The organism is Amycolatopsis saalfeldensis (assembly GCF_900110575.1).
GTDB classification, from domain to species: Bacteria; Actinomycetota; Actinomycetes; order Mycobacteriales; family Pseudonocardiaceae; genus Amycolatopsis; species Amycolatopsis saalfeldensis.
The window spans coordinates 1-40,680 of sequence record NZ_FOEF01000038.1; the positions used below are offsets into that span (position 1 = coordinate 1).

Sequence of the window (40,680 nt, forward strand, 5' to 3'; positions counted from 1 at the left end):
GGAGCAGGAGCAGGAGCAGGAGCAGGAGCAGGAGCAGGAGCAGGAGCAGGAGCAGGAGCAGGAGCAGGAGCAGGAGCAGGAGCAGGAGCAGGAGCCGGAGCCGGAGCTGCGGAGTGAGCTGGAGTCGTGGGCTGGCCGGAGTCCAGGGTCACGCAGTGAGTCGGAGTCTCGGGGTGGGCCCAGAGTCGCAGAGCGCGCCAGAGTCGCGGCTCTGGCTGGATCTTGAGTCGCGGAGCCAGCCAGAGTCGCGGAGCCAGCCAGAGTCACAGGGTCAGCCAGAGCCGTGGAGTCGGCTCGAATCGCGGGGTTGGCCGGAGGGCATTCGGGTCAACGCATGCCGCCATCCTGTCGTGTGCGGCGAGTCGACTTATCAACCCCGCAATCCGCTCGCCTTGCTCTGGCTGGGCGGTGGCGCGACCGAAGTGGACCAGCGTGGCGTCACCCTGTGTCACCATTGTGTGAGTGGGCTCACCCCCTGAAGTCCCGTCCGGCGGTCGACCGCGAATGGCGGGGGTTGGGACACTGCTGCGGAAGTCGGCGTGCGGGCGCCACGGCCGGGTGGTTTTCTGCGGCCATTGGGCGGATGCGCGAACGGCGACTGTCGTTGACACTGGAAGGCGAGGACATTCCGTAGTGAGGTGGTCACCATGGGCATGAACGGTGGGGCTCCTTTCTTCAATGCCCCCGATCCGGAGCGTGACGGAACGCTGGCCGAGCCAATCGGCGGTGAGACGTTCGCCGATCCGCTTTCCGGGCTGGTCACGGCGGCCGAGGCGCCGCCGGCGACGGCTGCGGACGAGGCTGGGCGGCTGCCGACCGCGCGTCCGGTCAAGCACGACCCCGAGGTCGTCAAGCGGATGGTCGAAGAGGCGCTGCGGGAGGACGTGCAGCCGGGCCCGCGTCCGGCCGAGGCCGTCCAGCCCGCGGGAATCCGGCCTGACGGCGTGCCGCTCGGCCTGCTGCCACGGCAGCGGACGTGGCCGACCCGCGCGCCCGAGCTGCTGAAGAAGGTGCCGCGGCCCCGGCCGAAGCCGCGGGCCGACCTCGCCGACGACGACATCGAGGAAGAGCTTGCCGAACGGCAGGTGCGCAAGCGCGGGCTGCCCACCATCGGCATGCCGAGCTTCGGCCGCCCGTCGACGAACGCGGCGGGGGTCGTCATCGCCGTGCTGCTGCTCGTCGTCTTCGGCGTCGTCGCGATCACCATGGTGTCGAGCCTGGTCAGCAGTGTGGCCGGGCTGTTCGACTGACCTCCGGCCCACCGCCGCACACCCGGGCCGGTGCCGCGCCCGCATCGGCGGCCGGTCTACCCTGACGACACGGTCGGGGGATCCGATGGGGCCCCCGGCGCCGCCGTGACGAGTGGGGTGGGCGTATCAGCGAGGGCGTACGGTCCATGCCCGGAGCCGATCCGGGCGGGTCGGCGGGCGCCGAGGCGTCCACGATCCACCGGGTCCGCCGGGTACTGGCGATCCGGCCATTCCGTCGGCTCTGGGGCGTCACCTACCTGTGCAGCGCCGCCGACTGGCTGAACCTGCTGGCCTTGACCAGCCTGAGCACCAAGCTGCTCAACAACTACACGGCGCAGAACTTCGCGTTCGTCGGCGTCGTGCTCACCAACCTGCTGCCCGGCCTGCTGTTCGCCCCGCTGGGCGGCCTGCTGGCCGACCGGTTCGACCGGCGCAAGGTCATGGTGATCTGCGACTTCCTGCGCTGCGGCTTCCTGCTCTCGATCGCGATCGTCGGCGCGCCGTGGTGGATCTTCGTCGGCAACTTCTTCGTCGGCTGCTGCTCGATCATGTGGATCCCGTCGAAGGACGCGGCGGTGCCGAACCTGCTGCGCCGGCCGGACCAGGTCGAGACGGCCAACCAGCTCGGCATGGTGATGACCTACGGCCTGGCGGTGATCACCGCGGCCGGCGCCAACGCGCTGATCCTCAGCGTGAACTCGACGTTCCACCTCTTCCCCGGCCAGACCGCCGACCTCTACATCGCGAAGCTGGTCGTGGTCGTCACCGGCCTGCTGTACCTGACCAGCGGCATCCTGATCGCGACCCGCATCCCCGAGCTCTCGCTGCGCAACGTCCACACGGTGGCCCAGCCGAAGGTCAAACCGGCGGACGAGGAGAAGTTCGGCTTCGGCGCGATGGTCCGCGACGGCGCCAAGTTCGTCCGCAGCACTCCCTTGGTGAGAGGGCTGTTGATCGGCGCGTTCGGCGCGTTCGCGGCCGGCGGGGCGGTGATCGGCTCCGCCAAGCCTTACTCCTCTTCGCTGCTCGCGGGTGACGCGGCGTTCAACCTGCTGGTGCTCGCCGTCTTCCTCGGACTGGCGACCGGCATGGCCGTCGCGCCGAAGCTCGCGCGGCGGCTGGCCCACGACCGGCTGTTCGGGATCTCGATCATCGCGGCCGGACTGTCGCTGGTGGTCGTGGCCCTTTCGCCGCACCTGGCGGTTTCGCTGATCGCCGTGGCGTCGGTCGGGATCTGGGCCGGCACGGCGTTCCTCACCGGCGTGACGATCATCGGCTCCCGGGTCGAGGACGCCATCCGCGGCCGGATCAACGCGATCTACCAGTCGATGCTCAAGATCGTCCTGTTCGGCTCGACGATCGCGGCGCCGCTGCTGATCGGCCTCGTGCAGCCGCGGACGGTCAACGTCTGGGGCAGCCCGGTGACCGTCGACGGCACGCGCCCGGTGATGATCGGCGGCGGCGCGCTGGCCGTGCTGCTGGGCATCATCGCCTACCGGCAGATGGACGACCGCCGCACCGAGAAGATCCTCGCCGACGTGCGCAACGCGCTGCGCCGCAGCCCACGCCGCGTCAACGGCTTCCTCATCGCCCTCGAGGGCACCACGGCCATCAACACCACCAGCCAGGCCGCGCGGCTTTCCCGCTGGCTCGACCGCGGCACGCGCCCGGTGGTGCTGGCCAAGGGCTCGGTGTCCGACGACCAGCAGTTCGCTTCGCTCGTCTCGTCCTCCTCGATCTCCGGCGTACGGGCGAAGGCGCTTCTCGCCGCGGCCGTCCGCGCCGATCTGGTGGAACGCGAGATCGAACCGGCGCTGGCCAAGGGCTCGGTGGTCGTGATGGAGCGGTTCGTCGACTCGCCGCTCGCGCACCTCTCGGCCGTCGCCGGGCTCGACACCGATGAGCTGGACGGTCTGGCCGACTGGGCGACCGGCAAGCTGCGGCCGGACCTCACCGTGCTGCTCGACGCCGACCCCGGCGCACGCGACGCGGGCCCGGCGCAGGCTTCGCTGAACGACCAGTGGCGGGTGCGGGTCCTGCTCGCCGAGATGGCCGCGGCCGACCCCGACCGTTACGTGGTCGTCGACGCCGACGGCACCGACGACGAGGTGGCCGAACGCGTCCGCACGGCCGTGCGCGCGGTGTTCGTCGGCCGGCTCTCCGGGCTGGCCCCGACCGAGCCGCCCGAAGCTCCCGAAGCTCCCGTGGCCGAAACCGCGGTGCCTGCCGAAGCGGAGGCCAAGGCGGACACCGTCGAGGCTGAGGCGGCGTCCGGGCCGACGCCGGAAGCGTCCGAAGTGGAGGCGAAGTGAGCGCGCCGATCGGCGTCTGGGCGGAACTCGTCGGCCAGGAGCCGGCGTTGGAGACGCTGTCGTCGGCCGCCAGGGCGGCGGCGAAGATCGTGGCGGGCGAGCCCGTCGCGCCGGGGGCGATGACCCACGCGTGGCTGCTCACCGGGCCGCCGGGCTCGGGGCGTTCGGTCGCGGCGCGGGCGTTCGCCGCGGCGCTGGAATGCAGTACTGGCACCGGTTGTGGCGCCTGCCCGGGCTGCCGCACGACGATGGCGGGCACGCACGCCGACGTCCGGCTGGTCGCTCCGGAAGGCCTTTCGATCTCGGTCGCGGAGATGCGCGCGCTGGTACAGGCCGCCGCCCGCCGACCGTCCACAGGGGACTGGCAGGTCGTCGTCATCGAGGACGCCGACCGGCTCACCGAAGGCGCGTCGAACGCGCTGCTGAAGGCGGTCGAAGAGCCGCCGGAACGGACCGTTTTCCTGCTGTGCGCGCCGTCGGACCACCCGGACGACGTGTCGGTGACGATCCGCTCCCGGTGCCGGCTGGTGCCGCTGCGGACTCCGCCGCCGGAGGCGATCGCGCAGGTCCTGATGACCCGCGACGGCCTTGAAGCGGACCGCGCGCAGTGGGCGGCTTCGGTGTGCGGCGGCCATGTCGGCCGGGCGCGCCGGCTCGCCACGGACGAGGCCACACGCCAGCGTCGCGCCACCGTGCTGCGCATTCCACTGGGCCTGCGGCGGCCCAGTGACGTCTTCACCTGCGCCGATCAGCTGATCAGCGCCGCGGAGGCGGACGCGGGCGAGGAGAGCAAGGTCCGCGACGAGTCCGAACGCTCCGAGCTGCGCACCGCGATGGGCGGCGACGGCATCGGCAAGGGCGTCGCGGGGGCCAAGCGCGCTGCCGAGGCCGCCGTGAAGCAGCTGGAGAAGCGCCAGAAGTCCCGCTCCACCCGGACCCAGCGCGACACGCTTGACCTCTCGCTGATCGACCTGGCGGCCTTCTACCGCGACGTCCTCGTCACCACCGCGCGCTCGGGCGCGACCCTGAACCACCCGGACCACGCGTCGGAGATCGAGTCCGCCGCGTCGGCGTGGACGCCGGAGTCGACGCTTCGCCGGCTGGAAGCCGTCCTGGAGTGCCGCGAGGCGATCGGGCTGAACGTCAAGCCGCGCATCGCCGTCGAGGCCATGGTGACCACGCTCCGCCAAGGCTGAACGCCGAACGGCCCGCGCGAACTTCGCACGGGCCGTTCGACTTTCGGAGGAGTTCAGCTCACTCGCGCGGCCGCGGTGAGGGCTTGAACGGCTTCGGCTCGTCCGGCTCGGGGCTGGTGCCCGGCGCCGGGTGGAGCGTGACCAGGCCAGGCAGCCGGCGACGGCTCGGGAACGCCGCCACCATGACCACGCCCATCAGCAGCATCGCCGTGCCGACCCAGAACAGCGGGACCGTGTCGTACGCGCCCGTGTAGGCCAGGTTCTTCGTCGGGCCCTGCGGCTGCGCCCCGCCCGCCGGCGGGGGGCTGGTGCTGCCGCAGACCACGCCGCCTGTCGGGGCGTACGCGCGGGCGATCGTCTCGCCCAGCGAGAGCTGCGCGAGCGAGGACGGCAGGTTGTCCCCGGCGCCGGCCGGGAGCAGGTCCTTGAGGTTCTTCGTCGGGAGCACCTGCAGGTCGAACAGCCGTGCCGAAGCGCCCAGCTGGTAGCCCTTGAACGGCGTGGTCGCCTCCGCGCCCTTCTGCTCGAGGCCCGCGATGCTCAGCCGCAGCACGCCCAGGTCCAGCACGGTGCCGGCGGTGGTGCCGACCTGCTGGATGCCCTTGGTCGCGGTGGACACCAGGCCGCCGACCACCGGGATGTTGTTCAGCGCCCCGAACTGGTCGCTCAGCCCGGACAGCGGCAGCCCGATCGGGATGTCCTTGGTCGGGTGCGCCGCGTCGAGCGTGTACAGCGTCTTGCCCCCGGCCGTGATGGTCAGCACGGGCGCGGTGTAGTCGACCTTCGACGTCTTCTCGTCGCCGGTCGAGGTCACCTTCAGCGTCGGCTGGCTGGCGACCTTGATGCTCAGCTCCAGCGGCGTGCCCTTGAGGATGTCGATGTCCGCGGCCTGCAGCGTCGACGTCGACTCCACGGCCTTGTTCTTCGAGCCCGGCATGTCCACGAGCCGCACCTGCGAGCGTGACGACAGGGTGTTCGGCAGGCTCAGCAGGGAGCCGGCGCCACCGGCCGCGGTCTGGCCGCCGCCCGACAGCAGGCCGCCGAGGCTCTGCAGGCCGCTGGCCGGATCGAAGCCCTGCGCCAGCTTCGTGTTCTGCGGCAGGCTCAGTCCGCCGTTGCCGAGCAACGGGATCTGCGGCAGCGACGGGATCACGTTCAGCAGCGAGAGGCTCGCGACCGAAGTGCTCGCGTCGGCGATCGTGTCGACGCACGGGCCGAGGGAGTCGCTCCAGCGGGCGTGCGCGGTGCCGTTCAGCACGCCGATGTTGAGCAGCGGGTTGGACGGCGCGTTGATGCCGCCGCTGGTCTCCTTCGGGTTGTCGGGCAGCGCGGTCTGCACGATGCTGCCCGGCGTCTGCGGCGCCTGGCCGCCGACCGCGATCCCGAACGGCGACGCCTGCGCGATCGACCGCTCGTAGCTCAGGTACGACTCCGAGTTCGCCGACGCGCTGGACAGGCCCATGCCGGCCTCGAACGCCGACTGCTTGGGCAGCGTCTGCCCGAAGCCGGGCAGGATCGTCTGGGTGGTCACCGCGTTGGGCAGGAGCCGCAGGACGCCGAGCGCGGTGCCCGCGTCGCCGACCGCGTGCCCGAGCGGCTGTGGCCCGATCGGCGCCGACGCCGGGGGCTGGTTCGGATTCCCCGGCTGGGGGATCGGCGTCGTGGGGATCTCCTGCGCGGCCGCAGGCCCCGCAGTGAGCAGCAGCAACGCCGCGGCTGCCGGCAGGGCCACCGCGCGGGGCAGTCTTCGCCGCATATGCCGAGTCCTCCAGCTGATAGGCCGATCGTGAAGTGAGACCGGGGTCATAGGACCCTAACGACGCCGCCCCCGCAAGGTGACGCGGCGCGCCTCCGCTACACTTGTCGACGTCGCACGGCGCGAGCCACGCGACATGCCGCCTTAGCTCAGTCGGCCAGAGCGATTCACTCGTAATGAATAGGTCAGGGGTTCGATTCCCCTAGGCGGCTCCAGTACTTGACCAGGGACTTTCCGGAATCCGGAGGGTCCCTGGTTGCTTTCTGTGTAGCCATCCGTGTAGCCGACCGGGGTTTACGCTGGCTACATGACCAGCGCAAACGGCCCTCGGTAGCGTACTCGCGGCGAGATCGTGAAGCTCCCCAGTGGGTCACTCAGGGTGAAGGTCTACGCCGGCATCGATCCCGTGACCAAGAAGCGGTACTACCTGGACGAGGTAGTACCTGCTGGTCCCAAAGCCGCAGTCGAAGCGGAGAAGCTCCGGACAAAGTTTCTCAACCAGGTCGACGAAAAGCGCAGCTCGCGAACCCGTGCGACCGTCACGCAGCTGATCGGCCGGTACTTCGAGCTGACGAAGATCGAAGAAACCACCCGCACGGGTTATGAATCTCTGGTCCGGAACCACATCCAGCCGCTGCTCGGCGACTCCGTACTCAGCAAGCTTGATGGCGAGATCCTGGATTCGTTCTACAAGCAACTCCGGACGTGCCGCGCTCACTGCCGGGGTCGTGGCTTCGTCGAGCACCGCACCGACCGGCCGCACGACTGCGACGGCCGCTGTGGTCCGCACAAGTGCAAGCCGCTGGCCGACAGCTCAATCCGCAAGATCCAGGCGATCCTGTCCGGCGCTGGCAAGCGGGCAGTGCGCTGGGGCTGGATCGGCGTCAACCCGTTCGATCTGGCCGAGCCGCTTCCGGTGCCTCGGCCCGAACCCAAGCCGCCGACGGTGGAACAGGCCGCTCGCATCGCTACGGAGGCGTGGCGAGATCTCGACTGGGGAATGCTCGTGTGGCTCGCGTTCATCACGGGCGCACGCCGAGGTGAGCTTTGCGCCCTCGCCTGGGACCGGCTCGACTTCTCGACCCGCATCTTGACCGTTCGGAGCAGCATCGCGCAGTCGGGCGGCAAGACCTGGGAGATGGAGACCAAGACGCACCAGCAGCGCCGTATCTCGCTGGACGAGCCCACGGTGGCGTTGCTGCGCTCGTATCGGGAGCACTGTGCGCAACGCGCCGGGTTGAAGAGCTTGAAGCCCGAGGCCAGGATCTTCTCGCTCATGCCGGACGGCAGCACGTGGCTCAAGCCCGACTCGGTGAGCCAGCGTTACGTGCGAATGTGCGCCCGTCTCGGCTGGGACATGAACATTCACCAGCTTCGGCACTACTCCGCAACCGAGCTGATCGCCGCTGGGACCGATATCCGCACGGTCGCCGGTCGTCTCGGCCATGGTGGCGGCGGCACGACGACGCTGCGCGTCTACAGCGCTTGGGTTGCCGAGGCTGATGACCGAGCGTCGGGCACGCTCGCCAGTCGGCTGCCTGATCTGCCCGTCGCGCTCAGCGCGGAGGGCAAGCTTGCCACGGCCGCGCCGGAGGTTGCGGCCGAGTATGAGAGCCCGTACAAGCGGATTGCCAAGGATCTTCAAGGCGCCATCGTCGCCGGGGTGCTCGCGCCGGGTCATCAGCTTCCTACGGTCGTCGATCTCGCGAAGCGATACAGCGTGTCGTTCGGGACCGCGCAGCGCGCCATCGCACAACTCAGGGCCGCCGGACTGGTCAGCGTGAGCCGTGGCAAACGCGCCGTGGTCGTCGACCCGGCGACTGCTGCCGATGCGGAACCTGCGAAGGTTGTCGGCCTGCATGAGCGTCGCGGGGAGTAGTCCAGGCGGCGATTCGCACATTTGTTCGCTATGAGCTACGACACCACTACGCATAGGGGCGGCGTGACTCAGGTGGGCTACATGTGGTGTCGGCTGCGCGAAAGTGTCGGTGACGTCCGCTAGACTTCAGGCGACGCGAACAGGAAAGACCCCGACCGGGGTCAACACCTCGGCCGGGGTCCAGTGCATTGGCGTGCTCTGCGACCGTACTAGCCGGTAGTGGCCGACATCAAGGCTGTCTGTCTCTGAGGTGTTCGAGCTCGCAGATATGGATGACCAACGATGGCCAAGAAGATCTCGCCGGGTACTCCGGCGCCCTCCTCCGGGCAGTACAAGGTCCCGGGCAGCAAGACCGAGATCACTGCAATCGAGGGCAAGCCCCTACCGCCGACTCCGAAGCCGGGGCAGGGTTACGTGCAGGTCGACAAGACCAAGCACAAGAACGACTAGTTCGTAGCTTCCGGCTGGGGTCACCGCAGTGGCTGATCCCAGCCGGGCCACGATGTGGGATCGTTGGGTTCGCTCAGTACGAGTGGTTGGATCGGTCATGTCTGAGGCGCGTTGGGGTGACGATTGGTTGCCCGGGATGCGGGTGATGGTCTTCAACCGCACAGAGAAGCCAGGCCGATTCCGAAGTGGAACGATCGTGGATCGCTCGTGGGGACGAGACAGGGGTGAACCAATCTGGCGGTTCACGCTCGAACTCGATGGCGTGGACGGGCAGTGGACGTTCCACCCCCCAGTGGCTACAGCCTTTCAGCGACGGTGACGAACTTCCGACGTTTTCTTAGGGCTCTCCTTCAGTCCAGCGGACCTTGGCCAGCTGCGTATGGGGTGCCCATGACTTCGAGGGCGCGCAGCGCTGGCCCGTAGACCTGCGCAGCAGGAACGAACTGCGTCAAGTCGGCGCGGTCCACCCAGATTGCCGCGACGTTCTCGACTACGTCGACGTTGCGCACCTCGCCTGCCACGTAGTCGCACAGGACGTACTCACATAGGACGCCGGTCGTCGGGTGCAGGCGTATGCCGAGCTTGCGCGTCACGACGCAATGGACGTCCGTTTCGGCCAGTGTCTCGCGTACCGCGACCACTGCCGGGCGTCCGCCCGGCTTGACTACTCCGGCGGGGAACTGCCAGGAAAGGCCGGTTGCGTCCTCAGCTCGGCGGCAGACGATGAGTACCTCTGAGCCCCGGATGACCACAGCAACCGCGACCCGTAGCGGCTGAAACGCGGTCGCGGTCGGCCGGTCCATCGGCGCAAGCAGCTCATCGATGCTTAGCCCGAAAATGTGCTCCAAGAGACGGGCCGTGGCCGGGCGAACGGCGCCGAGCGGCCTTCCGTCTGGGTGGGTACCGGCGACGAGCCGACCGAGGTGCCGCACGCTGAGCGTGCCCGGCTCGTCGTGTTCGCGAGCGAACTTCTCGGCGAACTCGGCGAATTCCTCGAAGGTCTGCCGCCGTTCCCAGATCAGTTGTTCGAGCAGTGTCCGGGGTGCCGGCTGTTCCCCGCTGATGTCCTGCATCTCCGCTCCCCTCGTCGTCCTTGTGGCGCCCACAAGTCGTGTGCGTGTCCTGGTTGGCAGTCCGCACCGACCAGAGACTTATTTCATTCTCTCACAAAGGTCATTTTCGACCCATGATGGAAGGCTTGCGGGTGAGCAACGAACGGCCAGGGAAGGTCGCCGGGTTGTATCTGAGTTGGTATCGCTGTGTCGTCGATGGGCGCGACCACGCGGTCACTGATGAGCAGTTCTTGGCCGGGATGCGGGCGGGGCAGGGCCGATATGAGGCGGTGTGCGGCCACGTTGTGGACGTCGCGTCGGTTCTGTGCCCGCCGGGTACTCCGTGTCGGCGATGCCACGCGTTTTTGGCCGCGCGCGCAACGCTGCGGGACGCAGCCGAGCGGACGGCGCGCCCTCGGCATCTCAAGCGATCTATCTGGCGGCGGTTGTTCGCGCGCCCATGTACTCCGGCCAGCGTCGGCCGGACCGAGGTTCCGGCGGGAGCGGGTAGCGCCCCGATCGCGCCCGCTCTCGCCGGACGCCACGCGCTGCGGGGTGCCAAGTGACCGTGCGGCTCTTCGTCGCGCGCCCGCTGCCGGGCACGGTCGGAGAGACACGTCGAGTGGTGCACGTGTTCGAGGTTCCTCCGGAGGACGCGGCGCCGGAGCGGCTGACCGCGCTGTGCGGACTGATGTTCGGTCCTGGGCAGCTTGAGTTGCTCGAACGGCTGCAAGGGATGCCGTGCGAGTCGTGCTTGCGCCTGACTCCCACGCCCGATCCCAAGGTGATCGAGCGCGGCGCCGATCAGACCGGGAATAAGCGTGCCTCGTAGCTTGCGGTTCGGTGACCTGGATCGATGGCTTACCCACCCTGACCGACTTCTCATCGTGGCTGCCCTGGCGGACAACCGATGGCACGAGTCCGGCGAGATCAGCCAGAGGCTGGGGATGAGGCAGAACGTGCTGTCGACTCGGCTCGCTCGTCTGCGCCAAGCTGAGTACGTCGAGGGGGAGCGTCATGACACGCACACGGTGTGGCGGCTGACCCGATCGGCAGTGATCGCTTCGCCGCCCATCTTGCGGCGCTGCAAGCTGTCCTGGCCAATGTGATCGAGCTGGTGGGCAATACCGAGCAGCGCCAGCGGGGCTGTGAATCCGGCCGCTGAGGGCCGTTTCGGGACGGGTGAGACGGGTTTTGGCGAACCCGTCTCACCCGTCCCATACCTCGTATCGCCTGGTCGGCAGGGGTTTGTACCCGTCACGCCGCTGGGGACGGCGTGACGGGTACCTGAGACGGGTTGTGACGGGCTACGGGTCGTCCTCCCCGCCGCCGGGATCGACTGAGCACGCCGCGACGGCATCAACGGCGGCCCGAATATCAGCCGTGGCATAGCCGCGTACTTGCTTCGTCCGGCCGTCCTCGCCGGGCACCCGGAAGCGCTCGGGTCGGCAGCCATGGTCGTTCATCTGCCGCCCGAACGCGGTCGGCTCGACGGCAAGTGCCTCGACCAATTCTGCGGTCGGCACGAACTCCCGGCCGCCTTCGTCGAGTTCGTCGCCGAGGTAGTCGACGACGGCCGCGAGCGGCTCCGGCAGCTCAATGCGCTCCGCAGGTACTGTCGGTGGCGTTCCGCGTGAGCCGATAGCGTGCGCCACCGCCACGCGATCAAGTACGGGGCGGGTGTCCTGCCCGGCCGCGTGGCCGGTGAGCGTCCCGGCTGCTTCCCGTAGTGCCCGGCCCTGCTGACAGATGGTCTGCCAGTCCTCGTTCGGCATGTAGTAGGTCCGGACCGTCGTGGCTAGTACGTCGGCCCCAGCGGCGGTATCACCATCAGGACGCAGGATGCCGACGCCCTTGTGAGATGGCAGCAGCCGGGACGAGTCGAACCCTCGTGTGTTCATCTGCTCGCCGAGCACGATGTTCGAGTCTCGCCAGTCCATCACCCGCAGCGCGAACCTGGATCCGAGCACCGCGCGAAGGCCGGACGGGATCGTCTTCGAATCCGGCCGTTGCGTGGCAAGCACGAGCACGATTCCGGCGGCTGGTCCCTTCTTCGCCAGCCAGGTCAGCAGCTCGCCGACGTACTCACCTGCTGGAACCTTCTTTCCCTGCACCACCACAGGCGTCCGGTCCTCCAGCGGAACCTGAACTTCGTCGATGAACACTGCGGTGATCGGCATGTCCAACGCGGAGTCTCGGGACATGTCCGGGGTGACCTTCGATTCTGGGCAGATCACGTCGTCGAGATCTCGCATGCGCCGGAACCGGCCCTGAACCTCGCCGACGAGTTCGACCAGCCAGTCCACCAGTGCCAAGACGTGCTCGGGTTCGTCACCGGACATGAACCGGTGGGCGACGTGTCCGGCGGCGTCCCAGTCCTTCCCGGCTTTGAAGTCCGCCACGTACAGCCGAACCCAAGCGTCCAGAATCAGGCCGGCGGCCGCGAGCCGGGCGGCGAACGTCTTTCCCTGCCGGGGGATCGCACCCACGAGCAAAGAAGTCCACACCAACGGCAGATCAATCCGCCGGTCCCGAGCGTCGCGGCCGAATGGCACCGGCCGCCACGCATCCCACCTGGACACCCCAAGCAGCGGTGTCCGCACCGGCGGCTTGCTGTAGGGGTCCGCATCGGCCACCCACATCGACACCCGCCCGGCGTGGCCGCCGTTCCCTCGGACCCGTTCCGCGATGAGCTGCACCTCATCAACCGCCAGCGCCGAGGCGAGGGCGTCCCGATGCTTGACGACGTCGGCGGCCTTGCGGGTTGCGGGCAGGTCGACCATGACCGCCCACCCGTCACCGACGCGCGTGGCGCGCTCGACTAGCCGAAGCGTCTCGTCTTTGCCGATCAGCTTCGCGTCCCGGAACGCGTCCACCAGGACCTGCGGGTCCATCGTCCACGTCAGCGTCCGAGGACCGGCCAGCGCCGGTTTCCGCCCGGGACTACCGTCCCGGCGGCGCCCGAGGATCGCCAGCGCCACCGACGTGGCCGCCCCGGCGATCCACAGTGGATCGCTGCCGTACACGAGATCGACCACCGCGACCACCAGCGCGACGACGGCGAACACGGCGCCGGTGACCTTCCATCGGAACAGGGTGAGTTCACGGATCTCCGTGAACTTGTCGGCGAGCTTCTCCGACTCCTCAGCCGCCATTCGGTAGTCGGCGACGCGCACCCACAGGCGCCACCACCGGACACCAACCACGACACCGCGTACCACCGCGCCGCAGTAGCGCCACGGCGACCGCAGCACCGCCACCGCCGCGTCCTTTGCAGCTTGGACCGCCTGTGGCCTGCTCTTCAGCCACAACGGCACGCGAGGCGAGTGCAGCCACCACCGCACGAACCTCCGCCGGACCGTCCGGCGGCGCGGCTGGGGCAACGTGTCATCGATCAGCTCGCCGTCCAGCACCGGACCGACGTGCTCGACGGCGCGGGAGTCAGTTCGGGCAGGGAGCTTGGCGCCGTTCACGGGCTCGGCCGCCGTGTTCATGGAGATGTTCTCGTCGGTTGTCATGACTTGTGCTCCCTCCCGGATTCGCTGATGTCGAGTTCCGCTACGAGCGCGGCGGCGAGCCGAGGCGATAGACCACGCGAACAGCCTGTGACCTCACGAACCCACGCCGGGGTGACGACGACGTCGGCCGACCAGGCGGCGCGCGCGTCGGCGAGGTAGTCGGCGAACAACTTTCGTCGAGCCGCAGTCGTCCGCCGGGACCTAGGTTCATGAACGGTTCGCCGATCGATGGGCTCGGCGCCATCGGCTGCATCCGTGAACGCCACCTTCACGGCTTCGGTGAGCTTGTCCCGGAGATCCGTGACCGCCTCGGCAGCGGCGAACACGATCAGCGGGGGTACCGAGTGCAGCACCACGCCGGACAGCGATCCGGCCGTGAACGACGCCCACGCGTTCATGGCGTACGTGGCTCCGAGCGCCAGCCACTTCGCCGCCCGAACCCACCGGCCTGTGTGGACCTGGTACCGCGCGGTCACCTGCTCGGCCCGCAGGATCGCCAGCAGCACCAGCGACACGGTTGGGTCTAGCAACCATGCGCCCAGCCACGGCAGCGACCACGGGACCGAGCCGGCAGAGGCGAACCACTGCACGTTGGCCATCGTGAACGCCAAACCGAGCACGATCCCCACCCAGCACAGCCGGTCCACCTGCGACCGGACGCGCTCGACACGGAGGGCGATCACATCGGGGTTGTCCTGCCAGCGGCGCACCTCAGCGGCATCCGCCGCATCGGCCGCGAGGCGCTGTGCCCGGGTCGGGGCGGGTGGCCGCCGGACGGCGGCCACCCGCCCCGACCGGTTGTTTCCGCTCCTCGGCTCGGTCATCGCCGACCTCGCCGAGGCTTGGTGGCGTCCAGCGACGTGAGCGTCAATGCCCTGGTGAGGACGTGAGCAGCGATCAGGTCCGGCACACCGAGCACCACGAGCAGCAGCGTCGGATTCCGAGGATGCGTGATCACCAGCCACTGAACGCCCGTGAACGCGGCACCCATGAACAGGACGCGTCCGGCTAGCGACACGATCCGTGCGGATGCGCGTGCCGCGTCGGCTGCTCGGCGTGCCTTGCGTGCACAGAACCGCCACACCACGAACAAGGCGAGCAGGATGCCGATCCCCGCGAGGATCTGGGTCGGTGTCAGGTTGACCGTCATCGTTGCTCACCCCCTCGGCGACCGGCCCGGCGCACCCGCCAGGCCTGATAGACCGCCCGCCGGTCGGACTCCGGCAGCGCGCCCCAGACCCCGACCGTCTGGGCACCGGCCGACCGCAGTTCGAGTTCCAAGCACTCGCTCATGACCGGGCATCCGGCGCACAGGCGAGCAGCCAACTCCCGGTCCGGGTCGTCCTCTCCGGACAGTTCCGGCATCTCCGAGCGGTCGAACGCCCAGAAACACAGACCGTCCCGTGTCACCACCTCAGCAAGCACGTCATCCGGCACGACGGCGTACCGATCCAGGTAGGCGGCAATCTCCTTGAAGTTGTCCCGGCTCACCACGACGCACCTCCTGCCACCCGGCCGGCCTCGCGCTCCATCCGGCGCTTGGCGATCAGATCGGCGAGGTCGACGCAGCCGCCCGACGCCGTGACCTCGGCAATCAGTTCGTTCAGGGCGGCGGCAGGCACGACGTAGCGAGTGCGGATGCGGACTGCGGGGAAGGCGTCGTCCCGGATGGCGCGATACAGCGTCACCGGGTTGACGCGCAGAATGCGCGCCACTTCCCCGACTGTGTAGAACGTCGGTCCGACGTTCAGGTTGGTATCCATGAGTGACCCCTTTGATCGAAAGACTTATTTAATCCAAAAACTAGGGATGATTTAATCCCGCAAAGGTGCAAAGGAGCCCGAATGTGTCCGCGCGGGCGCGGAGAGTGGGCCGCGGAATCGCGAGCCGCGCTAGTCTCGGCGTAGAGGCGGAGCGCGGAGGGATACGTGTCGGAAGACTGGGCGGCGGTCGCAAGAGCGATCAATCAGCGCATGGCCGAGCTCGATCTCAGCCAGCGCGAGCTCATTGCCCGCTCGCAGGTCTCCAAGGCCACCGTTCGTGAAATCCAGCACAACACGGCGCAGCGGCGCCGCAGTGACCGGACGCTTGAGGCGCTTTCGCTCGCGCTTGACCTGCACGCCGGCCACTTGGCGGCGGTGCTTGCGGGTCGCCGACCGCCGGAGGTTGGGGAGCCCGCGCCACGTGGGGACGACGACATACCGGGCCGCCTTGCGGTCATTGAGCACCAGTTGCGCGAGATTACTGCTCGGCTTCGCGAAATGAGCGCGCTTAACGAGCGGCTTGACGAGATAAACACTAGCGTCGAAACGGTGCTTGACCGCGTTTCGGACGGCCGGGAACCGCGTCGTCGGTAAGGGGTTCTGGTGGATTGCTTTCATGCATCTCAGTCAACGCCGAACCCTCGTCGCAAACGATGCATAACCAGTGCAGGTCCCACGCATAACCACTGCAGAAGCAGTGCAGTTCGGTATATCCGAAGGCCTTGGCCATGGCCTATGTGAACGCGTGGACCGGGCGGACAGCCGGTGCCCTCCAGGCTGCCCTGCGGATGAGCAACGAAGGGTTCGCCAAGCATCTCGGGGTCGCGGTGAGGACGGTGGCTGCCTGGCACTCTGGACCGGACGTCACACCACGGTCGGAGATGCAGGACGCGCTGGACACCGCGTTCGATCGCGCCTCCGACTCGGCAAAAGCCCGGTTCAGGCACCTTGTCGAGCAGCGTGAGCAGTCTTCCCTGTCGGCTGGTGCTGATGGGGAGGTGCAGGCGCTCAGGGTCGCGATCGCAGTTGTCGTGGACGGGGCCAAGGTCCTGGTCGTCTGCCGCCGGGGCGAAGACGGCAACGGCATCTCATGGCAGTTCCCCGCCGGGATGGTCAAGCCAGGCGTTGCGCTGGAGACGGTCGCGGTCAGAGAGACGCTCGCCGAAACCGGCGTTCACTGCTCCATCGTGCGCAAGCTCGGCAGCCGTCTTCACCCGATTACCCATGTTCAGGCGGAGTACATGCTGTGTGAGTACTTGACCGGGGAGGCGCAGAACATGGATGTCCTGGAGAATGTTAGTGTCGTCTGGGTCGAGAAATCCGAATTGACAAGATTCATTCCGGCCGATCGAATATACCCGCCCATCTTGGAAGTCTTGGAGGTAGCGGAGTGACGGAGCCAGCAGAAGTCCGCAAAGCGATTGCGGCTGCCATCATCGTGCACGAAGGTCGCGTCCTGCTCGTGCGGCGCAAGGTGAAAGAGGGGAGCCTGTCCTGGCAGTTCCCCGCTGGCGAGGTCGAGGACGGCGAGGCCTCGACCGCCGCCGCAGTGCGCGAGACCCGCGAGGAAACCGGCCTTGAGGTTAAGGACATCTCAGTCCTGGGCGAGCGCGTCCACCCGAACACCGGCCGCACGATGGTCTACGTCGCGTGCCAGGTCGTCAGTGGCACGGCTGCTGTGGTTGACGACGACGAGCTTGCGGAAGTCGCTTGGTCGGATGGCAATCAGATCACCGACTACGTTCCTTACCCGTTCTACGGTCCCGTGCAAGCGCACCTCGACGCCTCGTTGTCACGGTGATCACGCTAGGCGGCCCTGACGCTGTCGCACACAACGGCTGCCGGGGCAGCTACAGCAAAACGTCACAGAGACGCTCCCGGACGATCCCGGAGTGAAACAAGTCAGGTATGGCGATGCCGCCGACGGACGGACGCGTAGCGGCTACGTCGTCGAGCTGGTCGGCGGGCAGGCCGTCAAGCAGCTCGACGGCGCGGGTAGCCCATACTTTTGCGATGTCGAACCGCCGTTCCCCGTCGACGTCCTCGTTCCGGTAGCGAAACGCTAGGGCATACGCTGTCTCGGCGGCGACTCGTTGGTCTAGGACAACCTCGCGCGCGAACTGCTCACGCAGGTCGCTACGCGTTTTTCGACCGTCGGAGTCGTCGGTCATCCTCGTCCCGCGCTCAGTAGGCGAATTTCTCAGCCAAGGTCTCGTACTGGAACTGCTCGGTGCCGTCGAACCAGAGGTCAACTTCGTACTTCGCCTCCTCTGAATTCCCCGAGGCGTGCACGAGGTTCATGACGGCCTTACCGCTGACCTCCGAAGATGCTTTGGTTTGATGCGCGAAGTCTCCCCGGACGGTGCCCGGCGCAGCCTGGTCGGGAAAGGTCGACCCGATGATCTTCCGCACCTTAGCGACGGCGTCCACACCTTCGAGAGCAAACGCGATGACGGGGCCGGTCTGCATAAAAGCGGCCGTTGTGTTGTAGATATCCGCCCCGGCCCGTTCTTCAAGGTCGAAGTAGTGCTTTCGGGTGAATTCGGGATCCAGCTGCTTCATCTTGACGCCAACGATCTTCAGGGCGGCTTCCTCGAAGCGATTGAGGATGCGGCCCACGAGGCCACGGGCGATGGCGTCAGGCTTAAGTAAGACCAGTGTGCGCTCTACGCCGAGGTCTGGCGCGTCCGTCATGGTTGTCCCTTCGAGTTGTTCTTCCATGGAAGCAATCCTAACGAAAAGGTTGCAACTTGGTCCAAGCTTAAAACGCTTTTCTGTGAGATGCAAAGTATGGCAGCTGGAGGTGTTTCCTCGGGTGTTGCCGACTTAAGGATAGATGTCTCGAGGAATGGCTCGGGTGGTTCACCTGTTCTGGTGTCATGGCGCCGATGAGAGCGCCTTCCTGCTCGCTACCAGCCACATCGACGGGCGTTGGTCTGATACCGGAGTCGGCTCCCTACCCGTGATGGTTCAACCCGAAATCTACCCAAGGGAGCGGCTACGCCATGCGCGTGAACCGCCACGGTTCGCCGAGCGTTGTGGTCGCTCCGCGTTTGTCGGCGAGGCGCTCTGCCACCGTGCGCAGTGCCAGAGCGTCGGGCAATGCGACGGAGAATTTGAGGCCGGCCACAGCACCTCGATCCACGTACGGAAGGACCAGGTCACAGCGGTCGATCGCTGCGGAAATATCCTTACGGTCAAGATCGGGAAGAAGTCGGAGGGATCGGTCGTTTATCCTCTGCCGAGGAGCCACCACCCCCGGCAACGACGCTTGCAGCGTCCGGTTGCCGGAGGTCCCGGCCCACGTCCACCAGCGCGCCGCGCCCCCTGGCTCCTCGATGACCAGCGTCGCGTCCGCGGCGATATAGGAACGCAGTTCGTCACGAGACCGGGAAAGCACCGTATCAGCGCGCTTCGTCATATTTACTCCTGGCGGATCCGCGCCCAACAGTACCGCCCGCATACCCCGGGTGAGGTCGAACGACAGCCCACCCCCGCGCCCGGTCCACTTTGCTCGGCCGTGTTGATCCGTCGGCTCGACCCAGCAACGGCGCCGCTGCCAGTCCACGCGCTCGACCCGCCATGCGTGCCCGGCCAGCAGCAGCACCCGCGGCCCATCCACCTCCTCGACCAAGAGGTCGTCGGAGACGGTGCCGATTTCGTGGCGCCCCTGGAGCACGGTGAACTCCGGTGGGGCGCTGAACACCGCCGTCAGATCCGAGAAATACCGGCGTCCGAAGCGGTGTTCCGCTTCCGGCCCGATGAACAGGAAGTCCCCGTCTGCCTCGAGAAACCCCTCGCTATGCAGAAACCGAAGGATCTCGTCCGAATGCTCGTCGAACATGGGCAACGAGCCCCACCACTGCCGCCAAGTCGCGGCCCCGATGCGGTGTTCCTGCAACGCCAGCGCCAGCAGCTGTTGGGCAACAATGTGCCGGGGTGAGGGTGGTGCCGTGATTGGTTCAACCCAGCCGGCCGACCAGCGTTCGAGCAGCCCTGCAGCCTGGAGCAGACTGTCTTCAGATAGGCACAGGAACAGGCAGTTGCGAAGGGTTCCCGGACGCCTGCCGGTACGGCCGAGCCGTTGGAGGAACGACGCCACTGTGCGTGGTGCGTCGAGCTGAATGACCCGGTCGAGATCACCGACGTCGACGCCCAATTCCAGAGTGGAGGTCGCCACGATGACCGTGTCCCTGGACTCAGCGAAAGCCTCTTCCGCGCGGCGGCGTTCGGCGGCGGAAAGCGACGAGTGAGAAAGGAACGTCGTGACCCCGTGGCCGCGTAATGCGGTCCCCAGTTCCTCCGCGATGCGCCGACTGTCCACGAATACGAGGCGTTTCTCGCCGTCGTGCAGTGAGGCGATCACCTTCGCCGCATTGGCCACACTGCCCACATAGTCCAGCGTGATGTCGGGTGCCGCCGTCTCCCTGGCCTTCGGGGCTACAACCCGCCTGAGCCGCTCTGCATGGGCCCCTTGGAGCCAGGACAGCAGTTCCTCCGGATTCCCCACCGTCGCCGACAGTCCGATCCGCTGCAGAGGACGGCCGACAACGCGCTCCAACCGCTCCAGTACAGCGAGGAGATGCCAGCCACGGTCGTCCCCGGCGAACGCATGCACTTCGTCAACCACGATCGCCCGGAGCCCGGAGAACAGCGCATGCGGGTCGACCTTCGTGGAGACGAGCATCGCCTCGATCGACTCCGGCGTCGTCAGCAGAACGTCTGGCCGTTCCCGCAGGATGCGAGCACGGTCGGCTTGGCCGATGTCACCATGCCACAGCGCAGCGGAACGCCCGAGCCATGCCGTATATGAGGCTACGCGCGGATGCAGATTGTTCAGCAACGCCCTGAGCGGACAGACGTAGAGCACGGAAACGTCCTGCCAGTTCTCCTCGGCCATGCGGGTGAGCACCGGCAGCAGAGCCGCCTCAGTCTTCCCACCCGCGGTGGGGGCGAGTAGCAGGCAGTCCTCTCCGGCCAGCAGGGGCCGCACCGCCGCTTCCTGGAGCGGACGAAGCGAGGGCCAGCGCAGCGTGTTCACCAGGTGGTACCGCACCGCGGGGTGCAGTGCGGTGAACGCGTCATCCTCAGACATCGAGTTCGATGTCGTCGGGGGAGCGGGGCGTGAGGGCTTCTCGCTCCGCGGCGGTCAACTCGGTAGGTTCGATCTTGATCTCGTAATCGGTGCGGGGGTCGAATTCCGGGTGGATCTCAATAGTGTCCAGCACGTCGACGAGTTTGCGTAGGAACAGCCGCGGTGCGATACCGACCCTTCCGCCGAGTCCTCCCGCGACCGCGCCCGCGAATTCGCGGATGAAGTCGTCGTCGGCCACCCGGCGCACTCGCTCGGCGTCGGAGATTTGGCTCACGAAGAGGTCCCGCACGCGCCCACCGAGCTCGACCAGCTTGTCGAGGTCGAAACCAGTCAGCCTCAGTTGCGGTGCCCGTGGATTGTCGAATCGCGGATCGCGGGAGAAGTCGGTGCGCAGCCGGTCTGCCAGCGGAGGGAGCAACTGGATACCCTGTCGCCCCTCAAAGAACGCCGGAGTACCAGTGATCAACAGGTACAGCCCGGGGAAGCTTCCGCCATGGACCTCGTCCATGAGCTGCCGCAACGCGTTCAGTGCCTTGGCACGCGAGTCGCTGCGGATGCGTTGCAATGTCTCGACCTCGTCGAGCACGAGCACGAGCCCGGGATGTCCCGCGTCCCGCAGTATCGCGAGGAGCCCCTTCAGAAAGCCCAGTGAGAGAAAGTGATCCAGGTCGCCCTTGATCCCGGCCTGCCGCTTCACACTTGCGGCAACGTGGGGCTGACCACCGAGCCAGGCCACCAGCCCGTCCGCCACGGTGGTGTCTCCGGACGTCACGGCACGCCGGTAGGCCCGAATCGCCAGCGGAAACACCGGAGCCTGGGCGGCTACGCCAGCGAGCCGCTTATCCAGCAACGCGTCCACGGCCTCGTCCCGCACATCTCCGGTCTGCCCTGCGGCGTCGTCCTCGACGGCGAACAGCCACGAGTCGAGGATCGGCCGCAGCGCGCTCGGGGCCAGGGTGTCCGTCCGGAGCGACTCAATAGCGCGGCGGTAGATACTTTCCAGCCGGTGCAGTGGGGTGTCGATCTCGTTGATCTGAACTTCGGCACTAGCGAACCCGCGCTTCTTCGCCCGGTCGCACAGCCAGCGCGCGAAGAACGTCTTCCCCGCGCCGTACTCGCCTCGTACTGCCTTGAACGAGGCGCCGCCTGTCGCCACCGTGTCCAGCTCGGCGTCGATTTCCCGCTCGAACTTGCTGAGCCCGACGGCGAGCTGGTCGAGCCCGTTCGCCGGGACGGTCCCGTGGCGCAAAGCGTCGAGGATCTCGCCTCGTCGACGCGCGGAGATCACGACAGCCCCTTCAGTTCGAACTGTTCACGCAGCATGGCCACGTCCAACGCCACCTGCCCGGATTCCGCCTCGTAGCTCAACACGACGTAGCCTTCGACGTCGAGCACTCGTTTGATGGTCGAGATTGCCCCGTATAGCCGAGTGGTCGCGATACCCAGCGCGGCGGCTGCTTCCTCGCCCGGGACTCGATGCGCCGGGGCGCCTGACAACACGGCCAGCAACACACGGATCTGCTCGTCGGTGATCGTGACCCGGCCCGCAATGGACTTCTGCCGTTTGAACACTTTGGAAGCGATGACGTGCTTGGCAAGCTGGTCTGCGTCCGGGTCCGGTGTCTGCGCGGTGGCGTGCCGGTCGGGAAGGTCGAACAGCCCCTCCGGTGCTCGATCCGGGCGCGGTGCCTGCACCCTGCTCGGGGAGCGGGTCCACCATGCAGGCTCGACGTTGCGTACAGGAGTAAGCCTGGTGCCGGTCGGGGCGTCTCCCGCATGGAGGACGATCACCGGCACGATCACTTCCGCGGGGGAGGCGCCACCGTGGTACCCCGCATTGAGCGGCCCGTAGCGAAGGCGTTCGTTGACGGCGAGGATCGCCGTGTGCCCTTCGGTGAGCACCCGCGGCCCTCGCACCAGCACCTCGTCGGATTCGGGTGGTGGAGTCGTCGTCCGGGCCCGGTTTCCGTGGGTCGCGGGGTACTTGCGGTACTCGCCGGCACGTCGTTCGAGGACGTGACCGTGGTCGGAGGTGAGGACGACGAGGCGACCAGCCTGCCGGGCCGCTTCGAGCAGCGCGCGCAGGTGTGTGATCGTGTCGAGGTTCCAGCGCGCGCCGATGGGGTCGGTGTGGTGCAGTGTGTCGTCCACGATGTTGAGCACTGCGGCGACAAGCGGGTGCTTCGTCGTGTCGGCAATCGCGTCCTGTACCGACGGTGCGAGTGCGAGCCCCGCGCGCACGGTGTCGAGCTCTTTCTGGTGGAACAACGGGGCCTGTTCATCCAGCTTGTGAGCCTTGAGTAACTGCGCGAAGCCGAGTTTTTCGGCATTGGCCGCACCGCGGTTGAGCTCCCCGGACAGCAGCGAGCACCGGCTACGGTCGGTGAGGCTCGGCAGCGCGGCGAGCGCGCCCCCGCGCCGGTTGCGTCCGGGCAGCGTGTACTCCACCCATCCGGTCGCGGAGGCGGCGAGCGAAGAGACGAGTTCGGCGGCAACGCCAACGCTCAACGCGTCGATGACGAGCAGCAGCACCGGCTGCTCGTTCGCCAGGGGAATCACGTGCTCGGGTAGGACCTGTTCGACGCACGGCTCGCTGGGCGCTTCCGTGTCGGCGAGTGCCTGGGCGAAGTCGAGGTCGTGGGCGTCGCGTCGTCGTCGGGCCAGGTCCAGGACAGCGGCGAGCGTTTCGCCGACTCCGGGTGCGGCAGAACCCCGTGCGACTTCGTTGACGGCGGAGTCGACCCAGGCGTCGCTGTCGAGGTGCCGCCAGATGAGTTCGCCGAGTGAGGAACCGGTGTGTACGTCCACGGCGAGCCAACGCAGCAACCGCAGGACCGCGCCGAATGCCTCCACGGCTCGGTCCCCAGCCGCCAAGTGGTGCTCTTGAACGCGGTCCCACCCGGCTTCAATCTGCCCGAGGTCGTCTGTGACGAGCCGCTCGTCTGGGTCACTGCCGATTGATCTTGGCAGTGCCCTCGCGACCGCCGAAGCCAGCTCGGAAATCCTTGCCGAAAGCCCGTCGGGCAGGATCTCCGATCGTGCCGCGAGGTGTATCAGGTCGAGTTCGCGTAACCGGGTTGTCGCGGTCTCCGCGAGGCGTCGGACCGTCTCACGGTCGAGTGCGCGCGTGACCAGCCCCCCGGCGTCCGTGTACCACGCGGCCAGCGTGTCCCTCGCCAGTTGCCCCAACCCGTATTTGCCACGTAGCAGGCCGAGTGCCAGCGCCGAGCCGTCGGCGTCGTCGGTGAGCAGGCCCGCGATGAGACCGAGCGGTACGAGATCGGCCACCCGTCCCGCACGCAACAGGGTCCGCACGGGGTCTTCCACGAGCCCGCAGCGTCGGGCGAGCCAATCGATGAGCGCGTCGGCGAGCGCGTCGCCGACCTCGTCGCGGAAATCGGCGAGACGCTCGGTCGCCTGCGGATGGGCGCTCCACTCGAACACCGCCCGGGCATCGACCTCCATGCCGCTGTCCACCATGTCCAGCCGGCTACGCAGCACCGCGTGGAACGCGTGAGACTCGGTGAGCACCCCGCCCGGCGCCGGCGGCCACCCCTTGCCTGGCTTGGCCCCCAGCAGACCCGCCGCGACGGCGCGATTGTCGGGTCGGGTGTACAGCGCCGGGTCCAGTCGAACGGCGTCAAACAGATCGCGCACGGCCTGCCAGGGATCTGGCGTCCGGAGCCGTTGGTATGCGAAGTGGCTGAGCACGCCGAGTCCGAGTTCGTCGTCGGTGCGGGGGGTGAGCACGACCAGCCAGCCGTCCCGTAACCGACCTCGGAGCGCTTCCCAGACAGCAAGCGTGGACTCACATGGCGCGACCACGACCTGTTTGCCGCTGTGGGTGAATTTCTCCGGCCCGTCCCAGGCGGCTTTGGCTCGGATGCCGAGCACACCGGCCCGATAGCGCTTCTCGGCGGCTTGGTCCAGGAGGAAGCGGATCATCGGGTCGGTGGCGGAGTGGACGCCGTTCTCATTCGCCGCGTGGCTCATTCGATCCACCACTCCACGTGGACGTTCTTGCCGTGTTCGCTCAGCAGCCTCGAAAGTTCCTGTCGCACGGTGGCGAGGTCGTCGAGCGAGCGCACGGTGACGCTGTCGCGCACGGGGTGTTCCGGTTCCGGCTGGGGCTCGCGCGCCACGAGAACCGGCGCCTCGCCCGGTTGGGGTGTCGGCGGCTCGGGTCGCTCGGGGGACGATTCGGCGAGCCACCGAAACGTCTCGTCTTCTGCCGTCCGAACGACCGTTGCGAGTGAGCGGACCAGTTCATTGGCAAGCACACCCTCGCGCAGGCGCCGCACGACGTTGCGTGCCTGCTCGGCGCGTTCGTTGCCGCCGGTTTCGGCCTTCCGTACCGGGTCGAACCGCTGCCAGTCCTGGCTCGCCAGTGCCCGGACAACCACGTCCGGGTGCGCGAGTGACCGTCCCACCGTCGGTTCGTTGGCCGAGAACTGGGCGTCTGCAATCGCGGTGATGAGGTCGACGGGCCCGTCGATGTCACCGAGCCTGCGAACGAATCCCAGTGCCTCCTCGGCGGTCGTCAGTCGATCCCCGTTTCCCTGGCTGAGGCCCAGCCGCGTGTAAGCCCCTCGTAGCTCGTCGACCAGGTTCGCCGCTGCGCGAACACGGCCCTTCGCCTCTTCTCGCACCTTCCCGGCGAAATCGGCTACGTTGGCCCCGGTCAGGTACGTGTTCGCGACGGCCACCCCGAGGAGCTCGCCGGCGCGCTTCACAGCGGTGGTCCACTTGTCGGGAGTGGGCAACGGCTCGGGACGCAGCTCCAGGTGGTCCCTGAGCTTCCCGATCGCGGGTGTGGGCAGCGGGACGCCGGACTCGTACCATGCGCGCTTGCTGTGCAGGGCCCACGCGCTGATCACCAGGTCGGTCACCTCGGACCGCAGGCCCCAGTCCTCCTTGACCGCGGCGCGCAGCTGACCGACGGCGATCGGGGCGTGTGGATCTCCGCCCGCGCGCACCACGGCGCGGTCGAATTCACCGGCCCAGTAGGTGAAGGTGTCGTCACCGAACAGGAAGTGCGTCTCAGTCGGCTTACCCACGCGCAGCGGAACGCAGATCCGCCGCAGGACATCCCGGTCATTCGGGAGCACGGGCACTCGGCCGTCGGGATGCGTGGTGGCCTTCTCGACGTACTCGCGGACGGTCGTCAACTGCTTGACGGTGACCTCGGTGTTGCCCGGCTCGAAGCTCGGGTGCGCTGGGTAACTCGCCTGGAAGGCTTGGTCGATGAGGTTGTCGAAGGCACGCCCCAGATCCGCACCAACGGGCGGACGCGGGCTGAAGTCCCGCGACAACGACATGAGCACCTCGCGGGGGGCGGTGTCGTCGAGCGCCTTGGGCTCGCGTGCGGCCGCGCCGTAGGCCTGTTGCATCACTCGGATGATGCGTTCCTTCAGCCCCGCGTACTGGCTCTCCAACACGCCCCGCGCCTGGGCGCGGTCGGTTTCGGACAGGTGGTCGGCGCTGTTCTGCCAACGTTCTCCGGGGCCGCTGAACAGCCAGTGCAGCTTCACCAGCCGCACCAGCTCGCGTTGCACCTCGGCGGAGAAGAAGTACGGCAGCCACACCACGGTGCGGTGGTTGTGCCCGCTCGTGATCAACTGGTCGACCCGGCTGACGTCCTCACTCGCCGAGTGACCCTCCTCGTCGAACGGGTAGTCGATGACGAAACGCCAGGTCCCGGGACGGTTGCGGAAGTGCTCGTCGGGCAGGTAGGTGGAGTCGCGGACGTTGCCGAACACCACGTCCACCTCGCGCCGGGAGCCCCGCCACGTGACCGTCTTGGTGACCGCGCCACCGAGATCGGCCGCGCTGGAGTCGACACCGACGGCCTCGTGCACGAGTTCCTTGATGAGCTGGCGGCGGCGGCCGGGATTGTCCTCGCCCCGGATGCGCTCCACGATCGACTCGTAGTTGACGTTGGCGAGCTGGACTCGGATGACGGGGTCGGTGGCGGCGTCGGACGGCTGGATTTCCGGCACCTCACGACGCCAGGTGTTGATCGCCGCCATCACCATGCGCGCCTCGTTGCCCGGCAGCGGTGAACGGATCGAACCGTGGTTGAGCGAGGCGAGCCGAGAGGCGGTGAGTTCCTTCAGCGCCGGGACGTTGGGTGCGACCGCGGACAGCAGCAGGGTCTTCGCCAGCCGTTCGTGGCTGCGGAAGCCCAGCGGCACGGATTCGGGCTCCTCCGCGAGCTGCTGCTCGGTCACCTTGTGCTCGCGCAGCAGAATCGGCTTGATCTTGTCCTCGTACAGGCCGGTCGCGGCCCGGAACCGGTTGGCGGCATGGGCGTCGAGGGCTTGCTGGCCGTAGACCACGTAGTCGAAGCAGTCGCCAACCGGGATCACGTCGTCCACGGTCAACACCTCGCGCCGGTCGACGAGCATCTGCTGCATGACCTTCAGCGCGGTCCGTTCCCGCTGCATCACGCTCGCCAGCGCCCGTAGCGTGGACACCAGCGCGGGCGAGAACGGGTACGTCTTGCGGAACTCCGCCTCGGAGGCGCCCCGATGTTCGTCACCGGTGTTGACGCCATCGAGGAGCACGTCCCACACGCCGGGCCGCCGGTCGATGGCCTTGAACGCATCGGTGAGCACCACCGCTGCCTGCTCGTCCTCGGGCTGCAGCAACCGCTTGTGCGCGACCTCGGCAAGGTTGTCGTCGCCGAGTTCGATGGTGCGGAAACGTCCTTCCTGGTGGCGGAACGCGCGGTCGAGCATCTCCTGTTCGGCCCCCGACGCCCCGGCGTCGGCGAACCATTTGCGCAGGTCCATCTGGCGGGAGATGAAGGAGACGATCGGGATGGGCCGGGCCGCCCCGGCGTACTCCACCAGCTTGGTGATCTTCTGCGTCTCCCGCCGGAAGAACTCGGTGTCCCGCACACCGAAAGCCAGCCACAGCACCAACTCGTCGAGGAACAGCACCACGCCGTCGTAGCCGAGTTCCTTGGCGTGCCGGGAGATCGCCAGCAGACCGGTGTCCATGTCCACATAGGACGCAACCCGTGCATACGAGGTGAAGTACTTCTCGGTGAGCGCGGTGACCAACTGCTGCCGCTGGGGGTTGTCTGGACTCGCGGCGCGCGCGCCGGCGTAGGACTCGGCATCCCAGGTGCCCGCGCCGAGCAGGCCGGACCACGGGTCGTCCGCACCGCCGCTGTCCCCGTTGAGCCCGCGGAAGAACTGCTCGTCCCCGAGCTGGTTGCGAATGCCCTCGGCGTCGTCCAGAAGCCGGTCGCTGACGTGCACGGCGGGTAGCGGCGCGTTCGGATGCAAGCGGCGCACCTGCTCGACGTAGCCGCCGAAGACTGCTTCTTCCAACGAGTTCGCGCCGAGCAGGTGGTAGGAGAGCCGAAGCACCTTACGGCCTTCTAGCGCCGGGTCGTGCCGAGCGATCACCGGCTGAAGCTCGGGGATCGCGCGCGCCGCGGGCTCGTGGCCGAGCAACGCGTGCAGCACGGCCATGAAGTGACTCTTACCGGAGCCGAACGAGCCGGACAGGAACGCGCCGCGGCTCTTGTTGTTGCGCAACGCGTCGGTGATCAGCTCGAGCGCGGCGTCGAAGTTCTCGGCGAGGGATTCGGTGACGACATAGTCGGCGATCGTCTGCGCGATGTGGCCGGCGTCGGTGCTCTCGGTGAGCCGGAGAACGTAGTCCTCGGTGCCGGCGCGCTCTGGGATATGGATGACGTCGCGGAGCAACGTGGTCACTGCTGTGCGTCCCCTCGCTTGGTGGTGGTACGACGCCGACCGCGTCCGGTGGTGGCCGGGCGCCAGCCGGCCAGGTCGTCGAGGGTTGCGCCGGCCCGCTGGGAACGGGAGGCGAGTTCCTCGTCGATGATCGCCGCCAGGCTCACACCGTAAGTGGGGTCGACCTCGCCGTGCCACTGGCGCACCCACGGAGCCAGCTCGGCCAGGCCAGCGATGAGCGGCACCATGCGCCCGTCGTCCCAGCCGTCGCCCTCGCGCTCGTTCATGATCGCGGCCAGCGCGAGGGCCTGCTGCGCGTGGTCCCAGCCGGCCCAGCCGAGCAACGGCGAAGGATCGGTCTCCCGGTTGGCGTCGGGGTAGAGGATGAACCGCTCCTTGGGCACGTCGAGCTTGCCGCGGTGCGACCAGTAGGAGGTCTTGGCGAAGTCGGCGGGCTTGTACTTGGGTGGCACCGGGATCGGCGGGTCCGGCAACTTGGTCGCCTGGTTGAGCGGCAGCTCGCCCGCGTCCTCCTTGCGCTGCAACTCCCAGGTGTGTTCCCACGCTTTCCGCGCCTCCAACCCGGACGGCTTGTACCGGTAGGCGGCCAGATACGGAACGGTCTGGTCGGCGAGGAGGTCCTCGAGCGCGGCCGCGGTCGGGGTGTCCGGCCTGCCTGACCAGAGTTGCAGGACGGCGCGGAAGTCGGCGTCCCGGTCGACCTCGTCGGCGAGCTGGATGACGCTGCGAGGATGCGGGCGGCCCTCCCGGTCGAACCAGAACCGTCGGTCCTCCAGGCGATCCAACAGCCAGTCCCTGAGCGCGGCTTTAACCCGCTTGTCCCACGGCTCGATCGCCCAACGCCGCTTGTACTCCGGCTTCTCCAGGAGGCGGATCTTCTTGTTCTCGGCGATGATGTCGAGGCGTCGCTGGACGACTTCTCGGTAGTCGGCGGGCCAGTGAGCGGGGATCTCGGTGATTGGGGTGAACTGGTGGTTGTGATGGCTGAACCACGTGGTCTCCACCGACCCGTTCTTCACCTGGCGGGCCAAGTCGATCGAGAAGGCCCGCTCAGCGGATTCTATGCCGGGAAGTTTGCTCTGGTATGTCAGGTCTTCGGCGACCAGCCCGTAGAGCCGGTAGCACTCCCAATCGAGTTCTTCCTGATGGGCGTTCATCAAAGAGCGGATATGGTCGTGCTCCGCCTTGGCGGCATTGAGATTCTCGCGTGTCGGCGTGGCGCGCTCTGCGACGGCTTGGGGGGTTAGCTGGGCGAGTTCTTGCGCCAGTGAGTCCAGAGAGTGGGCGCGTTTTAGGGGCAATTTTGCAGGCAGCGGGAATTTCTGGAGCGTGGTGCCAGTGAACTCATATGACTCTCGCCAGGGTTCTCCACGCGCTGCGTAACCGGCATCGACTCGTGCTCCACCTCCCTCGCCCTTGTTGTGGCTGTTTTGCTTGAGCCAGAAGCACGCGACCGACGAGTTGAGCACGCCGAGCAACTCGAGATGATCGTCCTCGCTGGCCCCCTCCGGCAGCTTGATCACCGGCGCGGTCTGTTTGAAGACCTTCCCGCCCCGATCCAGCACAAAGTGGTTATGTGTCGCCACAAACGCAAATGCAATAGACAGCGGAGTCCTGTAACGCTTCTTGAAGAACATCGAGTGGTCGAACCACCGAAGGCCTCGTTCTTGGAGCGTTTGTTTGTAGTCGACACGGGACGACAGTAGGGCCTTGTTTCTCCAGAAGAAGCGCATCGTGGCCTTGGTTGGCTCGCGCGGCTCACCTTGCTCGTTATAAGGGAACAGTGTCGCGATATGCGGATCTATGGAAAAGTCGCGCACGTCTTCGCCGAGTACGACTGGCACGACCTCATCTTGAAGTCCGAGGGTTCGAGGGGTCGTCGAAGGAACGTAAAAGGCGTCGTCGACGCCAGTGTGCGTAGTCCGGCCAACAAGAATTTGCCGATCATTAATATGTGCTGTGTCTCGTTCAATCTCCTGCGTCAAATCAACGGCGCCGCCGCCGGACAAGCTCCAAGGATGCGTTGACAAGACCTCGCGGTCCAAGTCGATGACGCTGACCCAGTCGTTTTCGAAGCCCGGCTCTCCGATGTGGTCAACGATACTCCGCCACACCGAGCCCTTCGCGGCAACTTCTGGTCGTCCGGGTTCGCCACGAACACCTAGGACCGCGCGAACCGTGCGCTTCGCTCTACCCTGGTTCCGTCCGACCAGAATCACTGTTGGCGTGCCGTGACCGGGAATGTAGGCACCGGAAGTGTCAATGACCGCGCGTAGATCCCTATACTTCAGGAATTCTTCGATGATCGGCTTGCCGAACTCTCGCTTCATAAAAGCGTTAGATGTGATCTTTCCAATCCATCCCGGACGGTCGTCCGATTTGGCGAGATTGAAGAATAATTCCATAAATGGAATCGCATAGGTGTACTGGCCGTGGCAATACCTATATTGCTCTCGGTACATGCGTCGCGATGCGGGATCATTGACTGAAATATACGGGGGGTTGCCGACGACGACGTCATAAACCGCGGGCTCGCCGCCGCCGCGGGTTTGCAGCAGGCGTTCGAGTGACTTGCGGTCCTCGGTGGAATAGGCGAAGACGGATTCGTCGATCGTGAAGAGGTCGTCGCCGAGCCCCTGTTGCGGCGCGCCGAAGAGTAGGGAGTCACCCGCGGCGAGGTTGAGCCGGAAGTTCGGCGCATTCTCCAGCGACAGCTCACCCGTCGCTTTCAGCGTGGCCACGATGAGCCGGAACCGCGCAATGGCTACCGCGAAGGGGTTGATGTCCACGCCGTGCACACCGTCGAGGGCCCTCTGCACGAGCGCTCGTGAGTCCATGTTCGGCGCCTGCTTGGACCAGCGGACGAGTAGCCGATGGAACGCGCCGAGCAGGAAGTGCCCTGAACCGCAGGTGGGGTCGATGAGCCGGAAACCTTCGAGGGGCCGTTCGGCGAGCGCCGGTTCCATGGTCTGGTCGAGGATGAACTCCTCGACGAACTCTGGGGTCTGGCGTAGCGCGTAGGTCTCCCTCGCGAACTTCGACAGGTGCTCGTACAGATCCCCGAGGAAACGGGTATCGAGGCCAGGGGTGTCGAAGGTGTGCAGCAGCTCGCCGTCGGAGTCCTGCTCCCACCAGAACTCCAGCAGCTTCGACGCCGCGTCGCCCGAAGGGGCCACGAGGTGTAGGGGCGAGAAGTCGTCCACGAGCCCGGCCGTGGCGGGGGTCCTGGCGAAATGCTCGGCGATGTGGGTGAGCCAGTCGCGGTCGTTGTGCTCAGGGTTCTGCTGGAAGTACGTGCGGCGGGCGTCGTGAGCGAGCTGTCTGCGCTCCTTGGTGTGGCCGGCGATCCAGACCGGGCGCACCAGCTCGTTGTCCTCACAGAACCGGGCGAAGACGGTGAGCAGCACCCACGCCGCAGCCGCCTGCATGACTCGTTCGTCGCGCCACGCCTGCCACGACGTCGCGGTACGCTCGGCCTTGAGCGCCGACTCCCACTGCGCGTGCCATTCCTCGTACACATCCGCTTGGCGGACGTGCGGATCGGGTCCGTCGACGCGGGCGCGGAGATCGTCCTCCAGGGCCTTTACCTGCGCCCGGAGTTCCCCCACCAGTCCGCCCAGCTTTGCCACGCTCAGTCCCCTCGTGTCCCAAGTCCTTGCCGACGTGTCGCCCGTCGATCCTCTCGATCCTGCGCCGTGGTGGGCAACTCCGCCACGGCACCCATCGACGCCCGGTGGGCACGTCGCTGCCCGCCGACCCTACGTAACGCCTCGTTATCACATCGTGAGCACGATTTGCGACCGCAGTTCATGCATCTGGGGCATCCTCCGCGCTTGTCCGGCGATACTTTTCCGGTGCTGACCCGCGGACTTTGCCAGGCAAGCGTCGTCAAGCGTTGGCGTCCTGGGGTTCCTCCTGGGCCGCGAGCCAGGCGGCGTCGAGTTCAACGAACTGGCCGTTCGAGCCCAGTTGAAGCGGCCTGCCGTCCACTATCGCGCCGCGCATCCACGACACCTGCGGCAGCACGACCCATACCGGCCGGGCACGTTTGGCGGCAAGATCGCTCCACCGGGCAATCACTCCGAGGTGACCGTAACGGGCCAGAGGCGACAGCTCGGTGAGGATCACGGGGGCTTCGCTGCCTGCGCAATCCCCGAGAGCCAGGACGTCGATGTGCGCGGTGACGCGCGGAACGACCCGGTCGACGACCGTGCGCAGGCCTCGTGCGTCCCTACTGCCTGGTGAGGCCGCGTCGGCCGACCGGAGCAGACTCCACGGCAGCCGGACTTCCTTGGCTAAGGAGCGCATCTCGTCGATCATCAGGCCGGTCACGTCCACGACCCGCGCGTGGAAACGTCCCGACAGCGCCTCCACCGCCCGGTCGACCTCGTCCGAGCGCAGCACGCCGACCCCCAGGGCGAGGAACGACCGAGTGCGCAGGCTCTCCGCCAGCACACGGTCCATGTGGTCGCCGCGGCTGAGCACACGTTCCGTGCGCTCCGGGATCATGGTCGCCGGTCGGCTGGGCAGGCCACTGGTCGCCGCCGGAGAACTCGCTTCCGGCCGATACGCGCCGTCTGCGAACTGCAGCCCGACACCGGATCGTTCGACGATCTTGTCCAGGACAGGGCGACCGGGCAACGGCGGCAGGTCGGGAAAACGAGCCCGCACCCGGTCGATCAGTTCCGCCGGCGACAGCTCCTCTCGCTGGCCGACACCGGACAACGCCAACCGGACGGCGACGTGCGGCGCCATGTCGGATGAGTGCAGCTCTCCCCGCGCCGACAAGCCGACGTCGGTGGCCGTCTGCGCCGCCAGCCGCACCAGCCGCAGATCCGTGATCGCAGGGGACGCGTCCCCACCCGCCTTGCGGAACGTCTCCTCGAACTTCGCCCGGATCTCCCGCGCGGCGCGCTGCTGGGGAACTATGTCCTCGCGCGCGGTCTTCGCGTCGGCGACCAGCTTGCCGGCGAGCCCGGCGATGGCGTCGGCGGCTTCGAGGAGCGTGGAATCGGTGGCGATCAGCGCGAGCCTGCCGCCGTGGCGCCGTTTCGCCAACGGCTCGTGCGTCTCGGCCATTTCGTGTTCGACGTAGCGGTCGAGGGTGAGCCTGAGCAGGCCGGCTGCGACCCGGTTGGCCTGCTCTGAGGAGTCTGCTGGTGCGTCCGGCAGCGCGGCGAGGATCTCATCGGTGAGGGTCTTGATCGTCGCAACTCCGCCGAAATTCCTCAGCGACCTCGTGATCAGTCGCACGAGGTCATCGAGAAGATCGCGGCTCCGGTCATCACTCGCCCACGCGTTCTGGAGTTCCCTGATGAGCTGGTTGCCGCGAGGGCCAGAACGGCCGACCGCCTGCGCGAGCTCCTGCTGGGTGGCAAACGCGTCGAGGCCCTGTCGCAGGCCGAGGATGAGTTCCGCGGCCTGGCGCCTCGTCGCCGCTCTCTTCCCCTGAGCGATGTCGACGAGCAATGCCGCGGTACGCAGCGGATCGGGGAACGTGGTCGCGTCGGTGGACCGGGCAGTGTCGGTGCCCCGTCGGGCCGCCAATTGGTCCGCAAACGTCTTCCGCCACTCACCTACCCGCTCGCGGATCTCGGAACGCGTCTCCCTGGCCTCCTTGCGGACCAGGCCGTTCAGCCGCGCCGGGTCGAGTGTGAGCAGCTCGAAGACCGTGATGACCTCGGGTTCGAGCGCCGACACGGCCCGCGCGGACAGCCCCGCCTCGCCCAGGCTGCTCTCCAAGGTCGCGGTGGCGGCCTTGCCTGCGGCGTCGGGCGCGGATCGTCCGAGCCGCTTGAAGATGCTCGTCCACGCGCGGCGCATGTCCTCCGCCGTGTCGTGTCGGCAATTGGCGTCACGAGCTAGAGCCGTGGTGAAGAAGGCTTCGAGATCCTCGCGCACGGCGGGGTCGAATGCGTCACCGTTAATCGACACCTCGTCCGGGACGCTGGCCGGATCGGCATCCGGATCGGGCCCGTACTGCGGCAGGGCGCCGGTTGCCATCTCGTACAGCACGACTGCGGCGCCATAGCGCTCCGCGGCACTGTCGTAGCTCACTCGGCCTTCGAGTCCGAGGAAGGGATCGCGGTAGTGCGGTGTCCCGGCTGCGAGCGCCTGGAGGTTCGAGCCCGACATCGAAAAGTCGAACAGCACCAGCCTCGAGTCGGACTTGCCGTGGGACCTGATTTCCCGCGCGTCGACGCCCAGATTCGACGATTTGATGTCGCGGTGGAAGATCCCCACCCGGTCGAGCTCCGACAGGGCGGACAGCAGGTCGGTTCCCCAGCGTTCCAAGAGGTCGAGGGAGAGCCGGCCACGCTTGCGAGCCAACTCCTCGGCGAGCGTTGTTTCACCGGCGAAGGTGAGCACGAGTGCCTTGCGTCCGCCGATCTGAACGCTGCCCAGGCAGTCGACGATGCGGTCGTGCTGCAGGGCGGCGAGGGCCTTGGCCTCCGATTCCAGCCTGGCTGCCGCCGAGTCGTCCTTGGCGACCTTAAGCACTCGCTGTTTTCCCCCGGCACCCTCGTCGGCCACCAACAAACCTACCGCAGTAGACCCCGAGCCGAGCCGTCGGCGGAACCGGTAACGCCCGTCGAGCAGCTGACCGGGAACAGCGTCGAGTGGATCCACCTCCTCGATCACGGTCTTGTCGTAAAGCGCCTGCTCGGCGGCGTCGAACTCGGCGAGGAACTCCGAGACGTTCGCCGTCCGCTCCGAAGGACGAGGATCGGTCGCGTGCAGTACTAGCTCGCGGATCTTGGACGGCACTTGCGGAAGCTCGGCGGCGAGGTCGAGACCGCCGTCCCTGCGGAGCCGGTCGACCAGGGCGCCGCGGTCCGGCGCGGGGAGACGTTGGTTGGTGAGCACGTAGAAGGCGAACGCCCCGAGCGCGAACACGTCGAGGCGAATGCGGTCGGCGCCCGCTGTCCATCGCCCCTCGGGTGCCTCGAACAACTCGTCGTCTTCCGCAAGGTTCCGGAGCATCAGGCTCGGTGCCGATTCGTCACCGACCACTGAACTGGTCGCGGTGGTCGTCACGGGCAGGGAACCCGCGGCCTCCCAGTTGCTGACCACCACGGCCAGACCGTCATCACTGCGTTTCCGCAGCGCGACGGCGGAGGGCACGAGACCACGGTGGACGACACGGTGCCGGTGTGCGTAGTGCAAAGCCTCCGCGACTTGCCTGACGATGTCGAGCTGCTGTTTGATGGACAGTCCGTTTTCCCGCTCAGCGAACCACAGGTCCAGGCGGTTCAACCGTTTGTCATCGGGGTAGACGAGCCCAGTGCCCAGCTCGTCGTTGACGACGTCTCGAGGAGTCAGGACGCCGTCGTGTCGCAGGCGCGAGAGCAGGCGGTACTCGTGCTCGACCTGGCGTTCCAGCCTGCGTTCCTCGGTCGAGCTGCTGCCGGGGGCGGGAATGAAGAAGCGGATTCGATACCGGTCGGTCGTGGTCACGCGGTGGAAGGCGGGCCAGTCCTGCCAGCCTTCGCCCTCGCCGAGCGGCTGTTCATCGATCACCCAAGAACCGACCTCGCGCTGACGTCGCGGCACCAGGCCGATCTGCTCGATGATCCTCGCCAGGATGGCGGACTTGATCCCACCGATCGGTTCGTGGCTGGCCGGCGCGAGCAGGAGCTCGGAAAGCGGTTGCAGGCCGGAGACGGATTCGTGCCCCTCCAGGCCGTAGATCCCGCGCCGGGCGTGTCGAGGCAGCTCACAGCGCAGGTTCGGGTGGTGGAGGAAGACAGCTTCCTGCACGTACGGGATGTAGTCGCGCAGGTCGACGTTGTATTGACCCTTGGAATGCAGGTACTCCCGGAACCGCTCCTTAAGCAGGCTGGCGAAGTACTGGGCCTTACGGTGGGCGAGCTTCAGCGGGGAGTCCTCGGCTCGGTGGCCGTCCCGGAGCCAACGGTGATCGTCCCCACGCAAACGTCCCGCGTAGTACTTCAGCTCGACGAGGTAGAGGGTGTCGCGCCCCAACACGGCGAGGTCGACCTCGTGCCATCGGCCGCGCGTGTCCCTGAACTCGAAGTTCGACCAGGCGCGAAAGGGTTCGACGTCCGGCAGGAGCTCCTTGGCCAGGCGAAGCCCCTCCGACTCGTGGGAGAACTGAGACGGGCTCACCTCGACCCAGCGGCTGTCGTCCACCTCGCGTCCTTTCCACCCTCGTGCGACCGCGACGATACCGTGCGGCCAGTTGGTTTGTCGGAGTTCCGGGGTCCGAGGTTACGTGAGAATCAGATCCCTCTGACGGGATCCGGGCCTGCCGGAACTGCCTCCGCCCGACGACTGCTACACGAGGGCTTCGGCGGTGCGATCGAGGGCGTCGACTAGGTGCCGCCGATGCCCTGGGTAGACGTTGATCTGCATTTCGCCGTCGGCACCGTCGTTGAGGAAGGTCAGCACGCGGCCGCGGCCGGTGAGATCAATCGCGGACAGAGGAGTGCTTCGCGTGCGGTACCCGCTGGCGTCGCGAACGGCCGCGTAGAGCTGGTGGACCGCGTCGCGATCAGCTCGCATGAGTTCGCGGAGTTCGTCGGCCCCTTCTGGCTGCTCGGCCAGCGGGTCGGCGTCATAGCGCCGGCCGGGGTAGTCGTAGTCCACCTTCGACACGTGCGACCGCCTCACCCGAGCTGCGTCGCATTGAGGCAGTGTGTCGATGAGACTTTCGGCCAGTTCAGACGACGGGATCGGGTCGAGTTGAACCAGGCGATGATCAGTGGCGAGCCGTACAGCGTCACGTCCGACCGCCGATACCAGCATTGCCCTGTCGTCCTCATCGGACTGGCGAAAGCTGCTCCACGAGTAGAACTCCCGTTGTGGGTGAGCAAGGGTCGCGAGAGTCGCGCAGAACTCAGCGGTGAACAGTCCCTTATCGGAAGCCAGCCCAAGCCGGGCCAAGACGTCAAACGCGCGCCGACGCAAGGCGGTCTGGAACTCCTCGGTCATGTAAGTGGCGTCCGGACCGACCACAGGCGGCGGCTCGCCGAGGTTTTCCAGCTGCCAGGCGACCAGGAACACCGGCCGGGGCATCCGCACCGGTCCGTCAATGATTCGCATCGGTGCTCGCCTCACGCGCCGATGGTCGGAGGTGTGGGCGGCAGCCCGGTGTGCGGGTCGAGCAGCTTGCCGCCTTCGTCGTCGACGAGGGTGAACGCGGAGTCATCGTCAATCCCGTACTTGCGCTGGTGTTCCTTGTCCTCCTCGCCCTTTCCCTTCCCGCCGCCGGCACCCATGCCGCCCATGCCGGATGAGCCACGGCCCCCTGCCGCGCCACGCCCGGCCGAGCCCGCCGGGCCGCGTGTCGCGCCCTCCTCGCCCGCGCCGGTTCCCGCTCCAGATCCCAGCCGTTCCGAGGTGCCAGAACCGCGAGCGCCAGGACCGTCACCACCGGGTCCACCGCCGAGGTTGCTGCCGTTGAAGCTGCCACTGCCGCTTCCGAACGCGCCGACCAAGCCCGGAGCCGACCACGAGCTGCCACCGCCCGCGCCGCCAGACGCGTTTGGCAGCGAGGCTGGCACGTAGTTGGATCCGGCGCCAGGGTTGGCGAGCGATAGCGGAACGTACCCGGCTGCCTGTACTCCGTCGCCTTGCTGGCTGCTCGGCGAGGTTGCCGCACCCCCAACGTGACCGGCCGAGGTGACAGGCGTTGAGGCGCCGGTGTGCGACGACGGCGACCAGCTCAGGTTCGACGCCGTGTGCGACGAACTGCCCGTGGTCTGCGCGGTCTGGTGGGTGCTCGCGGGCGGGGTGGTCTGCTGAGTAATCGTGACTTTCCCGCCGTCGAAGTCCGCCAACTGCCTGTAGTCAATCTTGAGCTGTTGACCACTGGTCTGCGCCTGGTTGGCGTAGCCGTTGTAGCGGTCGAGGTTCTGTTGCGCAGTCTGGTTGTATTGGTTGATCTGGTCTTCGGTGTCGGTGTCCCACGGCGTGGCGACGTCGACGAAGTCCTTGTGCGGCGGAGTAGTCGGCATCGGCTGCAACGAAGCCTTCATCTCGTCGAAGCCATGGGCAATACCTGTCACGTTCTGCGAGTTGGCCGTGAACGTACCCGCCGCAGCGGCGGAAACATCCGCAAGCGGCTTGATCTTGGCGCGTGCCGCGTCCGCTCCACCGCCGGTCCACACCGACTCCAGAGTGGCGTTCAGCTGCTGCACCCTGGAGCTGATGTCGCTGTGATCACGAGACAAGTCAGACGCCGTAGCGGCCCCCTGGTGCCACTCCGGGGCGCCCTTGCTCGACATCACCTTCTGGACTAGCTCCGGCGCCGGAACCGCCTGATCGCCGAGATTGCCGCTGAACAGGTCGTCCACCCAAGTTTCGGCATCGTTGTAGCGATCAAGGAGCCATTGCGTACCATCGCCGAGAAAGTCGAAGGCACCCATCACGAGTTCGCCTTCTGTCGGAGGTTCGTCACGACCATGTCGGCGACCTGAGCTGTCACCTGGCACGGGTCGACCTTCCCCTTTTTCGCAGGTCCGAGGCCGATCGTGACGTCGGCCGTCGCCTCGTCTGTGATCCCGATACTGATCTGGCAGAACTCGTCTGGTGCGCCACCGCTCGGCGTCACGTGCGCGACCGCAGGAAAACCCTGGATCGCGGGCAACTCCTGCCACTTCACGGCCTGGGGCTTGGTGTTCTCGTACCACCCACTGAGGCCGTCGTGCGATTGCCTGTCCCAGGCCACCGCGACGTGTGAGCCTTTGTCGCTGTTGGTCCAGGAGCACGAGGGACCGATGCCCGCTGCCTGGTTGGGCTCGCCCTGTGGCGCCGTGCCTAGGATCGTTTTGAGTTGATCAGTCGTCAGGCCGCTCTGGCACGGATCCGTGGTGAGGACCGAGGCCGGTAGCGGGTTGTTGACTTTTGGGGCTCCGCTGTGAGGCAACGCTGCGGAGGTCGTCAAGCTTGGCGGCGGAGTCGTCGCGGGCACGGCCGGAGTGCCGGAGCAGCTCGCTACCAGGGCCGTTGTCGCAACGATCACGAGCGCGACCAATTGTGCCCGGGTGCTCATCCGGCGAGACCTCCATCGTTGCTTGCAGATTGCTTCACTGCGATTCCTGCTTGCTCGTCGCCCTCATGCATGAGGCCGAGCGCATCTTCCAGGCGCCCGATCAACTCGACGAGATAACCATGCTCGCGCTGGATATGGCCAAGGCCGTACCTGAACGCGCCAGCCTTCTGACCGTTACCGACCAGGAGGGCGTTGTAGCTGTTGCTGGCGGGCTCGTCTGCCGGGGGCTTGAGGTGAGTCAGACCCTCGGCCGTGGGCAGCAGGTTCCAGAGGTCGTCACGGATGCCTTTGGCTTGGTTGAGCATGCTCAACGCTTCATCACGGCTGAGGCTGAAGCCCTGTCCGGAGGCTGGCGCAGCCGATCCTCCGGAGGCACCCCCACCGCCGCCGGGTTGGTCGCCGAGGATGTGGAATCCGACGTCGCTGAGCCAGTTGCCCGGCGCAGGCGCTGGTTGAGTCATGCCTTGTCCTTCGTTCGGCGCACGTCGGCACCTGACGATCCAGGCATGCCTTCCCCAGCCACGATGGCCTCCCCAAGCGTGCTTACCGGAATCTTCGCATGATCAGTTGTGCACGTTGAACGTTATCGGATTAGTCACGTGACGTGGACCAAATCCAGCAATGAGTGACATGGGCTTAAAAGATCCACATTTTTGGGATTAAATAAACTAATTCCAAAGTGGTACGACGGCGCGTCGAGTACGTCAATCCCGCCATGGTTAGTGGTCACGGAGTGTCGCCGCCTGGGGCGCTTGGATGGCGTCCGGGCGTGCTCGCGCGGGGGCGGCACGCGTGTAGCTATTCGTGTTGCGAACCAGAGTCGGTCAGGGTCGACCTGGCACCTGTAGCCATCCCAAGTGCCACTAAAGTGCCAGGTGGAGGCTATGGTGGCGAACATCACAGACACTCGTAATGAATAGGTCAGGGGTTCGATTCCCCTAGGCGGCTCCGCAGGTCAGGCCCTATCCGAAGATCATCGGATAGGGCCTGACTCGTTCAGCGGGAGGCAAAGCGAGGACTGCGAAACCTCGTCGTTGATTTCACCCGGTGGGCGGAACGGGCGAGCGCCCCTGGACCATCGAGCTTGGCCTGATCACCTGGACGGCTTCGTCGCGCCAGTGAGCGCGCAACCAGGCCGGGAGAGGTCCAGCTTCGAGCCCGTGGTCAGGCAGGCCACGAGCACGTTCACCTGCTGGCCGTAACCGCGGCCCGGCACCGAAGTCACGGTTCCGTCCGGGCCCACCTCGCAGGGGTTGTTGTCGGTGCACTGTTCGCCGGCTTCGTTGTGGGTGTTGTGGATTCCCAGGATCGTGGTGTTGTCGGAGGCCAGCTGAGGTTCACCCCGAATGGTGGACAGGGGCTTAAGAGGGTTCAGGCGGCCGTGCGGAGTGACTGCTCGAAGGTGTCGGGACTGAGCATCCCGATCGAGGAGTGCCGCCGCACACTGTTGTAGAACTTCACCCAATTGTCAATAGCAGCAACGAGTTCCGACTTCGTGGCGTACACGTGCCGGTAGTACTCCTCGTGCTTGAACGTCGACCAGAACGACTCCGCCGGGCTGTTGTCCCAACAGATCCCAGTCGCGCCCATCGACCGGCGCAGCCCGTGACCGAAACACGCTCGCGCCGTCAGGTGCGCCGTGAACTCCCCGCCACGGTCGGA

At 67.0% G+C, this 40,680-nt stretch carries 31 protein-coding genes, 1 tRNA gene and 2 pseudogenes; 13 read left to right on the forward strand and 21 right to left on the reverse strand.

Annotated features, from left to right (window positions below):
* The 4 genes and pseudogenes from BMY97_RS48025 to BMY97_RS43550 all read left to right on the forward strand — a co-directional run.
* A pseudogene (locus tag BMY97_RS48025) lies at positions 1 to 226 on the forward strand (hypothetical protein); the annotation flags it as partial.
* Positions 227 to 647: 421 nt separating this feature from the next.
* Positions 648 to 1,250: a hypothetical protein gene (locus BMY97_RS43540; protein WP_342744088.1), complete on the forward strand. Its 603-nt coding sequence runs from the start codon at positions 648 to 650 to the stop codon at positions 1,248 to 1,250.
* A 146-nt stretch (positions 1,251 to 1,396) separates the two neighbouring features.
* A complete protein-coding gene (locus BMY97_RS43545) occupies positions 1,397 to 3,562 on the forward strand; it encodes a bifunctional MFS transporter/dTMP kinase (protein ID WP_091629260.1) in 2,166 nt (721 codons plus the stop codon).
* On the forward strand, positions 3,559 to 4,758 hold the full coding sequence (locus BMY97_RS43550; protein ID WP_091629262.1) for a DNA polymerase III subunit delta': 1,200 nt from the start codon (positions 3,559 to 3,561) through the stop codon (positions 4,756 to 4,758). Before BMY97_RS43545 ends, BMY97_RS43550 begins: the two co-directional genes overlap by 4 nt.
* Positions 4,759 to 4,816: 58 nt before the next feature.
* Here BMY97_RS43550 and BMY97_RS43555 read toward each other — a convergent pair whose 3' ends face one another.
* Positions 4,817 to 6,514 (reverse strand): hypothetical protein, encoded by a 1,698-nt coding sequence (locus BMY97_RS43555; protein ID WP_091629264.1) that lies wholly within the window; start codon positions 6,512 to 6,514, stop codon positions 4,817 to 4,819.
* A 138-nt stretch (positions 6,515 to 6,652) separates the two neighbouring features.
* Between BMY97_RS43555 and BMY97_RS43560 the strand changes: the two genes are divergently transcribed.
* From BMY97_RS43560 to BMY97_RS47590, 3 genes are all read left to right on the forward strand, one after another.
* A tRNA-Thr gene (locus BMY97_RS43560) sits at positions 6,653 to 6,729 on the forward strand.
* Positions 6,730 to 6,893: 164 nt separating this feature from the next.
* A complete protein-coding gene (locus BMY97_RS43565) occupies positions 6,894 to 8,393 on the forward strand; it encodes a tyrosine-type recombinase/integrase (protein ID WP_091629266.1) in 1,500 nt (499 codons plus the stop codon).
* Between the two features lie 282 nt (positions 8,394 to 8,675).
* Complete coding sequence (locus tag BMY97_RS47590) at positions 8,676 to 8,843, forward strand: hypothetical protein (RefSeq protein WP_177231838.1); 168 nt, start codon at positions 8,676 to 8,678, stop codon at positions 8,841 to 8,843.
* A 350-nt stretch (positions 8,844 to 9,193) separates the two neighbouring features.
* Here the strand turns inward: BMY97_RS47590 and BMY97_RS48030 are convergent, their stop codons facing one another.
* Positions 9,194 to 9,916, reverse strand: a complete 723-nt coding sequence (locus BMY97_RS48030) for an NUDIX hydrolase (RefSeq protein ID WP_218157016.1) — start codon at positions 9,914 to 9,916, stop codon at positions 9,194 to 9,196.
* Positions 9,917 to 10,457: 541 nt separating this feature from the next.
* Between BMY97_RS48030 and BMY97_RS43575 the strand changes: the two genes are divergently transcribed.
* The 3 genes and pseudogenes from BMY97_RS43575 to BMY97_RS49290 all read left to right on the forward strand — a co-directional run bounded on the left by BMY97_RS43575 (position 10,458) and on the right by BMY97_RS49290 (position 11,060).
* On the forward strand, positions 10,458 to 10,727 hold the full coding sequence (locus tag BMY97_RS43575; RefSeq protein ID WP_091629268.1) for a hypothetical protein: 270 nt from the start codon (positions 10,458 to 10,460) through the stop codon (positions 10,725 to 10,727).
* Positions 10,717 to 10,890, forward strand: a pseudogene (locus BMY97_RS49750) (ArsR family transcriptional regulator); the annotation flags it as partial. The gene BMY97_RS43575 and the pseudogene BMY97_RS49750, both read left to right, overlap by 11 nt.
* A gap of 38 nt (positions 10,891 to 10,928) precedes the next feature.
* A complete protein-coding gene (locus BMY97_RS49290) occupies positions 10,929 to 11,060 on the forward strand; it encodes a hypothetical protein (RefSeq protein ID WP_281246972.1) in 132 nt (43 codons plus the stop codon).
* A gap of 142 nt (positions 11,061 to 11,202) precedes the next feature.
* Here BMY97_RS49290 and BMY97_RS43585 read toward each other — a convergent pair whose 3' ends face one another.
* From BMY97_RS43585 to BMY97_RS43605, 5 genes are read right to left on the reverse strand one after another with little or no spacing between them, the layout of a single operon-like run.
* Positions 11,203 to 13,389 carry an FtsK/SpoIIIE domain-containing protein gene (locus BMY97_RS43585; RefSeq protein ID WP_091629302.1) on the reverse strand — a complete coding sequence of 729 codons (2,187 nt, stop codon included), beginning with the start codon at positions 13,387 to 13,389 and terminating at the stop codon, positions 11,203 to 11,205.
* Positions 13,390 to 13,409: 20 nt separating this feature from the next.
* A complete protein-coding gene (locus BMY97_RS43590; RefSeq protein ID WP_091629272.1) occupies positions 13,410 to 14,237 on the reverse strand; it encodes a hypothetical protein in 828 nt (275 codons plus the stop codon).
* Positions 14,234 to 14,563 (reverse strand): hypothetical protein, encoded by a 330-nt coding sequence (locus BMY97_RS43595; protein WP_091629274.1) that lies wholly within the window; start codon positions 14,561 to 14,563, stop codon positions 14,234 to 14,236. The genes BMY97_RS43590 and BMY97_RS43595 overlap by 4 nt, the downstream gene beginning before the upstream one ends.
* Positions 14,560 to 14,907 (reverse strand): WhiB family transcriptional regulator, encoded by a 348-nt coding sequence (locus BMY97_RS43600; RefSeq protein WP_425425410.1) that lies wholly within the window; start codon positions 14,905 to 14,907, stop codon positions 14,560 to 14,562. Before BMY97_RS43600 ends, BMY97_RS43595 begins: the two co-directional genes overlap by 4 nt.
* Entirely contained in the window at positions 14,901 to 15,176 is a 276-nt protein-coding gene (locus BMY97_RS43605; RefSeq protein WP_091629275.1) for a helix-turn-helix domain-containing protein, read from the reverse strand. The genes BMY97_RS43600 and BMY97_RS43605 overlap by 7 nt, the downstream gene beginning before the upstream one ends.
* A gap of 165 nt (positions 15,177 to 15,341) precedes the next feature.
* On the opposite strand from BMY97_RS43605, the gene BMY97_RS43610 reads away from it, so the two are divergent.
* From BMY97_RS43610 to BMY97_RS43620, 3 genes are all read left to right on the forward strand, one after another.
* The gene (locus BMY97_RS43610) at positions 15,342 to 15,770 is read left to right on the forward strand and encodes a transcriptional regulator (protein WP_091629277.1); all 429 of its coding nucleotides are present in this window, start codon (positions 15,342 to 15,344) and stop codon (positions 15,768 to 15,770) included.
* 134 nt (positions 15,771 to 15,904) lie between these two features.
* Positions 15,905 to 16,570, forward strand: coding sequence for an NUDIX hydrolase (locus BMY97_RS43615; protein WP_091629278.1), 666 nt, complete (start codon positions 15,905 to 15,907; stop codon positions 16,568 to 16,570).
* Positions 16,567 to 16,977: an NUDIX hydrolase gene (locus BMY97_RS43620; RefSeq protein WP_091629280.1), complete on the forward strand. Its 411-nt coding sequence runs from the start codon at positions 16,567 to 16,569 to the stop codon at positions 16,975 to 16,977. Before BMY97_RS43615 ends, BMY97_RS43620 begins: the two co-directional genes overlap by 4 nt.
* A gap of 49 nt (positions 16,978 to 17,026) precedes the next feature.
* Here the strand turns inward: BMY97_RS43620 and BMY97_RS43625 are convergent, their stop codons facing one another.
* From BMY97_RS43625 to BMY97_RS43690, 14 genes are all read right to left on the reverse strand, one after another.
* On the reverse strand, positions 17,027 to 17,347 hold the full coding sequence (locus BMY97_RS43625) for a hypothetical protein (protein ID WP_091629282.1): 321 nt from the start codon (positions 17,345 to 17,347) through the stop codon (positions 17,027 to 17,029).
* A 13-nt stretch (positions 17,348 to 17,360) separates the two neighbouring features.
* Positions 17,361 to 17,897, reverse strand: coding sequence for a nucleoside-diphosphate kinase (locus tag BMY97_RS43630; RefSeq protein WP_218157017.1), 537 nt, complete (start codon positions 17,895 to 17,897; stop codon positions 17,361 to 17,363).
* Between the two features lie 277 nt (positions 17,898 to 18,174).
* The gene (locus BMY97_RS43635) at positions 18,175 to 20,271 is read right to left on the reverse strand and encodes a DEAD/DEAH box helicase (RefSeq protein ID WP_091629286.1); all 2,097 of its coding nucleotides are present in this window, start codon (positions 20,269 to 20,271) and stop codon (positions 18,175 to 18,177) included.
* A complete protein-coding gene (gene brxD, locus BMY97_RS43640; RefSeq protein WP_218157018.1) occupies positions 20,264 to 21,559 on the reverse strand; it encodes a BREX system ATP-binding protein BrxD in 1,296 nt (431 codons plus the stop codon). Before brxD ends, BMY97_RS43635 begins: the two co-directional genes overlap by 8 nt.
* The gene (gene pglZ / locus BMY97_RS43645) at positions 21,556 to 24,264 is read right to left on the reverse strand and encodes a BREX-2 system phosphatase PglZ (protein ID WP_091629288.1); all 2,709 of its coding nucleotides are present in this window, start codon (positions 24,262 to 24,264) and stop codon (positions 21,556 to 21,558) included. The genes brxD and pglZ overlap by 4 nt, the downstream gene beginning before the upstream one ends.
* On the reverse strand, positions 24,261 to 28,001 hold the full coding sequence (locus BMY97_RS43650; protein ID WP_091629290.1) for a BREX-2 system ATPase PglY family protein: 3,741 nt from the start codon (positions 27,999 to 28,001) through the stop codon (positions 24,261 to 24,263). Before BMY97_RS43650 ends, pglZ begins: the two co-directional genes overlap by 4 nt.
* Positions 27,998 to 31,630, reverse strand: a complete 3,633-nt coding sequence (pglX, locus tag BMY97_RS43655) for a BREX-2 system adenine-specific DNA-methyltransferase PglX (RefSeq protein ID WP_245787805.1) — start codon at positions 31,628 to 31,630, stop codon at positions 27,998 to 28,000. Before pglX ends, BMY97_RS43650 begins: the two co-directional genes overlap by 4 nt.
* Positions 31,631 to 31,889: 259 nt before the next feature.
* On the reverse strand, positions 31,890 to 36,155 hold the full coding sequence (gene pglW, locus BMY97_RS43660) for a BREX system serine/threonine kinase PglW (RefSeq protein ID WP_091629293.1): 4,266 nt from the start codon (positions 36,153 to 36,155) through the stop codon (positions 31,890 to 31,892).
* 144 nt (positions 36,156 to 36,299) lie between these two features.
* Positions 36,300 to 37,067 (reverse strand): ESX secretion-associated protein EspG, encoded by a 768-nt coding sequence (locus BMY97_RS43665; RefSeq protein WP_091629295.1) that lies wholly within the window; start codon positions 37,065 to 37,067, stop codon positions 36,300 to 36,302.
* An 11-nt stretch (positions 37,068 to 37,078) separates the two neighbouring features.
* Complete coding sequence (locus BMY97_RS43670; RefSeq protein ID WP_143086503.1) at positions 37,079 to 38,392, reverse strand: hypothetical protein; 1,314 nt, start codon at positions 38,390 to 38,392, stop codon at positions 37,079 to 37,081.
* Positions 38,392 to 39,018 (reverse strand): DUF3558 domain-containing protein, encoded by a 627-nt coding sequence (locus BMY97_RS43675; protein ID WP_091629298.1) that lies wholly within the window; start codon positions 39,016 to 39,018, stop codon positions 38,392 to 38,394. The genes BMY97_RS43670 and BMY97_RS43675 overlap by 1 nt, the downstream gene beginning before the upstream one ends.
* Positions 39,015 to 39,479 (reverse strand): hypothetical protein, encoded by a 465-nt coding sequence (locus BMY97_RS43680; protein ID WP_091629299.1) that lies wholly within the window; start codon positions 39,477 to 39,479, stop codon positions 39,015 to 39,017. Before BMY97_RS43680 ends, BMY97_RS43675 begins: the two co-directional genes overlap by 4 nt.
* Positions 39,480 to 40,111: 632 nt before the next feature.
* Entirely contained in the window at positions 40,112 to 40,243 is a 132-nt protein-coding gene (locus tag BMY97_RS49295) for a hypothetical protein (protein ID WP_281246973.1), read from the reverse strand.
* Positions 40,244 to 40,389: 146 nt separating this feature from the next.
* The coding region (locus BMY97_RS43690) for an integrase core domain-containing protein (protein WP_143086504.1) at positions 40,390 to 40,680 on the reverse strand (291 nt) is incomplete at its 5' end.

Excerpts from the sequence above, each read along its gene's own strand:
- BMY97_RS43540 (WP_342744088.1), top strand. The coding sequence starts at position 648 with ATGGGCATGAACGGTGGGGCTCCTTTCTTCAATGCCCCCGATCCGGAG.
- BMY97_RS43545 (WP_091629260.1), top strand. The coding sequence starts at position 1,397 with ATGCCCGGAGCCGATCCGGGCGGGTCGGCGGGCGCCGAGGCGTCCACG.
- BMY97_RS43555 (WP_091629264.1), bottom strand. The coding sequence starts at position 6,514 with ATGCGGCGAAGACTGCCCCGCGCGGTGGCCCTGCCGGCAGCCGCGGCG.
- BMY97_RS47590 (WP_177231838.1), top strand. The coding sequence starts at position 8,676 with ATGGCCAAGAAGATCTCGCCGGGTACTCCGGCGCCCTCCTCCGGGCAG.
- BMY97_RS48030 (WP_218157016.1), bottom strand. The coding sequence starts at position 9,916 with ATGCAGGACATCAGCGGGGAACAGCCGGCACCCCGGACACTGCTCGAA.
- BMY97_RS43585 (WP_091629302.1), bottom strand. The coding sequence starts at position 13,389 with ATGAACACGGCGGCCGAGCCCGTGAACGGCGCCAAGCTCCCTGCCCGA.
- BMY97_RS43590 (WP_091629272.1), bottom strand. The coding sequence starts at position 14,237 with ATGACCGAGCCGAGGAGCGGAAACAACCGGTCGGGGCGGGTGGCCGCC.
- BMY97_RS43595 (WP_091629274.1), bottom strand. The coding sequence starts at position 14,563 with ATGACGGTCAACCTGACACCGACCCAGATCCTCGCGGGGATCGGCATC.
- BMY97_RS43605 (WP_091629275.1), bottom strand. The coding sequence starts at position 15,176 with ATGGATACCAACCTGAACGTCGGACCGACGTTCTACACAGTCGGGGAA.
- BMY97_RS43615 (WP_091629278.1), top strand. The coding sequence starts at position 15,905 with ATGGCCTATGTGAACGCGTGGACCGGGCGGACAGCCGGTGCCCTCCAG.
- BMY97_RS43625 (WP_091629282.1), bottom strand. The coding sequence starts at position 17,347 with ATGACCGACGACTCCGACGGTCGAAAAACGCGTAGCGACCTGCGTGAG.
- BMY97_RS43630 (WP_218157017.1), bottom strand. The coding sequence starts at position 17,897 with ATGGAAGAACAACTCGAAGGGACAACCATGACGGACGCGCCAGACCTC.
- BMY97_RS43635 (WP_091629286.1), bottom strand. The coding sequence starts at position 20,271 with ATGTCTGAGGATGACGCGTTCACCGCACTGCACCCCGCGGTGCGGTAC.
- pglZ (WP_091629288.1), bottom strand. The coding sequence starts at position 24,264 with ATGAGCCACGCGGCGAATGAGAACGGCGTCCACTCCGCCACCGACCCG.
- BMY97_RS43665 (WP_091629295.1), bottom strand. The coding sequence starts at position 37,067 with ATGCGAATCATTGACGGACCGGTGCGGATGCCCCGGCCGGTGTTCCTG.
- BMY97_RS43670 (WP_143086503.1), bottom strand. The coding sequence starts at position 38,392 with ATGGGTGCCTTCGACTTTCTCGGCGATGGTACGCAATGGCTCCTTGAT.
- BMY97_RS43675 (WP_091629298.1), bottom strand. The coding sequence starts at position 39,018 with ATGAGCACCCGGGCACAATTGGTCGCGCTCGTGATCGTTGCGACAACG.
- BMY97_RS43680 (WP_091629299.1), bottom strand. The coding sequence starts at position 39,479 with ATGACTCAACCAGCGCCTGCGCCGGGCAACTGGCTCAGCGACGTCGGA.